Source organism: Sphingomonas sp. AC411, from assembly GCF_979253035.1.
Window position 1 is genome coordinate 1768743 of sequence record NZ_CEEDAQ010000001.1, and the last position, 57671, is coordinate 1826413.

A 57671-nucleotide genomic window follows, 5' to 3' on the forward strand; every position below is an offset into this window, starting at 1 on the left:
GCCGCAGATCCGCGCGCTCAATCAGCTGGCTGAAGGCCTATGCGGCGAAGAACGGCTTCACCTATGTCGATATTACACCGCCCTCGCCACGGCCGAGGGCGCGATGAAGCCGGGGCTGGCGAGCGACGGCGTCCACCCGACTCCCGCCGGCTATGCGGTGATGCGCCCGCTGGCCCTCGCCGCGATCCGCCGAACCGTCGCCGCCAAGTGAGTATCGATCTCAGCCGCCGTTCGGTTCTCGCCGGGATCGCCGCGCTCGGTCCCGCGACGCACGCACTCGCGCAGAGCCCGATGGGGCTGGCGCGCGGTCCGGTGCAACCGACCTGGCAATCGCTGGTCGATCACTATCGCTACCCCGAGTGGTTCCGTGACGCGAAGCTCGGCCTGTGGTCGCATTGGGGCCCGCAGTCGGTGCCCGAGCAAGGCGACTGGTACGGCCGCTTCATGTACATGCAAGGGCACCCCGCATACGAACATCACCTCAAGACCTATGGCCATCCGACCAAGACCGGGATGATGGAGGTGATGAACCGCTGGACCGCGGAGCGCTGGGATCCCGACGCGCTGATCGCCCGCTATGCCAAGGCCGGGGCGAAATACTTCGTCTCGCTCGCCAATCATCACGACAATCTCGACTGCTACGACAGCCGCTATCACGCGTGGAATTCGCTCCGCGTCGGGCCGAAGCGCGATGTCGTCGGCATCTGGGAAAAGGCGGCGCGGAAAGCCGGGCTGAAGTTCGGCGTCTCGAACCACGCCGCGCATAGCTGGCACTGGTATCAGACCGCCTATGGCTATGATCCGACCGGGCCGCTGAAGGGGCAGCGATACGACGCGTTCAAACCCGCGCTGCCGATGGCCACGGCAAATGGTGGGACGGCCTCGATCCGCAACAGCTCTACACCGGCGCACACGCGGTCCTGCCCAATGGCATCGACACGATCGCGGCGATGAACGCATGGCACGACGCGAACGACGGCCAGTGGATCGAGACGCCGCCGCCGAACGATCCGGGCTACGCCGCGAAATGGCTGCTGCGGCAGACCGACCTGATCGACAAGTACAAGCCCGACTTCTGCTATTTCGACGATTACGAACTGCCGTTCGGGCCGATCGGGCTGCAGGCAGCCGCGGATTACTACAACCGCTCGATCGCGTGGCACGGCAAGATCGACGTCGTGCTGACCGCCAAGCAGTTGAAGCCCTATGCGCGGTTCGGCCTTGTGCAGGACGTCGAGCGCGGCTTCACCGACCACCTATGGGACGAGCCGTGGCAGACCGACACGTGTATCGGCGACTGGTTCTACAACGTCGCCAGGCTCAACGATAAAAGCTACAAGACCGCCGAGCAGGTCATCCAGCGGCTCGCCGATGTCGTGTCGAAGAACGGCAATCTGCTGCTCTCGATCCCGCAGCCCGGCGACGGTTCGATCGATGGCGAAGAGGAAAAGATCCTCGACGGCATGAGCCGCTGGATCGCCGTCAACGACGAGGCGATCTTCGGCTCGCGGCCATGGCGGATCTACGGCGAAGGCCCGACCAAGCTGCAGGCCGGCATGCAGAACGAGCAGTCGTCGGGCGTGTTCACACCGCGCGACGTGCGCTTCACCACCAACAAGGGCGCACTCTACGCGCTGTTCCTCGGTTGGCCGCAGGGCGAGGTGACGATTGATGCCCTGGGACGCAACCGCTTTGCCGACGGGGTGGTCGAGCGCGTGACGGTGCTCGGCGGCAGCAGCGTGGCGCATCGCCGCGATGCGCGCGGCCTGCACCTGACGATGCCCGCGAACCCCGGCAACGGCTTCGTCCCCGTCCTCAAGATCGAAGGTCGCGGCCTAGTTTAGCGGGGACAGCGTATTCGCAGGATCGCCGTAGAACAGGCCTCGTCCGTCCGTACCGAGATAGACGCGGCCCTCCCGTCGCGGATCGCCGGAGACGACGCGGTAGCGCCCGCCCCAGCGATGCGCATCGTCGTCGATCCGCGCCCAGTTCCGTCCCGTGTCGACCGAGCGCCACACTCCCCGGATGCCGCCGAGCGTACCGACGGCAAACACGCCGTTCCGGCCGAGACCGAAGAGTTCGACGTGCAACTCGCCGCTGGCAGGCGCGAAGGTCATGCCGCCGTCGGTACTGCGAAACAGTCGCATGCCCGCCTGCAACCACAGCGTGCCGGTGCGATCCGGGGATACGAGCAGCGAACTTTGCGCCTCGCGGCCCTGCCGGCCTGCTGGAGCGAGATCATCCGGCAGACCTCGGCCAGCGACGGGGGCGAAACTGGCGGCTGCATCGCGGGATACAAGAACCCGGCCCTGCTCGACGTCGACGGCATAGAAGACGCGCGGATCGCGCTTGTCGGCTACCGCGCGGGTCTTGCCCGGCAGGCCGCGCACGACCGACCAGCTACGCCCGCGATCGCGCGAGACCTGGGGAACCGGCGTGGCCACCACCATCGTCGTGCCGTCCGCCGACACCGTGATCGGCCAATCACCGTTCAGGTCCTCGCGTTTCGGCGGGTTGCCCATCGGCGGCAAGACGATCTCGGACCACGTGCGACCGCCATCCTCGGAGCGCCCCATGGATGCCTGTCGGGGCCGGTCGAGGTACAAGCTGCCGCTGCGCACGATCACGTTCGGGGCCAGCCCCGCATAGTCGATCGCATTGGTGTTCGACATGTAGGGATTGACGAAGGTCGGACGCGGCGAGCGATCGAGATCGTCGTGAACGAAGCCGGAGAGGTCGCCGAACCCTGAGATCAACGGCGCGCCGCCGGTCGGCGACACCAGCGTGATGATCGCAGTCTGTTCGATACCGTCGCTCCAGGGGACCCAATCCACGCCGCCGCTGGCCCGTAACGCGCGGGTTGCATAGACCGTCGCGCCGGTCGTGTAGGCGACGTGCGTCGGATCGAAGGGGTCGATGGCCAGCCCGGAGATCCAGTGTCCGAAATCGGCACCCTTGCCCTCATGCAGGAGAAACGGGGTCTTCGATACGTCGCGGTGGCTGCGCGGACCCACGTCGTCCCAAATGCGGCCGTCGTTGCGGCTGATCCAGAGCGAATCCCCTGCAGATAGCGGTCGACCGTCGTCACCGCGACGGTCCCCGGCGCCATCGGCGATACCGCGACACCGAGGAATGCACCCTCCGCGCCGGTCTCGCGCCAGGCGCGCGGTGTTACGTCGCGACCGCGTCCACCGGGTTCGTAGCGCCATACAGCGCCCGTCTTGATGCCGCTCGGCCCGAGGCCGCTCGCATAGCCGACCCACAGCACGCCACGTCGATCGATCACACCCTTGGCGGCCAGCAGCGCCGGACCCGAAACCGCGTCCCATGTCTCGCCACCGTCGTCCGAGCGGTAGAGATGCGTCGCGCCCGGATCGGCGACGCCCGCCCATATCCGGCGGGACGGTTTGCCCTCGCCCGCGCGATCGCCCCCGCTCGTCGGATCGATCGCGACGAAGGCGACGCCGCCATGCGTTTTTCGGAATGCGGGGCGCCCTAGTCCGGCTACCGGGAAAGTGGTCACCTTGACCCAGGTCGCGCCCGCATCCTCGCTTCGCCACAGCCCGTCATGGCGCGAGCCGAAGAACAACCGTCGCGTCTGGTTGGGGTCGATCGCGAGCCGCTCGCCGAGCCCGCGACCATCCTCGTTGCCGCCCATCGCGAACGGCACCGGCGTGGTCCGCCACGTCCGGCCGCGATCCGCCGATCGCAGGATCGCCGCAGGCTGCGCGGCGTTCATGCCGGCGGCCATGTAGACGATGTCGGGGTCCCGCGGATCGGGCGCGATGCTCTCGATCCCCATGTAGCTCGACGTCGCGTTGCCGTCCTGCAGCGGTATCCAGCGCCGGTCCCCATCATCCCATCGATAGGCGCCGCCCATATCGGTCCGCAGATACGCGAGGCCGCGCTCGGCCGGGCTGAAGACGATATTGGGCGCATAGCCGCCCGCCCCCACCTTCACGTTGGTCCAGCGATATCGCACGGCGTCCTGCGGCCGAGCCGAGCCCTGAACCGCCAGCGACCCCAGCAGCATTGCGGTTATCGCGACGACGCCCCGCCGCTTGCCCGACGTCGCGCGCGCTACGCCTGTGCGCCATGTACCGATCATGCGGATCGACGTAGCGGCGCAGCGCAGTGCTGGGTAATGAAATCCTCGTGTCGCGGCATCGCCGCCGCGGTCTTGTCGATCATCTCCCGCACATGCGCCATGAACCGCGCGGTCTCCTCGGGCGGCAACGCGGCAGCGAGCGGATCGAACGACGCCGGGCGGATGCCCTGGCCGAGCAACACCGCGATCCAGCCGTCGGGGTGAACAATTCCCCTGCTCGCGGAACACGCGCGCCTTGCCCGACCACAGCGCCAGCTTGGCCGACAGCGACGCCGGCAGCGACATGGTCCGGCAATGATCCCAGAACGCGGAGTCCGATCGCTCGGTCGCATGATAGTGCAGGATGATGAAGTCGCGCACCTGCTCGTAATCGCGCAGCATGACGCGGTCATATTCGTCGATCTCGGCCGTGCCGAACCCCAGGTCGGGGAACAGGCTCATCAGTCGCGTGATCCCCGATTGGATCAGGTGGATGCTCGTCGATTCGAGCGGTTCGAGGAAACCGCCGGACAACCCGATCGCGACGCAGTTCCGATCCCATAGCCGATCGCGCCGACCCGCCTCGAAACGCAACTGGCGGGGCTCGCCCAGCGCCCTGCCCTCAAGCCCCGCCAACAGCGCCTGCTTCGCATCCTCGTCATCGATATGCGCGCTGGAATAGACATAGCCGTTGCCGACCCGGTGCTGGAGCGGAATACGCCAGCGCCACCCGGCGGTGTCGGCGGTCGCCCGCGTATAGGGCGGCGGTGGCCCCTGCCGCTCGCTCGGCACCGCCCAGGCCCGGTCGCACGGCAGCCACTGCTTCCAGCTCGTGAACGGAACCCCCAGCGCGTCCCCCAGCAAAAGCGACCGAAAACCACTGCAGTCGATAAACAGTTCGCCCTCGATGCGACGGTCCCCTTCGAGCCGCACCGCCTCGATGAACCCCGTTTCGCCATTCCGGTCGACCGCGGTCACGCGCCCCTCGACGCGCAACACGCCGTCCCGCTCGCTGAGATCGCGCAGGAACCGCGCATACAGAGCGGCGTCGAAATGAAACGCGTAGAACAGCGTCGACAGGACAGATTGGGGATTTGCGCTTGGCCGCGTGAACCGCCCGCGTCGCGCCGCTACCGCCGACAGGCAATAATCGCCGATCGGGCTCAGATCGGCCTGGCCCAAAGCAGCCTGACGCAGCCAGAGCTGGTGGAACGATACGCCGTCGATATCGCGCCCATGCGTGCCGAACGGATGCAGATAGGAGTCGCCGGCCCGCGTCCAGTCGCGGAACTCGATCCCCAGCTTGAACGTCGCGCCGGTCGCGCGGACGAACGCATCCTCGTCGATCCCCAGCATGCGGTTGTAATCGAGTAGCGACGGGATCGTCGCCTCGCCGACGCCGACGGTGCCGATCTCCTCGGATTCGACCAGCGTCACCGAAACGCCGCTCGGCACCAGCCGGGACAGTGCCGCCGCGGTCATCCACCCGGCCGTGCCACCACCGACGATGACGACCCTGGTTACCCTGCCCGGCTGTCCGTCCGTCACGCCGCGGCCCGCGCGCCGAAGCTATGCGCCTGCGCATAGTCGACCAGATCGCGGTTCGACGGGAGGTTGGCGATCGCATAGCGCGCCTGGCGCTGCACCTCGGCGAACGCTCGGCGTGCATCGTCGACGTAGCGCAGCGCGCCTGCCTTGGCGCTCAGGTCGGTCTTCCAGCCCATCCCGTACAGGACATATTGCCAGCTCGCCTCGGTGAAGATGTCGACCTGACCGTCGATGTCGAGCTCGTTGGGGGCCCGGAACCGCCAACGATCGAGCATCTCCAGCAGGCGGTCCGGCACCGATGCGTCAGCCACGTTATCGCGCCAGAACGCGGTGTCGCGCCGTTCCGAGATGCAATAATGCAGCTTGATGAAATCGAGCGCGCGCTCGTAGCGGCGCAGCATGTTCGCGTTGAACTGGCGTGCGGACGTCTCGTAATCGCCGCCCCAGGGGAACAGGTTGGCGATCATGCCCGCCGACACTTCGGCAAACGCTATACCGGTCGCCTCGAGTGGCTCGAAGAACCCGCTCGACAGCCCGACCGCGACGCAGTTCTTGTACCAGTTGACCTCGCGGTAGCCGGCCTCGAACTTGAAGTGGCGCACGTCGGCCTTCTCGCCGGCCGCACCCAGATAGCCGCGCAATACGCGCTCCGCGGCCTCGTCGTCGCTGTGATCGGACGAATAGACATGGCCGATGCCCCGCCGACGATCGAGACCGATATCCCAGATCCAGCCCGCCTCCTGCGCAGTCGAAATTGTATAGGACGCGATCGGTTCGTCAGGCCGCGTGTAGGGCATCTGTGCGGCGATCGCGCGGTTGCAGAACAGCACGTCGCGGCACGAGCGGAACAGGATCTTCATCGCCTTGCCGATCAGTTCGGCGCGAAAGCCCGTGCAGTCGATATAGAGGTCGGCGTCGACCATCCCGTTCCGCTCGGTGCGCACGCCGCCGATCCCACCGTCGGCGTCGAGCAACACCTCGCTCACGGTGTCGGTCAGGTGCCGGACGCCGTTCTTCACGCCCTGCTCGCGCAACAGCCCTGCCAGCGCAATCGCATCGAAATGGAAGGCGTAGTTCAACGGCCCGACATAATCGGGGTTCGTCGGCAATTTGGGCGCACGGTGCCGGTCCGCAGCCTTCTTCTGCGGATTGGAGACCTCGTCCCAATTCTCCGTGCCGCCGTGCCCCAGCAGCCAATAGGGCAGCAGGTCGAGGCCGTCGCTTGCGTCGGCGACCTGGAACGGGTGCGAATAATGATCGGTCGCGCCCTGCCCCGGCCCGTGGCGCCAGTGTACGAACTTGGCGCCCTGCTTGAACGTCGCGCCGCAGCGCCGGATCAGGTCGGCCTCGTCGATCCCGATCGTCGCCAACGTCCGCCGGATCGTCGGGAACGTCCCCTCGCCGACACCGAGGATCCCGATGTCGCGCGATTCGACGAGCGTGATCGCGACGCCGCCCGGAAGGTCCGCGCCGAGCCGCTTGGCGAGATAGCCCGCCGTCAGCCACCCGGCGGTGCCGCCGCCCACGATCAATATCCGCTTGGTCATCACAGCCTCGCTTCGCCGCTCGCCGACCCAGTGTCGACGAGCGGCGCATCATCGTCAGAAGGCGAGGTTGATACCAGTGCTGATACGACGATCGGCCTGGAACCAGCTACGCCCGACCAGCTTGCCGCCGGGATAGCCACCCATCAGCGTCCGCTGCGTCGCGGCGGTCAGGTTGGTACCCTGCACGCCGAACGAGAACTGGTCGTTCACCTTGAAGCGGACGCCGGCATCGACCGATCCGTAGTTCCCGCCATAGATCGGCAGCGCGATCTGGGTGGAGGCATCGGGGCCGCCATTCTGATTGTCGACGACGCCCGGCGCACTGTAATAGGTGTACGTGCCGTTCGTGCCGTTGCTGTTCGTCGACAGCAGATACCGCGAGCGCCACGAGTACGCGATCCGCAGCGAGATCGGATTGCGCTCGTAGAGCAGGGTCGCGTTCAGATTGTGCTTCGACAGACCGACCAGAGGCGCGTCGTTCCTGACCGCACCAGTGATATCGCGGTAGACGTCGCCCGGGTTGCTGCTCTTGATGAACGTGTAGTTGCCCTCGAACCCGATCCCGGCAAGCGCGCCCGGCAGCATGTCGAAGAAGAAGCGCCCGCCGACCTCGACACCCTTGACGTTCGCCGCCTTGGTCGAGTTGCTATAGTCGGTGGCCGACGCGGCGACGTTCTCGGTCGTTCCATCGGTGAACTGGACGGTTACCTGGCGGGTCGTCAGCGCATAGATCGGCAGATTGGTCAGCCGCTTGTAGAACGGTGCGATGTGGAACGACGTGCCCGCACGCCCGTAATATTCGAGCGAAACGTCGAAATTGTTCGACAGCGTCGGCTTCAGCAACGGATTGCCGGTGTCCGCCGTAAAGTTGTTGAACGTCCCGATCCCGCCGGGAGTCTGGCTGGGCGTCGTCGCCACGCCGATCGAACCCGAGGCGCGCAACGCGTTGAAGGTCGGCAGATCCATCGTGATGTTGTAGCCGCCGCGCACCTTGATCTTGTCCGTCGGCGCATATTCGAGGTTGATCGATGGCAGGACGCGCGTGAAGTCCGCCTTGCCGCCGCGCGCGAGGAAAGTGTTCGCAAGCGTCACCTGAGCGCCGTTGCGGATGAAGACGGTCCCGCCATTCTGCTGGATGAACCCGCTGCCCTCGTTCTCGACATGCACGACGCGCACGCCGACGTTACCCGAGATGCCGCGCGCGTCCCCTGCGGTCCGAACCGTACCAGCGCATAGCCCGCGGTGTTCACGGTACGGTTGTCGACCTGGTCGCCCGGCAGGATAAAGCCCGGCTGGCGGATCGCCAGCGTGCCGTCCGGGTTGAACTGGCCACCATAGCCGGTAACCGGCAGAGGACCCGAGGCCGAACAGTCGAACTCGCGACCGGTGCAGAAGCCGGCCGGCGGTGCCGTCACCAATCCGGTGCGATTGACGTTGAATCGCGACGCCAGACTCTCCGATGCGAACATCAGATTGCCCGGAAGCGTCGTCTCGCCGCGGAAGAAGTCCTTGAACGCGTGGTTGGCGACATCGCCCGGTGCGGCGTTCGCATAGGTCAGCTGCGGATCGCCGTTCCAGCCGCGGCCGAGCGCGCTCCAGTTATAGCCGTTCGACAGATCGCGCTCGGTCCGCTTGGCGTAGCGGCCGCCGACCTTGACCGACCGGAAGAAGCTGTTGTCGAACGTATATTCGGCGTCGAACTGCCCGGCGTCCAGCCGCCCCTTGTTGCGTTCGTTGTGCGGCATCGACGCCGTCCAGAAATAGTTAGCCGGATCGGCGAACGACGCCTGGGTGGCGGGATTGACCGAGATCTGCGGCAGGTCGTCGCGCAGGTCCAGGCCGAAGCTCTGGCCGAATCCGATATCGCGGAAGATGTCGAGGCGGTCGTAGATCTGACGTGAATCGACGCGTTGCAGCGAGCCCTTCAGCGACAGATGGCTGTCGACGGGTGTCCAGGCGAACGACAACGAATAATCGCGCGTTCGCGTGTTGCTCTCGACATACCCCTTGTTGCCGCTGCTATTGACCGACCCGCCCGTCGGCGCGAACGTGCCCGTATCGCGGTTGAACAGCGCGCTCGTGCTGGTCAGCAGGCCGTTGCTGTCGAACGTGCTGCTCGCGGGATCGACCGCCAGCGTCTGCAGAATCGAGCTGCGTGCCGTAATCGCTCGACTGGCTCTTGTAGCGCGACTGGAAGAAGCTGCCGGTGAAGGTCAGCGAGTCGGTCGGCTGCCACTGCGCCGCACCATAGATGCCGTAGCGCCTGTACTGAAACGCCTCGTCGCCATACGCGAAGCCGCTCGGAACGTATTTGCTGCTGCCGTCGCTGAGCGCCGTCTTGAAATAGGGGCTGACGCGGATGAACTGCGATAGCGAACTGAACTGGCTGTAGGCGACGTCGGCGAGCAGGCCGATGCGGCCGATCGGCGTGTCGAACGAATCGGTCACCAGCACCGACCCCATCGGATCAGCCTTGTTCGCCATGTCGCCCATGCTCAGCTCGCCGGTCGCGGCGACATGGAACTTGCCGTTGAAGTCGAACGGCATCTTGGTGCGCAGGTCGATCTGGCCGCCGGTGCCGCCCTCGATCAGGTCGGCGGTCGATGCCTTGTAGACGTCCACCGCCGCCATCAGCTCGGGCGTAACGTCGCTCCACAGGATCGCGCGGCCATTGTTCGCGCTGAAGATCTCGCGACCGTTCAGCCGCGACGCCACGCCGGTCAGGCCGCGCACCTGCACGCCGGAGCCCTGCACGGAATAGTGATCGGGGTCGCCCAGTGCCGCAAATCGCACGATCGACACGCCCGAGACGCGCTGCAGGACTTCGGTGATCGAGTTGTCGGGCAGCTTGCCTGCGTCGTCTGCGACGACCGAGTCGACGATGGTCTCGCTGCGACGCTTCCGCTCGTCGGCGGCTTCGAGCGCGGCACGACGGCCGGTGACGACGATATCGCCGCCCGTCTGGTCGGCTTCAGGTTCGCCAGCGCCCTGTCCCGGCGCTGCGGCCTGGGTCGTGTCGGGCGATATCGCCTGCGTCTCGGCTTGCGCCCACGCATTCCCGCTCACGCCAGCGGCAAGCAACGCTACCAGCGAAACGCCTGCCCGCATCGCGACCGCAGCCTTGCGACGATGATCGAAATTAAGATTAGCCATATTCATCACATATCCCCCTTGTCGCGCCGCGTCTCGGAGCGCCGCATTCTGCAGAAACGCACCTTATCAGAGTGCTGCTTCGCGCCTCTGTTACCCTTACCATTTTTATAGGACAATTGATTTTTTCAGCTGTCCCATTCGGCGTGCCGCGACTGCGTCGGCTCCGACCGGAGCAATACGGCGGTGAAAACAGAGAACGAGAAGTACTTGCCGATAGTCACCTAGACCCGGTTTTCCTCATTAATTTATCGTCATGATTGCCGTGCATCACCATCGTTCAGTCAGCATAACTGTCCTAACGGCGTTGAGCATTGGATCATCCGCCGCCAAGCCGGACGTACAGTTGCATAGCATAGCCGAACGCGCGCTTCGCCGCAGAGCGCTGGTAGGCAAGGCCGGGGCGCGGTTGTGCTGGTAGGGCTATCATTTTACAGCGGTGGTGAAAAAGGGGATACGCAGCATGCATTTCCGGAGCGCACTCCGCGCAATTGCCTTAACGACCTGCTTTACTTTCGCAGGCGCCATTCCAACAACAGCGGTGGCGCAATCTGCCGCTGCGCGCCCTATTACGATAGATGTTCGCGGCGAGACAAAGCCGCGAAATCGAATGGCACAGCAGTCGATCGGTTCCGACTATCCCGGCACGCTCATTCGCGACGACAGTTTGGCGCAACTGCGCATCGCCCAGCGGGAATTGAATTTCCGCTATATTCGTTTTCACAACATATTTGCCGACCAGCTAGGGGTCTATCGCGAAGTCGGCGGCAAACCCGTCTATGATTGGCGTCGTATAGACTATTTATATGACCAGCTTCTCGGCATGGGTCTCAAGCCGTTCGTAGAACTCGGCTTCACGCCCGACGCGATGAAGCAATCCGATCAGACGATCTTCTATTGGAAGGGTAATACCTCCCATCCCCAGGCGGACAAATGGACGGCATTGGTGGATGCCTTCGTGCGCCACGCGGTGTCGCGATACGGCGCGCAGGAGGTACGCAGCTGGTATTTCGAATTCTGGAACGAGCCCAATCTGGACGGGTTTTGGGAGAAGGCCGACCAACAGGCCTATTTCGAGTACTATGGCCGCACGGCGCGAACCATCAAGGCGATCGATCCGCAGTTGCGGGTCGGCGGTCCCTCGACGGCCGGCGCTGCATGGGTTCCCGAATTCCTCGCTTACGCCAAGAAGAACAGCGTTCCGGTCGATTTCGTCACGACGCATACGTACGGCGTGGAGGGCGGCTTTCTCGACGAGAAGGGCGAAGGCGATAACAAGCTGTCGCGCAATCCGGACGCCGTGGTCCAGGACGTTCGCAAGGTGCGTGGCGAGATCGAGGCCGCCGGCCGGTCCGGGCTCCCGCTGTTCTTCACCGAATGGAGCACCAGCTACAATCCCCGCGACCCGATCCATGACGACTATCTCAGCGCGGCGTATATCCTGTCCAAACTTCGCCGGACCGAAGGACTGGCGCAGGGCATGAGCTATTGGACGTATAGCGACCTGTTCGAGGAACCCGGTCCGCAGACCCGACCATTCGAAGGCGGCTTCGGGCTGATGACCCCGCAAGGCGTGCGAAAGGCCGCATGGTTCGCCTACAAATACCTTGCAGACCTGGGCGATCGCGAACTGCCCACCGCGGACGAACAAAGCATCGCGGCATTGAAGGACGGAACGCTGCAAGTGTTGGCTTGGCGCGAGATGCTGCCAAACCAGCCCGTCAGCAACCGGCCGTTCTTTACCAAGGTCCGTCCACCCGCCCAGACAACGCCGCTCACGCTCAACCTCGCCGGTCTGAAGCCCGGATCATACCAGCTACGGGTACGGCGTACCGGATTTAAACAGAACGATGCGTATTCCACCTATCTGGAAATGGGCCGTCCGGCGAAATTGACCGACGAGCAACTGCAACGCCTGCAAAATGCTACGACCGACGCGCCGGTGATCAGCACCATCGATGTACCAGCGGGAAAGCCGTATCGCCTGACTCTCCCGATGCGCGAGCAAGACGTGGTGATGGTCGAACTACGCCGCCGGTGATCATACTCGGAGGGCGCAGCCTCCATGCCGGTGGTCGGAAACCGTCATGCGGCGAGCGCAGAAATGCACGCTTTCGTCCTGGGTGCCGCGGCGACCCAGGACGGCCTCGCGCGAGCGGCGTTGCAAGCGCGGCTTGCCGGGACACGCACCCTACGCCGGAGTCACAGCCGCTTCTAAAAATAGCGTTTTCACCGCGGCGGCCAAGACGAAGGTCCTGCCAACCGCTTGAACTTACTTGTCGCGAACGACGATCTTTGGAAGCGTTTTGATCGGCTCGACCGTGATCGCCCGGAACCACGTCTCGGCGCCTTCCGACTGAAGCTGAATATGGCCGTGCGTCAGTGGGCGCCGCGTGCCGTCGGGCGCGATCGTCGCCAGGTCATGCACTTCGGCAACCGGTACGCCGTTGACGACGTGCACCGCGCGATCGCCGACGACATACAGGTCGAGCGTGTTCCATTCGCCGATCGGGCGCTCGGCGTCGGTGGCGGCCTCGACGTTCCAGGTCGGCGTGCCGTTGACGATGTCGATTTCGCGTCCCCCGACGCGGAAACGAAGATGGGGTTCGACCAGTGACGGATCGAACGTCACGCTGGTGCGCCCACGCAGCTTGCCGCCCACCGCGACGACCATGCCGGTCGATCCGGTCATGATCTCGAACTCGACCGACGGACGCCACGTGCCGAAGACTTCGCCGGCTGCACCGTGCGTATGATACAGCAGGCCGTTGTTGCGAGGCAGCGTGACGCGCGGCGCCCAGGTCTTGGCGCCCCATTTGAACTGCAACCGCAGGTGATAGTCGCGCAGGTCGGCCTGGTTGACCAGACTGCCCCAGGTCTTGCCCTTCACCCAGATCGCGGGCGCACCGTCCACGGAGCGCACGGCGAAATCGCCGCTGGTGTCCCGGCTGGTACCGATCGGCGGCGTGCTCGGGTCGGACTTGTACGTGATCGAAGGGTCGGCATAGCCCAGCCAGGGCGCCCAGCCCTTCAGGCTGTGCCCGTCGAACAGCGCGGTCGGCTTGCCGGTCGGCACCGGTATGTCCGTCAGCGTGAGGCGCTGCGGCGTGGTCGCCGGCGCGCCCGCAATGGCGCGGGCCCGGTCCTTGGACGTCTGCGCGGTCGCGGGGGCGGACAGCACCAGAAGGGCCACCATTGCTCGATCAAACCACATAGACATTCGCCTCGCAACCATCGCTCGACCAGCGATTAGCCATAGCCTAGCGTGTTATCGATACCAGTTGAACGTCCGTCTATGCACGCTCCGGTGATTATCGCGCTCGCAGCGATTTCACTCCGGCTGGCACTTTCGCGGGTGCTTGCTCGCGCCGTCCCGCCATTTGGGCTAATGGTCGGGCGGGAGATTGCACGATGCACAAGATGTTAGCGCTGGTCGCACTGTTAACGATGGCGCAGGCGGCGCCCAATCCGCATCTGCCGAAGGCCACCTACGACACCGTCGCCCCCGCGCTTCCCAAGGGGTTGCACGACGCGGTCCTGATCGTTTCGAAGACCAATGGCTGGCGACACATCGAGCATATTCCGCACTCGAACATCGTGCTTGCCGATATCGCGAAGGGCCTGGGCCGTGCGAGCTTCGCCACCGAGAATGCGGCGGTCTTCAACGACGAATATTTGCGGCATTTTTCCGTCGTCGTGCTGAACAGTGCCAGCGGCGATTTCCTGACGCGAGATCAACGCGCTGCATTCGCCCGCTTCGTGGCGCGGGGCGGCGGCGTGGTGGCCCTGCATGCCGCAGGCGACGATAGTCACACCGACTCCTGGTATAGCGACACGGTGATCGGCACCAAGTTCATCGGCCATCCGGGCGGGGGCGATCAGTTCCAACCCGCGCGGGTCATCGTCGATCGACCGAACCATCCGATCGTGGCTGGCGTCACGCTGCCCTGGTCGCCGGTGGATGAATGGTATTCGTTCGACGCCAATCCGGCTGCGCGCGGGATGACCGTGCTCGCGCGGATCGACGAGGGCAGCTATCGTCCCGGTGCGAAACTGGCGATGGGTGACCACCCCGTCATCTGGATCAATCCCACGACGAAAGGCCGCGTCGTCTATTCCGCGCTGGGCCATGCGCCGGAGGCCTATGACGATCCGAACTATCGGCGCATTCTCGTCAATGCGATCCGCTGGGCGGGAAACCGGTAAAGCGCGACCGGACAGACAGGCAACTGACCCGCTGAGATACTACGATCACCCTCCAACTCCGCCCCGCTCATGCCGTGTGAAGCTGGCCGAAGAAACGTGACAGCGCATCGTCGATCGAAGACGCGCCGTCCTCGACCCGCCGGGAATCGTTGCGGACCTGCGACGCCATCCCCGCCGCGCCGCGGGTCGCGACCGAGACGTCGCTGACGAGGCGACCGATCAGGGCGAGATCGGTCGCGGCACCGGCGACGTTGCGATTGATCGTCTCGCCGCTCTGCGCCTGTTCGCCGATGCTGGAGGCGAGATCGTCGGCGCCGCGCGCCATGTCCTCGACCATCGACCGGATATGCAGCAGTCCGGCGCACGCGGCTTCGGTGCCGCGTTGCATGCCGGCGATCTGATCGGCGATCGCGCCGGTCGCCTCCGCGGTCTGCGTGGCGAGCATCTTCACTTCGCCCGCGACGACCGCGAACCCCCTGCCCGCCTCGCCGACCCGCGCCGCCTCGATCGCCGCGTTCAGCGCAAGCAGCTTGGTCCGCGCGGCGATCGTGCCGATCAGCCCGACGATCGCGCCGATCGCGCGCGCGTCGTCCTGGACACCGATCATCGCGGTGGCGAGGTCGGCGGCGCGGTCGGCCGCCTGCGCGCTGAGATCGGCAGTCCGCCGCGTGCTGTCGCTCGACTGGCGGATCGCGTTCATGAACTGGGTCGTGGCCGCCGCGATGTCGGTCGCGCCGTCGATCGCACGCCGCACCGCGACGCCGACGTCGCCCAGTTCGCGCGTCGCACCGGTGGAATGATCTTCGAGCTGACCCGAGGTCGCCGACAGCTGCGTGGCCGAACCGCGCAGGGCCGCGAGCACGTCGGCGATCTCGTCCTCGAGCGCGGTCGCGGCCTGCCGGACGATCCGATTGCGTTCGGCCTCGGCATCCTCGGTGATGCGGCGCGCGGACTCGATCTGGCGGTCGCGCGCGACCTCCGCCATCCGCTGCCGGGCGTTTTCGGCTTCGAGCCGGGCGCGTTCGACGACCGATGCGCGAAACACTTCGATCGCGCGCGACATCCGGCCGATCTCGTCGCGCCGGTTGCCATGCGGAGTGCGGCCATCCGCGTTGCCCCCGCGATCACCGCCATCGTTCGCTCGATGTCGAGCAGCGGCCGGACGATCGTGCGCTGGACGATCGCGACGGTACCGGCGGCGGCCAGCGAGAACAGGAGGATGCTGGCGAGGACGCTGATCGTCACCTCCTGCCGCTCCAGGTCGTGCGCATGGCGGAACAGGTGCGCGACTTCCGCCTCCTGCCCGGCGATCAGCGTGTCCGCGATCGTCGAGGCGATCCGCTCGTTGGGCCGCACGTCGCTGCGAAAGACCGCCCAGGCATGGGTCTGATTGCCCCGGCTCGCCTCGCCGGCGACGATCGCCAGTCGATCGAGAACGACGACCTGGCTGCGGATATAGCGGCTGTTCGGGCTCAGCCGGGCGCCCGGATCGCGGACGAGTTGGGCGAGTTGCATCCGCATCTGCTGCGACCGGGTCGAGAATTTGCCGTGGATCACGCCCAGTGCGCGCGGATCGCGTTCGAGCAACAGGTTGAGTGCGTCGCGTTGCAGCGAGCGGCTGAGCGAGCGGAGTTCGATCAGGTGGATCCGCACGATCTGGCCCGAATTGGCGGCATCGCGCGCGGTCTGGACGCGGCTGCGCGTGCCAAGCCCGATGAGGCCGAGCACGCATACCAGGCCGAGCATGATCGCAACCGGCACCATCAGCCGCGCAACCATGCTCCGCGACCATAATCTCGCCGTGCGGTGTGTCATAGCGAGCGCGCTACGGCAGCCGTCTTAACCCTGTGTGACAGTCGACACCTGCTTCAGGACATGGCCGGCGAACGCCGACAAGGCACAGGTTTCGCCGCAATCGGGTATCGTCAGGGCCACGCTGTCCGGCGGTGTGCGTTCCGACAGGGATATCCGGTGGCGCATCTGGTCGAGCCCCTGCGCGACATAATGGGCGCGCACGATCTGTTGACCGCTCGCACCCTCCCGCCAGACCTCGAACACGAGCCCGCCGCCGGGGGCCGCTTCGCCCGCGCCATAATCGCGCAGTTTCCAGTCGAGCCCGAGCAGCCCGGCGAGCATCGTCACCGTGCCGTCGTGCCCGCTGAGGACGACGATCTTCTCCGCGTCGCCGATCGGGTCGGCCAAGGCGGTCGCGCCGGCACCGCGCTGGAGCGTGGCGAGCAGCCGCATCGCGATGTAGCTGCTGGTCTGGCGTCCGACCTCCGGGGTGCGGGTGCGCAGGTCGATGCCCGCACCGTGCACGATCAGCGCCTTGCCGATCGTCGCCGCATCGATCCCGCGCCATCCGGGGAAGGCGAGCCCATCGGCATAGGCCATCACCAGGCTCTCGGCGATCCCGGCGACCTGCAGGCTGGGGGACGTCAGGTCCGGTTTGCCATTGTCGATCCGCATCGCGACGGGCGTATCGCCGAGCCGGCGTTGCACTTTGCTCCGCTCGCCCGCCGAGCATGGGACGCGGCGACATTGCAGCAACAGCGCCTCGAACCGATCGCGATCGGGGCCCTGCCGCGCGTCCCATGCGGCGAGGTCGCCGTCGACCCGCGCGGATATCGCCGCCAGCATCCGCTGCGGATCGAGTGGCGCGAGCGGTGTCTGCGGTGCCTCGAACAGCGGATCGGGGGCCGCGGCGGACTGGTGGATCGTCGCCGCGCACCCCGGCGTCAGGCCGGCGGCGAGTGCGGTCGCGGTCGCCTCGGTCCGCTGCGTATGGTTCGCCCAGTAATAGACCGCGCAGTCGTTTGCGCCGAGCAGCCCCAGCTGTCGGTAATGCACGCGGTACCACCCGCCGAGCATCGTCACGAGCGTCGCGCCATTGGCGGTCAGATGGCCCGGCGGCACCGCGAACTTCGGCCATGCGCGGCGGCTGTACCGGCCGAGTTCCTCCGGGCTCGACATCGCGCTGCGAACGCCATGCCGCATGACGATGACCACGCGTTCAAGCTTGTCCTGTGGCGCCGGTGGCGTGGTCTGCGCACCCCCAATGGTCGAGGTGACCAGTGCGAAGCCGGCCGCGATCAATCCAATCCGCATCAGAACTTCGCCCTTACGCCGGCCGTGAACGTGCGCCCGTAATCGGTATAGCCCGCGAACTGGTTGTCGCGGACATATTGCCACTGGACGCCGCCCGCGACGTTCATCCCTTGCACGACGAAGGTGACGTTCGGCGTGACCTTGTACGACATGTCGAAATCGAGGCTCCCAAACGCGCTGTCGTTGTTGGCGGCAAGCCCCGCCCCGCCGACATCGCGCAGCACGTTGCCGCGCCAGCTATAGCTGACGCGCGCGCCGACGCGCTCCTTCTCGTAGAACGCGGTCAGGTTGAAGCTGTCCTTGGCGACGTCGACCAGCGCGTCGCGGAACGTACCGCCCGTCGCCAGCGCATAGGTGCCGCCGGTCGCGGTGTGCGTGTAGTTCGCCTGCGCGCCGAGACCGTCAAACGGCGCGGGCAGCATCTTGAACAACTGCTGGTACGCGATCTCCACGCCCGCGACATAGGCGTCGCCGCCGTTCTTGGGCGCGGTCAGGCGATAGGTTTGCCCGTCGAGGACGAAGTCGCGCGTCTGCTGGAACACGAAGGTGGTGATGTCCTTGTAGAACACGCCGCCGACCAGCGCGCTGCCGGGCGCGAAATACCATTCGACCGTGCCGTCATATTGCCATGCCTCGAACGGCTTGAGCTCGGGGTTGCCGCCGACCGCGGTGAGGACCGTCGGGCTCGAATTGATCGTCAGGCGCGGGGCCAGATCGGCGAGCGACGGGCGGGTGATCACCTTCGACGCGGCGAAGCGCATCTGCAATTTGGGGGTGAACTCGGCGACCAGATTGAGCGAGGGGAGGAAATTGTCGTAAGTCTTCTCGTAGCTGACCGGCAACGCGACCTTGCCGTTATCGGCATAGCCCGACGAGGTCTGGCGCGTCCGGGCATAGCGCACGCCGACGTCGCCGCGCACCGCGATGCCGCCGATCGGGAACGCGAAGTCGGCCATGCCGTAGCCCGCGAGGATCTCCTCGCCGATCGCATAGCTGTTGCGCAGATCGCCGCGCGCGAGCGGGGCGGCGAGCAATGCCTCCTTGCCGGTGGCGGCGGCGAGGAACTTGGCGGGATCGGGCATCGCCCAGGTCGTCGGCAGCTCGCCCTTCGCACCGTCGAGGAAATCGTCGACCGGGAACGGCACGAAATAGCTCGCGTCGAAATACTTGCCGGCGATGCCGCTCGTGAAGTTGATGTCGCGGCGATTATACGCGCGCGTCCGCTTCTGGTATTTTGCACCGGCGTGCAGCGCGCTGAAGACGCCGCTCAGGTCGCGCGTGATGTCGAGCTTTGCGGCGCGCTCGCGGTCCTTGGAGTCGTTGACGCGGTATTCGATCCGCCGTCCGGGCAGCAGCGCCGGGTTCGACAGGTCGGCGTTCAGCAGCGTCACGTTGGGCAGCCGGTCGCCCGCCTTGCCGAAGTCGAACGTCGTCGCGCCGACCGTCCCGAGCAGGCGGGTGCGATAGATCGGCTCCGGCGTGTTCGAATAGGCCTGGCCGATGCTGCCATCCGCGGCGATCGTCCAGCCATCCGCCTGCCACCGGGCGTTCGTGCCGACCAGCCAGTTCTTATATTGCAGCACGGACGTCTCGCGACCGATCTGCGTCGTCGAGGCGGTCGTCGTCGCGCCGGTCAGCACACCGTTCTCTATCACCGCGCTGCCCGGTACGATCCCGCGCGGCAGGCCGGCGCCATCCGCCGCCGAATAGGTCAGCTCGTCATAGGCGACGTTCAAGCGGCTCCACAGCCCGTCGACGTTCAGCTCGAACCGGTCGTCCGGCTTCCACTGCACCGCGCCGTTGAGACCGATCCGGTCGCGCTTCTCGCGTTCGAGCGTCGGGCGGATCGCGGTGGGGATCAGGATCGTCGCGCTGTCGAGCGAACCGTTGCCGTCGGTATCGATCTTGCCGTCGGCCCAGCCGACGCCGGTGATGCGGTCCTGTCGCGTCGTGCGTTCGTCATAGACGCCCGCGATCAGTGCGCCGAATTTGCCGTCGGGGCTCGCCCAGCTGACCATCCCCGACAGGCGTGGATCGACCGCATCGGCCAGCCGCGGCGAACTGGCCGTCGCCGACAACGACAGCACCGGCTTCTTCAGATCGAGCGGGCGGAAGGTGCGCAGGTTGATCGTCCCGCCGATGCCGCCTTCGTCCAGGCTGGCGCGCGGGCTCTTGATCACCTCGACTGCGGACATCAGCTCGGACGGCAGCGTATCGAAGCGGAACTGGCGACCGCTCTGGCCGCTGTCGCGGACGTTCTCGTTCACCGCGACCGAGCGGTCGTTGAGCGTCACCACCTGGAAATTGGCGCCGAGCCCGCGGATGCGGACGAACACGCCTTCGCCGCGATCACGGACGATCGACACGCCGGGGACGCGCTGGAGCGCCTCGGCGATGTTCTGCGCGGGGAACTTGCCGATGTCCTCGGCCTTGACGACGTCGATGACGTTGGTCGCCTGGCGCTTCTGCGCAAGCGCGCCGGTCAGGCTGCTGGCATAGCCGGTGACGACGATCTCGGCGCCATCATCCTGCGCTGCGTCAGGTGCCGCGGCTTGCGGCGCGGAACCGATGATCGCGCCCGACACGAGCAGCGCGCCATTGGCTTCGCGACGCACGGTGAGCCGCGTGCCGCTAATCAGGCGCTCGACCGCAGCCTGCGGGGCCATCGTGCCGCGAAGCGCGGGGGCGGTCATTCCGGCGACCGCGGCGGGCGTGAACAGGATGTCGGTGCCGCTCTGCCGGGCGAGCGCTTCGAGCGCCTTGCCGAGCGGCTGCGCGGCGAGGTTCACGGTGACGCGCGCCTGCGCGGTGGCAGCGGTGGTGAGAAAGGCGGTCGACAGCGCAGCAACGGCGGCGCCCAGCACGAACGATCGGCGCAGGCGCCGGCGATTGGTGATCACGGTGTTCATCCCCCAAGGAAGGCGGCGATGATGCCGCACCTCCTCGACGGGCGAGGATCGATCTACCCCACCCCACCCCACGGCGAATTGCGGCGAACTGCGACGAACCGCGGCGAAATTTATCCGCCGAGCAGGACCGCGCCTTCCATCGTCCGCACCCGCAACGCGAGCAGCGCCGCGAGCGACCGGCCCAGCGCGACATTGTCGCCCATCCGGTACATCCTGCTGACGCGCAATCCGGCGGCGGCCGGGTCGGCGATCACCAGCCGCGTCGCGCTGTAGCGGTTGGCCTCCTCGGCGACCGTCGCCAGCGTATCGTCGTGGAACGCCGCACGCCCGCTGGTCCAGGCCTGCGTCGCGGCAAGGTCGGGGCGATCGATCCGGCCCGCGCGCAGCCGCTCGCCACCGGTCAGCCGTCGCGCTGCGCCGGTCGTCGTCACCGCCGCGCTGCCCTCGATCGCGGTCACCGCCACCCGGTCGTCCCGGTCGCGGCGCAGGTCGAACCGGCCTGCCGCCGCGGTCATGTCACCGGCCCCGCGTCGATCGTGAACGGGGTCGTCAGCGGCGCCACGGTCAGGTCGACCCGACCGCGCGCGAGCCAGAGCCGCCGCCGCTCGGGCGTTGCGATCACGCGCACGCGGGTCGCCGCATCGAGCAGCAGCGACGAGCCGTCTTGCAGCCCGATCCGCCGCTGTTCGCCGATCCCCGTCTCGTACGGCGTCGCCGCATAGGCCGCCTGGAACGCAAACGTGCCGCCGGCCGTCGTCGCGGACAGCGCCACCAGCCCGGCGATCGCCCGGCGCCGCGTCACCGGCGCCCGCGACGGTGACGTCCCCGGCACCATGTCCCACAGATCGGTGGCACGCTCGAACCGCGCGGCATGATCGGGGTTCGCGGCGAGCCAGCACCGGAAGTCCGCCGCATCGCGCGGCGTCGCGTCGTCGGCATTGAGCCGCGCGATCCAGTCGGCGGCGGTTGGGTTGCTGGCTGCCCGGTTCGCATCGAAGCTGTTCGAGGGACGGCGGCCGGGCATCGCGAAACTTACCAACCCTCCGTCCAATCGGCCAAGAACGTCATCGCCTTGGCCATGTGCTTCTCGACCGCGCCCTGGCTTATGTCCAGCCGCTCGGCAATCTCGCGATATTTATACCCGTCGAGCCGCTGCATCAGGGAATATCTCGCGGGTCCGGGGCGTCAGCCGATCGATACCCTCGCGGACCCGCGCCAGCCGCGCCTTGGCGATCATCACCTCGTCCTGGATCGGTGCGGGATCGCGCAGCCAGTCGATCGCCTCGACCGGCTCGCAAGACCCGCGCACCGCCTCCCGGCGGAACGCGTCGCGCCCCCGGTTGACCGCGGCGTGAACCAGGAACGCCTCGTCGTTGCGCGGCGCGGTCGCCAGCCCCGCCATGCTGACATAGGCATCGTGGAGCAAATCCTCGCCATCCGTACGCCGCGTCATCCGCTCGACCTGCGCGCGCAACCGCGACCACCCCGCCCAAAGGCGGTTCGTGGCGGCATCGGGTTCCGCAAGGTTGGCCAAGGTCATGGCCCATGCGGGTATGGCCACGCCGGTACAGTTTGATGACGTCGCGACGACGGTTACATGACATCACCCCGATCCCGACGATCAGGCAGGCACCGCGCGCGCTTTGGTCGGGACTGCGGTCAGTGCAGCTTCAGTCGCGGCCGGACGATCTTGTTGACGTGGCCGACGACGATCAGCGCGCTGCCCTTGAGCCAGCCATGGATCGCGACGAGATGCATCCGGTACAGCGACAAATACACGAACCGCGCGAGCCGCCCCTCGACCGCCAGCTTGCCGCCCACGAGGTTGCCCATCAGCGTGCCGACCGTCGAGAACCGGCTGAGCGACACCAGCGACCCGTGATCCTTGTAGACGAAGGCGCGCGGCGGCTTGCCGGCCATCAGCCGGTTGAGATTGTCGAACACCGTCGATGCCATCTGGTGCGCCGCCTGCGCGCGTGGTGGCACGGGCCGATCGCGACCCGGCAGCACGCACGACGCGCAATCGCCCATCGCGAAGACGCGGTCGTCCACGCCGGTCTGGAGCGTCGGGGTCACGACGATCTGGCCACCCCGCGACAATTCGAGTCCGTCGAGCCCGCCAGGGATCGCCGCCGCCTTCACGCCCGCCGCCCAGACCTGGAGATCGGCGTCGATCCGGTCGCCATTGCCGGTCGTCATGCCGGTGCGATCCGATGCCGTGACGGGCGTATCGGTAAGGACGCGCACGCCGAGCACCTCGAGTTCGCGCTGCGCCGCCGCCGCCAGCCGCTCGGGGAGCGCGGGCAGGATGCGCGGCCCGGCCTCGATCAGCGTCACATCGAGGCGGCTGCCGTCGAACACCTCCAGGCCGTAATAGCCGAGTGCCGCGGCGGCGTTGAAGAGTTCAGCGGAAAGCTCGACGCCGGTCGCGCCGCCGCCGACGATCGCGACGCGGACGCGCGCGTTGCTGGCGGGGTCGGTGGTCATGGTACGCGACACGCGGAGGCACTGGTCGAGCAGGCGGTCGCGGAACCGGTCGGCCTGCGCCCGGCTGTCGAGGAAGGTGCAGTTCTCCACGACGCCGGGCGTGCCGAAATCATTGGTCACCGAGCCGTACGCCAACACCAGGTAATCGTAGCGGATGGCGTGCGCGGCGATCACCTCGCGGCCATCCTCGTCGAGCACCGGCGCGAGATGGACCTGGCGCGCGGTGCGGTCGATCGCGGCGAGCGCGCCATAGAAGAAGCGATAGCCCCAGCGGTGGCAATGGCTGCGATAGCCTACCTCGTCCATGTTGGCGTCGAGCGAGCCAGTCGCGACCTCGTGCAGCAACGGCTTCCAGATGTGCGTGCGGTTGCGATCGACGACGATGATGTCGTGCCGCTTGCGCCCGTAGCGCGCACCGAGCCGGGTCGCGAGTTCGAGCCCCGCCGCACCGCCGCCGACGATGACGATCTGGATCTTGGCCTTTGGATTTTGGGCCGGAGTCTGGACCGGATTTTGGGCCGTCATAGTGCAGTACCTTGGTTGGTCGGACCTCGCACGGGTCCTTTAGCCGGGGAGCCATCGGTCCGCGAACCCGGCTCTCGCCGTATCCGAGCGCGCGTCGATCTACTCAGCCGACCGACGCGACTGTATCGGGGCTTGGCGAAGTTTGGCCGCGACGTCTACGCCGTCGGCGGTCGCTTTGCGGCAGCCAGTAGTGAAAGGGCGGCTGCCAGCGCCGCCTCGGTGATGGGCTTCGCGACCACCGCGACCGCGGTATCGGCAAAGCGCGCGGCCATCGCTTCCTGCCCGGTGACGAAGGCGCACGGAACACCCTTGGCGGTCAGCCATTCGACCGCGGACGGCCCGCTCGGTCCATCCGCGAGATCGATATCCACCAACGCGCAGTCCATGTCGTCGACCGGCGATTCCGACTGCAAGTCGACGAAGCTGTCCAGCGATCCCGCGAAGACATGGCCCAGATCCTCGATCATCTGTTCGAGATGAAAGGCGATCAGCGGGTTATCCTCGAGACAGAAGACCCGCAATCGCGCGGCCGGGGTACGCGGTTCTACACTCATCTGTGGCCAACGCGGTCGAGCGTCAGGGGTTGCGCGACAAACGCGAGACCCGCCCCGAAACGGTACACCGCAGCCCTTCCGGTGCAAACGTCATCACCGGCTTCATTCCGAACACACTGCCGAGCGCCGCCTTCAGATAGCGCGTGCCATAGCCCGTCCGGGACGGCTCGACGACCGCCGGCCCCCTTCCTCCGTCCAGGCGATCGCCAGCGTCGCGGGCTCGTCCTCGGACAGGCTCCACGTGAACGATACGCGTCCCTCGGGCGTCGACAGGCCGCCATATTTGATCGCGTTGGTCGCGAGTTCGTGCAGGCACAAGGCGAGCGTCGTGCCCGCCTCGCGCGTCAGCATGATTTCCGGCCCCCGGTGACGACCCGACTGAGCCCCGGCAGGCGATAAGGCTCGAACGTGAGATCGACGATCGCCGAGATCGAAACCTCTTCGTCGGCGGCGTGGAAGACCGCGGAATGGACCCGCGACAACGCCTCCAGCCGTCCCCGGAAATCGTCGGCGAACTCGGCCAGCGTGTTGGCGCCGCGATGCGTCATCTCGAAAATCGAGGCGACGCTGGCGAGGATGTTCTTCACGCGGTGGTTGAGTTCGCGGCGCAGTTCGATCTCGCGCTCGATATGATCGCGCACGTCGCGCTGCCGCAACCGCGCCAGCATCGCGGACTGGACGCCGCTGATCAGTTCGACCGGCGTGACCGGGCGCTGGTAGAAGAGCTGCCGTGCGCGCGGCCAGACGCGCGCGAGTTCGGTGCGGACGCGGATCTGGTTCGAAGTCCGATCCAGCAGCACGACGATCGGCATCTCCGACCAGCTCGGTTGCGACGCCAGGTGGTCGGCGACGTTCTTCAGGATATCCGGCGTCAGCGCCTCGTGCGTCGCGACCAGCACGCCGGGCGACCTCGCCAGATAATCGTGGATCTCCGCGACATCGATGCAGACATCGACCGGGATGTCGTGCTCGACGAACAACTGCTTCAGATAGTCGGCATCACGCCGATAGGGCGCCAGGACCAGCACTTGGTCCAGCGTGGTATGATCGATCGGATCGAGTGCGCTCACGATTCCGGGAGAGGATTATACGGCACCACGGAAATCCCCGATCCCTGGATCATCAGTTCATGGACGAACAGGTCGTGCGGCCCGTGCCGTTTCTTCACCACCGTGATGTTGCGGCGCAGGCGCCCTCATGCTCGGCGATCCGCAACAGCAGCACCGTATCGCCGAGGAAGCTCACATCGACGTCGATCCCGACATTCTGGCCGAGCAGGCCATGCTGCGCGACGATCAACATGGTCAGGACACCCGAGCGCGCCAGGTATTTCAGCAACGACTGGATATCGCGGACCGCCTTGTCGCGCTGCGGCAGCGAGTTGAGATACCCGGTGAAGCTGTCGATGACGACCACGCGGGTCTTGTCCGTCTTGACGATACTCTGGACGACCTGCGCGAACTCGCCGGGCGAAATCTCGTTGGGATTGAAGTCCTTGATGACCAGCGCGCCGTCCTTGTGGAACTTGCGCAGGTCCATGCCAAGCCCTTCAGACCGGCGGAAGAACGTCTCGAGCCGCTCCTCGAACAGGAACAGCGCGACGTTCTCGCCGCGCTTCAGCGCCGCGGTCGCGTAGAGCGAGGCCATCGTCGACTTGCCGGTGCCGGACTGGCCGATCACCAGCGTCGTGGTGCCCGATTCCTGGCCGCCGCCGAACATCGCATCGAGTGTCTCGACGCCCGATTTGATCAGCTCGGGCTTTTCGACGTCGGACGCGTCGCCGGGAATGATGCGCGGGAATACCACGACGCCCTGCCCCTCGCGGATCGCCATGTCGTGATAGCCGTCGGCGATCGGCACGCCGCGCATCTTGCTGACCTCGATCCGCCGCCGTACCGCGCCGTAATCCTCCAGCGTCTTGTCGAACCGGATCACGCCGTGCGCGATACCCTCGACCTCTTCGCCGTTCATCGCCTCGCCGTTCTGCGTATCGAGCAGCAGCGCGACGACGTTGCGCTTGGCGAGGAACGCCTTGAAGCCGATCAGCTCGCGCCGGAAGCGTGGCGTATCGCCGGTGATCAGGCGGATTTCGAGCAGCGAGTCATAGACCAGGCGGCTCGGCTTATGCTCCTCGATCGCCTTTTCGATCGCCTGCCGGGTCTCGTCGAGACGCAGTTCGGCGGTCTGGAAGATCGTCTGGTCCGCGGCGCCGTTGACCGCGTCGGAGGCCGACAGTTCCTCGACGCGGATTCCGTCCATCGTCCAGCCGTGCGACACCGCTATCGATTCCAGCTCCGCCGCGGTCTGCGACAGGCTGACATAGATGCAGCGTTCGCCGGCCTCGACGCCCGCGCGCAGGAACTGCAACGCCGCCGTCGTCTTGCCCGCACCGGGCGCGCCTTGCAGCATATACAGGTTCGAGGGCGGCAGTCCGCCGCGCAGGATCTCGTCGAGGCCCGCAACACCTGTCGCGACGGGCTTGGCAATTTTACGCTTGGTCACGACGATCTCCGGCAGTCGCGCGCTGACTGCCATAGAATGCCGGGCGCGACCAGTCGGGGTGTGAGCCGGGTATGGAGTGTCCCCGGCCCCGCGCTGGACGATCACGCCGTCGCTGCTTCTTCCGTGCGGCGCCTGCATGCCATGGATCGCAGCACCACAACAGGTTGATTGGCCAGGATTATATTGATCGAGATCGACACGTTTCGGGAGGACATTATCGGCGCGTCGTTTCGTTGACCTGCGCCAGCGAATGGCTTTCGGAGAGAATGAACATGGCCGTGAAATTTGCAGGAACGATGAACGCGATCAATCGCGGACTGGACGCGACGAAGCCTGAAAAGGGTGCGGACATGGTGGAAGATTGGGAGGCCGCACTGGCCGATATCGACACGCCGGGCGCCAAGGGCATTTTGCGGGACCTCGCGTCGCTGCGCAAGCAGCTCGAAAAGGGCGAGCCCGACGCGGACCGGGTCCATGCCCTGCTCCACCGTCTCGGTACCGCGACGACGAAGATCGCCGACAAGGCGGACAAGTCGCGGGACAAGCTGAAGGCGCTGGGCGAAGCGTTGACCGAGGCTGGCGAAGATGCGCCGGACGAGGAAGAGGACGTCGCCGCCGCAGCGAGCCCGAAGCGCGCGCGCAAGAAGGCCTGAACGAAGGACGGGCCGGTCGATGCCGGCCCGTTCCCATCATCATCGTTCGTTGGAATGGCGGTCCTCGACCGGCGTATAATAACGCTCGATATCCCGCCCGGTCAGCGCATGCCCGCTGGACTGCTCGACCAGCGCCGCGATGTCGTCGTCGCTCTTACCGGCAGCCCGCAACTGCTCGATCTCATCGCTGATCATGTTGACGAAGGCCGGCACTGGAAAGCGTTCCTCGCCGAGCCCGAGTGCGTCCCGCAAATGCTTCTGCGCGCCCAGCGCCTCGGGAAGCGTGAATGCGATTTCGTCTGCCATTGCCACTCTCCCAAAGTAGAAAGGCTGCGACCGGAGACGATTGCCTCCAGCCGCAGCCCCGTCGATCACGAGATCAGGCGGTAACGGCCTCGGCCTTGGCGTTGATGGCGGACGTCGCCATCGCAGTCAGCTTGTCGTCGGTCGCATATTCCTCGTCGAGCGTTTCCTTGAGGATCGCTGCGATCTCGGAACGGCCGAGCTGGTTGGCCCAGGCGATCATCGTGCCGTAACGCGCGATCTCGTAATGCTCGACCGCCTGTGCCGAGGCGATCAACGCGGCGTCGAGCACCGCCTTGTCCTCGATCTCACCGGCGACTTCGTTGGCTTCCTTGATGATGCCGTCGATCGCCGGGCAGGTCACCGCCTTCGCCTTCTCGCCGAGCAGGTCGAAGATTTGCTCGAGGCGCGTAATCTGGCGCTCGGTTTCGGCGAGATGCGTGTCGAAACCCTGCTTCAGCGCAGGTGCGGTCGCCTTGGCGGCCATTTTCGGCAGCGCCTTGGCGATCTGGTTCTCGGCATAATAGACGTCCTGCAACTGGTGCAGGAACAGGTCGTCGAACGTCGCGATGTCTTTAGAAAACAGGCCCATGATACTTCCTCGCGTAGCTGCGTGTCGCGAAGCGATCCGCTCCGGTCATGCCGCAACGTCTCGCTTACCGAGGAAGTTTCGCCGAATGCGGCGACCTACCCGTGAGGCAGGACGGGCTCCCGTCTCCGCTACCCGTCGCAGCGCGCATTACCGCGTACCTTGCCGCACATATTGCAGCGGAGCCCTTCTTCGATTTTGTCCCGGCCGATCGGTCGAAAGCATCGCTCGCGCGTTGAGCCGATACGAACCGACACGGTAGAGGACGGAATTTGCCGCATTTTCTGGTTGCCGAGAGCGAGACCGCGGACGAGCGCGAGGCACGGCACCGCCATGCCGGCAAAAGCTCCGGCGAGACATATGCCGCGACGCTCGCGCAGCTACGTCCCGATGCCGAGATCACGATCGTCGCCCCCGCGGACGACGACGCGGACCAGTTCGGTGCCGATGACCTGCGCGCATTCGATGCCGTCTTCGTCACCGGATCTCCGCTGCACGTCTATGACGATACACCGGAGGTTCGCCGCCAGTTGCGGTTCATGCGCTCGGTCTTTGCGTCGGGAACGCCATCGTTCGGATCCTGCGCCGGTCTGCAACTTGCCGTTGCCGCCGCCGGGGGCATCGTCCGCAAGATGCCCGAGCGCATCGAAGCCGGGGTCGCGCGTCGGATCACCCCGACCGAGGCCGGACGAAACCACCCGCTGCTGGCCGGACGACCCGACAGTTGGGACGCGCCTGCCATCCATGGCGACGAGGTCGAAAGCCTTCCGGAAAATGCGACGCTGTTGGCGAGCAATGCCGTCACGACGATCCAGGCCGCCGAAATACGTCACGACGGCGGCGTGTTCTGGGGCGTGCAATATCATCCCGAGCTTGCCCCGGGCGAGATCGCGGTCGCGCTGCGTCGGCAGGCCAGCGACCTTATCGAAGCCGGCCTCGCCGACACGACGGACGATGTCGAGATGCGCGCGGCACAGCTCGACACGCTGCATGATGATCCAGACCGTCGCTCGATCCATTGGTCGCTCGGCATCGACGCGCAATTCGCACAGGAATCGAACCGGCGCATCGAGCTGTCCAATTTCCTGAATCATCTTGTCGAGCCGAACGCCGGACCGCGGTCCGACCAGGACCCGGCACCCGCCGATCTATGCCCGGCCTGACGACACCCTTACCTCAACCAGGAGCCTGACAATGCCAACCACCCTCAAAGCCAAGTTCGACACGCGTCGCGAAGCCGAAATGACCGTCGAACGCCTCGTTCAGGAGCAGGGAATCGACCGCAAGGACATTCTCATCGCTACCGACGGCGGCGACAACAGCGTCGGCAGCGAGCAGGCCGGCGCGGACACGGCCGGCGAAGACCCCACCCCGCAGTCGCGGGACGACGCCGCATTGGCCGGCAAGATCGTCGTGTCGGTCGATATCGCGGACGATGCCCGCGCCGCCGAGGTCAAGGCAGCGTTCAACGAATTCGACGCCAGCGACGTTCAGGGCTGACGCCTGCACATCCGGCGCGGGGCAATCCCCGCGTCGGATGATCCGTTTGCGGACGCGCAATTCTTAGGCCGTTCGAGATCTAGAGCGGCGCGAGGCTTCGGAACGTAGCCATAACGGCGGTCTCGTCGATCGGTTTGGTCAGGATCACGGCCGGCGGATCGCAGGGAATGCAGGCTTCGGGTGTTCCGGTGATGAACATCACGGGGATATTGCCATGGGCGGCGATGATGCGCTGCACGGCCAATGGCCCGGTCCCTTCATGCAACCTGACATCGGACACGATCATCTGCGGACAATGCGTGCCTGCTGCATCCACCGCGGCGGTTTCGCTATCCGCCTGGGCGATCGAGGTCGCACCTGCACGCTCGATCACGCTCGTGATATGATCGGCGATCAACCAGTCATCCTCGATCACAAGCACATGGCACATCGGCGGTTCCAATTTTCGTCAGGCTGTCGCAACGCGCTTGGCAGCAGATCGGGCCCGATGTTTCACGCGGTACGGGTCATTCCGCATCGTCCGAATTCGCCGCTGCCGTTGCGAACCAGGCGGCGTAGGGCGTCGTCCGCGCCATGTGCCGGTTGAGATCGGGCGCGCCGTCGGTCCACCATACCGGTCCGCGCTCGCCCAGGGCATGCTTGGCCGCATCGACGGCGTCATGCGCCGCCTTTTCCGCCACGGGATCGCCCGCCCGCCGCGCGCTCGCGACATTACGGCGGCCGTCCATCAAGGCCGCGACGTGTCGGCTCCGATCGGACTCCGACAGACCGGGATTGGCCGCACGCCATAGCCGCCCGCGGACGACGATGTACCGTCCGTCCGGCGTCGTCAGCGCAACCGGTTTTGCCACCTACAGCGGTGCGTCGATGACGAAGACGACGCCGGTGCTGCGATACTCGATGTTCGCTGTGCCGCGCATGTGCTGCGCCAGGACGCGCTCGATCATCCGCGAGCCGAAGCCCGTACGGGTCGGCGCGCTCACTGTCGGTCCGCCCGATTCTTCCCAGGCGAATGCGAGGCGCCGGCCGCCGTCGCCTATCCCGACGCTCCATGTGATCGAGACGTGACCGCCGGCGGTGCTCAGTGCGCCATATTTGCTGGCGTTGGTCGCCAGTTCGTGAAGGGCCATCGACAGCGCGAGAGTGACCCGCGGCTCGAGGCGGATATTGGGACCGTCGACCGAGAACAGACGTCCGCGACCGTCGTCGAACGGCGCCATGACTCCGGAGACGATATCGGCGATCGTCGCGCCGTCCACTTCATCGCGCAGCAACAGGTCGTGCGCGATCGCGAGTGAGCCGATCCGCGCGCCGATCGTGTCGCGCGCATCCGACATCGAGACGGCGTCGCGCAGCGTCTGGTTGACGATCGCGCTGACCGTCGCGAGCGTATTCTTGACCCGGTGCGTGAGTTCGCCGGCCAGCAAGGCGCGGTGTTCCTCGACCCGCTTGCGCTCGGTTATGTCGGTCGAGAACCCGGTCATGGTCAGCGCCGTACCGTCCGCGCGGGTCAGCAATTCGCCGCGGACCGCGACCCAGCGGAGTTCGCCTTCGCCCGTCACCACGCGGTACTCGATATCATAGTCGCACCCGGTGCCGGCGGTCGCCTCGATCGCCGCCAGCACCTGCGCACGGTCCTCGGGATGGATCGCGCCGACGAATTCCGCATATCCGAACTCGGAATCGGGCGCGTAGCCGAACACGATCTTACAACCGTTTGATGCATCAAGGTGCCGACTACCCGGATCAAACGTCCACGAGCCCAACCGCCCCGCCTTGAGTGCAAAGTCGAGACGCGCGGTACTGTCCGCGAGCTGTGCCTTCGTATCGGCCGCGGACGCCTCGAGTTCGCGTTGCTCGGCCGCCAGCTTGACGAACGTCTCGCGCTCGAGCGTCACGTCGTGCTGCGACGCGATGCAATAGCGAAGCTGCCTGTTCTGATCCAGTACCGGCGCCACCAGGAGACGGTTCCAGAACGGCGTTCCGTCCTTGCGGTAATTGAGAAGGTCGACCTCGATCCGCTCGGACCTGGCCACCGCCTCGCGGATGCGTGCGACATCCTCCGCTTTCGTTTCGGGACCTTGGAGAAAACGGCAGTTCCGACCGACGACTTCGGGTTGGGCGTAGCCGGTTAGGTGTTCGAACGCGAAATTCACATAAATTATCGGGTTGTCGACGAGCGTCGGATCGCTGATCGCCATCGGCAGATTGGCGTCGTTGAAGATCGCCACGAACGGATCGGCGGCATCGAGCGAGCGCACGAACGCAGCGATCGCCGCGACGCGATCGGCATCCTCGTCGCTCGAGGGCTGCTGGTTCCTACTCTGTTCCAAACAGGCGTTTAGCTATCCTGCTTTCCGCGCGTCCACAATAGGAGCACGATGCGTCGCTGCCACGACGCGCTCGGTCGCCCGCAGAAATCCGCCGCGGAATTATCGATCCTACGTCGCGGGACCAGGCGCACTGATTTCGATCAATACGATTCTCGACCTCGGCGTAATCCACCGCCACTTCCCCTTCGCGACCCTTGCCGTCCCCCCAACATCCCCTACACATCCAACACAATACCAATCTGATACCGGAGAGCTGAGCGATGCACGGCAACAGCAAGATCGGCGCCTCTGCGCTGATGATGGCGATGGCAAGCCTGACGGCGGGCGCCAGCGCGACTCCGTATCGGCGCAACCTGTGACGCTGCCGGCGCTGTTCCCGACCCCCACGTCGATCGACCTCGGCACCGGCAGTATCACGCTAGGCCGCGCGGTCGTCCTGGTCGCCGCCCCCGGCACCGATCCCGAGACCGTCGCGCTGGTCCGCGAGATCCTCGTCACCGCAGGCATCGAGACGATCGCCACCGCCAAGCGCCTCCCCGCCACGCCAGACCGCCCGCACATCGTGCTCGGCACCGGCGACACCGCCCTCGTTCGCGACGCGCTTGGCCGCAGCAGGGCCACGCTCGACACGCACGCCGAGGGCTATACGATCGCCTCCGTCGCAGCCGGCGCGGGCATCGTCACGCTGGCGGGCAACGACGCCGATGGCCTGTTCCACGCGGTCCAGACCTTCCGCCAGCTCGCCCGGCGCGCCAGCCTGCCCGCGCTGGTGATCCAGGATCACCCCGCAATGCCGATCCGCGGCACGATCGAGGGCTTTACGGTGCGCCCTGGTCGATGGCGGATCGCACCAAGCATCTCGACTTCCTCGCCACGGTGAAGGCGAACACCTATGTCTACAGCCCGAAGGACGATCCATACGCGCGCGATCGGTGGCGCGAGGCCTATCCCGCCGCGACGTTGTCGTCGCTGGGCACGCTGGCCCAGACCGCCCGGCGCAACCATGTCGACTTCGTCTACGCGGTCTCGCCCGGGCCGTCGGTCTGCTTCTCCGACCCCGCCGACGTGCAGGCGCTGGAACGCAAGTTCGACGCGTTGCGGGCGATCGGCGTCGGCAGCTTCTACGTCGCGCTCGACGACATCGAATACACCAAGTGGAATTGCGAGCGCGACAAGACCGCGTTCGGCCCCTCGGGCGCGGAAGCGGCCGGCGTCGCGCAAGCGCAATTGCTTAATGCGGTGCAGGCCAGCCTGAGCGCCAAGGACCCGGGCGCGCGCCCGCTGATCATGGTGCCGACCGAATATTACGACGCGAAGGAAACCCCGTACAAGGCGGCGTTGCGCAAGCATCTCGACCCGCGGATCGTCGTCCAGTGGACCGGCACCGACGTCGTCCCGCCCGCCATCTCGATCCCCGACGCCAAGGCAGCGACCAAGGCGTTCGGCCGCAAGACGCTGTTATGGGACAATTATCCGGTCAACGATTACGCACAGACCACCGGTCGGCTGCTAATGGCGCCCTATGCGCGGCGCGAGGCCGGGCTGTCGGGCGAACTGACCGGCATTCTGTCCAACCCGATGAACCAGGAGGCTCCGAGCCGCCCGGCAGTAACCGGCGTCGCCGCGTTCGGCTGGAACGACACGGCCTATGATGCCGAGCGGACCTGGCATTTCTCCGCGCGCGAACTGGCGGGCGGCGACGAACGCGCGACCGCGGCCTTGCTGACCTTCTTCGATACGCAGCACATGGCGCCGACCTTCGGCAGCCAGCCCTGGCAGGAGCAGGCACCGCGGCTCAAGGCGGCGCTCGACGCGGTGCGCGAGGCGCTGGCGGATGGCGATGCGGCGGCACGGCAGCGGGCGATCGCCGACCTGACCGAGCGCGCCGACGGTATCGCCAACGCGCCCGACATCATCCGCTCCGGGACGAGCGACCCCGGCTTCGCGGCGCAGTCGCGACCGTGGCTAGACGCGATGCAGCTTTGGGGACGCGCGCTCCAGCTGACCGCTGCGGGACTGGACGCCGCGAACCAAGGCAGCGGCGCTGCGGACCGTTATTTCGCCGACGCCAAGCGGCTCGCCAGCGAGGCGGCAGCAATCAAGACCATCCCCGGTGCGACCCGGTTCGACGGTCCGATCAAGATCGCCGACGGCGTGCTGGACCAGTTCGTGACCGACGCGCCGACGTTGATCGCGGTCGGTTCGGGGGATCGTGTTGGCCCCGGCACGGAGCGGTAACGGGGACCCAGGCGTAGGTTTCCGGCGAGGCGGGATCGGGTCGGGAATGTCGCCGATCAAGGCTGCACTCCGTTACTGCGGCCTTTCCAACTGGGCCCCGGCCTCCGCCGGGGTGGTGCGTGTGTTTAGAGGGATGGCCGCCGACGTGCTCCGCGGTCGACCGTCCCGCCGACCAAGTTTTCGATTTTGCGGCACCCGCAAGCTCTTCATCACCGGCGTGACACGCCGGCTCACCCTCCGCAACCGGACGCACGCGGAGACACTTGGCGACCCGACTCACCCGTTAATCCTCCCCGCAAGGGGAGGTGGCTGGCTCTTGCCAGACGGAGGGGAGGTAAGGGATAACCGCTGTTCCGGGTCCTCCCCTCCGTCGCCTTCGGCGCCACCTCCCCTTGCGGGGAGGATCCAACCTGCGCCCGCCAGCGATCGAACCGCTTGGGAGTCAGCGTCCCCGCCTCGATCGCGGCGCGAACGGCGCAACCGGACGCACGTCGCGACACTGTCGATCCGACGCACCGGTTAATCCTCCCCGCAAGGGGAGGTGGCTGGCTCTTGCCAGACGGAGGGGGAGGTGAGGGATAACCGCTGTTCCGGGTCCTCCCCTCCGTCGCCTACGGCGCCACCTCCCTGGCGGGGGAGGATTGAACCTGCTCCCGCCGGCGAGACCGGACTCCGGAACGAACACGGCAGGACGGCGAGCGGCGTTCATCCCGGTGTGAACTGACCTCCGATCCGGCCTGTCCACGCCCGCTAGCGCGATCGTCGCTTGGTGAGTTTGGCGGCGTTTGCGGTTTCCTCGGCTTCCAGCCTGCGCCAGCGATCGAACCGCTCGGGGTCAGCGTGCCTGCCTCGATCGCGGCGCGAACGGCGCAACCGGACGCACGTCGCGACACTGGCGATACGACGCACCCGTTAATCCTCCCCGGCAAGGGGAGGTGGCTGGCTCTTGCCAGACGGAGGGGAGGTAAGGGATAACCGCTGTTCCGGGTCCGCCCCTCCGTCGCCTACGGCGCCACCTCCCTGGCGGGGAGGATTCAACCTGCGTCCGCCAGCGATACGGACTCCGGAACGAACACGGTAGGACGGCGAGCGGCGTTCATTTGGCGGTGTGAACTGACCTCCGATCCGGCCTGTCCGAGCCCGCTAGCGCGATCGTCGCTTGGTGAGTTTGGCGGCGTTTGCGGTTTCCTCGGCTTCCAGCCTGCGCCAGCGATCGAACCGCTCGGGGTCAGCGTGCCTGCCTCGATCGCGGCGCGAACGGCGCAACCGGACGCACGTCGCGACACTGGCGATACGACGCACCCGTTAATCCTCCCCGGCAAGGGGAGGTGGCTGGCTCTTGCCAGACGGAGGGGGAGGTAAGGGATAACCGCTGTTCCGGGTCCGCCTCCTCCGTCGCCTACGGCGCCACCTCCCTGGCGGGAGGATTCAACCTGCGTCCGCCAGCGATACGGACTCCGGAACGAACACGGTAGGACGGCGAGCGGCGTTCATTTGGCGGTGTGAACTGACCTCCGATCCGGCCTGTCCGAGCCCGCTAGCGCGATCGTCGCTTGGTGAGTTTGGCGGCGTTTGCGGTTTCCTCGGCTTCCAGCCTGCGCCAGCGATCGAACCGCTCGGGGGTCAGCGTGCCTGCCTCGATCGCGGCGCGAACGGCGCATCCGGGCTCGACGCCGTGCGAACAGTCCGAAAATTTGCAGTCCTGTGCCGCCAGCGCGAAATCGTCGAAGACCTCGGCGATGCCGGTTGCCGCATCGGACAGTTGCAGTTCGCGCATCCCCGGCAGGTCGAGCAGCCAGCCGCCATGATCGAGGCGGTGCATCTCGCGGACCGTGGTGGTGTGCCGGCCGGTGGAATCGTGCGCGCGAACCGCCTGCGTCGCGATGCTGTCGGACCCGCGCAACGAGTTCACCAGCGTCGACTTGCCGACGCCCGAGGAGCCCAGAAAGGCGACGGTCTTGCCGGGGCCGCACCACGCCGCGAGCCCGGCGACGTCGGCTGGATCGCGGCCGTTGACGGTCTGGACCAGCAGGCCCGGCTCGATCGCGCGCGCGGCAGCCGCGAACACCTCGGGCCTGTCGGTCAGGTCGGATTTGGTGAGGACCACGACCGGGTCCACCCCGACCTCGCGCGCCAACACCAGATAGCGCTCGAGCCGCGCGACGCTGAAATCCTGGTTGCACGAGGCGACGATGAACACCGTGTCGACGTTTGCCGCGATCATCTGATCCCTGCGCGGATCGGCCGGCGAGCGTCGCTTGAACAGGTTCATCCGCTGGAGAACGCGCACGGGCTGCACCGTCGCGCCATCGACGAGCACCCAGTCGCCGACGGTCGGATGATCGTCGGTCGGCAGCGCACCGGGAATATACGGGGTGATGAAACGCTGTGGGCCCAGCCCGGCGACCGCGATCTTGCCGCGATGGACCGCCATTACCCGGACGGGATGACACAGCAGCGCCTCGTCGGGTGAAACCTGCTCGCTGAAAAACGCATTCCAGCCAAGCTCTTCCAAGGTCTCTTCGGTCGATTTCATAGGGTTGCAGCAGCGGCTTTCTTTGCGATCCGGTCGGCGATCGTCCCGTGCCGGCGGCGATACCGGCATATCGATATGGGCGCTTTCGCAGCCGAAAGCACGAACTCCCCGTCGATCGGAGTAGGCCGGACGAAGCACGGCGTCCCGCGATCGCTCCAAACTGTCCCGCTGGACGCAAACGGCATCACGTCACTGATAATGGGTGGTGTTCTCGAACCCGTCGTTCGCCTTGGCCATCTTGATCAGCTTCTTGATGAAGGTGCGGACATGCCGGTCGAAGCGCGTGTCGTTATACACGCCGCGCCAGACATAGTCGTCACGATCGAGCAAGGTCCTCAGCTCGTCCATGAAACCAGCCTGGGCGTTCGTCGCGGGCTTGGCCTTCATCAGCGTGCAGACCATTTCCTCCGCCGTAGCCTTGTCGCAATCGTCCTGGCGATCCCGCCCCGCGCGCTCCGCGACCACCTGATCGGACCGCGCGGCGGCGACGCGGCTTTCCAGCCATTTGCGGACGATCGCGCCGTCCCAGGTCTTTCCCGCACCATCCACCACACGCAACTCCGGTTCAATCGACGCCATATTATCGCCACCACCGATCGCGCGCGACAGGCCGCGCAGGCGAGATCGGACCGACAAGCGGGCAGCCCCGTACACCGCCACGCACGCGCCGCGAAGATGCTTCTACGGCTCGCCGATCGGCGCGGCGATCGTGACGCGCAGACCGGGACAATTGTCGGTCTCGGCCATCGTTCCCGCAAGCCGGGCGACCATCGACGCGAGCATCCGCGATCCGAACCCCATGCCCTGCCCCGATTTGCCGCTGCCACGATCGGCGACGATCAACAGGAACCGCGCCTGTTGCTGCTCCAGCGCGATCGTGATCGGCCCCGAGCCACCGGCATAGGCGTATTTATTGGCGTTGATGACCAGTTCGGTGAGGATCAAACCGACATGCACCGCGCGGTCGGTCGACATCAGGATCGGCACCAGATCGAGCTGGATCTGCGTGCCCCACGATCCGTCCATCGTCGACCGGATCTCGGTACACAGATCGCCGATATAGCGCGCGAGGTCGATCGCCTGGAGATGCTCGTCGGAATGCAGCCGGCGGTGGACCATCGCCACCGCAGAAAGCCGGCGCTGCGCCTCGATCAGATGCGAGGTCAGGACCGCGTCGCCGACGGCACGGCCCTGCAACCCGAGGAACGCCGACACGAGTTGCAGGCTGTTCTGCACCCGGTGGTGCACCTCCTTGATCAGATAATCCTTCTGCAACAACAGGCTCTCATTGTCGGCGATCGTCGCCATGAGCTCGCGGTTGATCTCGAACAGCCGGCGGTGCTGGCGCGCATCGTACATCGTCCGTTTGAGCCGGCCCGCCGCCTCGACCTCGAACAGCGTCCAGGGCACCGAGCGTCCGCGGACCGCCTCGCTCCAGATCTCGAACGAGGCGCGCGGCGTCAGCGGCGTGTGCAGATCGGCCGGCACGTCCTTTTGCGGATTGCCCGCCCAGTTCACGACGGCGATCTGTTCGGCCCGAAACCAGAGCAGGATGGTCGGCTCTTCGGTCGCCATCGTCACCGCGAGGACGCCGCTCGCGAGGTCTTGGCACGCGGCGGCGTCGGGCAGGTATTTGGCCATGCGATCGGTCGCGAACGGCACCGTCCGCGCGAGGTCGACGACGTGCGCGGCGATTTTGCGGATGTCGTCGTGCCGGGGCGATCGACCGGCGACGAACAATTCCGTGCCGCGCACCGCCGCAAAGCTGTCGGCGGCCAGCATCCGGGCCAGATCGTCGCCGGCGATCGCGAACAGGCCGGCCAGCGAGATGTCGCTGCCGAGCCGCAGCATGACCGCGTCCTCGGCGGTGCGCAGGCGGATGCGTTCGCGGAAGAGTTCGGCATCCTCCTTCGCGCGGATCTGGCGCGAGAGGCTTCCCGCCAGCGCGCGACACGCCATGCGGGCATGCAGCGGGAGCAGCTTGGGGTCGGGTGATGGCAGGCGATCAGACCCCAGAGCGCCCCGTCGCGGACGATCGAGACCGAGGCCGACGCGGCGACGCCCATGTTGGCGAGGTAGCGCAGATGGGTGGGCGAAACGCTGCGCAAGGCGACGTCGCTCATGTCGAGCGCATCGTTGCCGAACGGCCGCAGCGGCGCCGGTTCATAGGCGATGTCGGGGATGACGCGAACGCGGTTGCGGACATAGAGCGCGCGGGCCTGGCGCGGGATGTCGGAGGCGGGGAAATGCTGGTTGAGAAACGATCGCAGCGCCGGATCGCGATCCTCCGCGACGACGACGCCGGTGCCGTCGTCGTGAAAGCGGTACACCATCACCCGGTCGAACCCGGTGACCTGGCGGAAGATCCGCGCCGCGCGCTCGCACAATTCCCGCAGTCCGAAGGCTTGCTCGAAGGTTGCGGCGGCGTCTTCCATCGCCGCCAGCATCTCGATCGGCGACGGCATCGTCGGGGGTGCGGGTTCCAGTTCGACGATGATCGCAGTGGGTGAGCGGTGGATGGTGGCATCGAACATCACGTCGATGCCGTCGATCTGGAGCAACGTGACGCCGGGGCCGGGGCCGACGCCGGAAGGATCGGCGAGGCGCGCGGAGACCGGGTGGCGGAGGATGTCGTCGAGATGCCCGCCGAGCCAGTGCGGTGCGAGCAGCGTTTCGATCTCTCCGGCGCCGGCGACGATCCTGAGCGTGACCGGATCGGCGACGAGGATCATGCCGTGCGGCTGGATCGAGCCGGGGACGTGGATCGGCTCCCGGTCGCAGGCGTCGACAGCCCCGCCTTGCGGCCCCGTTTCCAGGGGCAAACCTGTGGTCACGAGGCCTGGCATCGCGGATCCAATCCAGCCGGAGGCGAAAATGCGGTCGATGTTCGTTACGGAAGCGATACAGACGGTTTTGTAGCGCGTCGTCAACGACCTCGATCAAGACTTCGCATATCCGAGGCATATTGGGGAAAGTTTGGGCCGATTGTGACGGCGCGCGGGAAAATGGCCGAACCTCGGTTGGCCATTGTGCACAACGCGGATGACCGTGAGATCGACGCTTATACTTGCAGATACGGAGTCGCGCGCGCTGGCTATCAAAGTCTTGGGGGCGGTTTACGACGTTCCGCCCCCAAAGCTCTTGGTCGTCAGGCCTTCTTCATCTGCTTGACGGCATGATCCGCGGCGCGCGCGGTGAGCGCCATGAACGTCAGCGAGGGGTTCACGCACGAGATCGACGCCATCTGTGCGCCGTCGGTGACGTAGAGGTTGGACGCGGCGTGCGCCTGGCTCCATTCGTTGAGCACCGACGTGCGCGGGTCGCGGCCCATGCGGGCACCGCCCATTTCGTGGATCGCGTCGCCGGGGACGTGCTCCTTCTCGCTGCTCTTGACGTTGGTCAGGCCGGCCGCCTTCAACATCGCCTCGCCCTGCGTCCGGGCGTCGGCCATCATCTTCAGCTCGTTGTCGCGGAACGTCACGTCGAAGCGGACCAGCGGCACCCCGAACCGGTCGACCTTCGACTGGTGCAGCGACACCCTGTTATCGGCATAAGGCAGGCATTCGCCGAACGCGCCCATGCTGAATTTCCACGGGGCGTATTTGCGCATGCCCTGCTTCATCGACGCGCCGAAACCGACCGGCGCGGCGGGGTTGCGATAGGCGCTGCCCTGATAGCCATAGCCGCGCTTGAAGCCGACGCCGTCGTCCTTGCCGATATTGCGGAAACGGGGCACGTAGACGCCACCCGGACGACGGCCATATTCGATGAACTCCTCCATGCCGGGGATGTCACCCTCGACGCCGACGCGGAAGATATGGTCCATGATATAGCGCCCGAGCGTGCCGCTCTCGTCGAAATAGCTGCGGTCGCTTCCCGGCGCGCGCGAGTTCAGCATGATCTGCGTCGAGGCGATCGCCGAGGCGCAGAGGAAGACGAGATCGGCCTGCACCGTTTCCGCCTGGCCGGTCTTCGCGTCGATATAGCGGACGCCGGTGACCTTTTCCGCGCCGCGTCGTACACCAGGTTGGTGACGACCGAGTCCGACCTGAGCGTCAGGCGACCGGTCGCGCGGGCGGCTGGCAGGGTGACGGCCTGGGTCGAGAAATAGGCGCCGAACGAGCAACCATTGCCGCACTGGTTGCGGAACTGGCACTTGGTGCGGTTCTGGTCGGGCTTGTCCTCGGTCATGTTCGACAGCCGCGTGTTGATCAGTTTCCGGCCGGGGAACTTGGATTCGAGACCCTGCTTGAGCCATTTCTCCGCGACGTTCATCGGCATCGGCGGCTGGAATTCGCTGTCGGGCAGATAGTCGAGATTCTCGCGCGAGCCCGACACGCCGATGTATTTCTCGACATAGCTGTACCACGGCGCGACGTCGTCATAGCGGATCGGCCAGTCGCCATCGATGCCGTCGCGCTTGTTCGCCTCGAAATCCGCGGGGCTCCAACGGAAGCACCAGCGACCCCAGATCAGCGACTTGCCGCCGACCGCGCCGGGCCGGATCCAGTAGAATTTGCTGCCCTCGTCATAGGCGTACGGGTTCAGCCGGTCGTCGTTGTGGAATTCGCGGTTGCTGGGTTGGACATAGCCGTGCTTGCCGATGAAATAATCGCTGTCGAGCAGCGGCTTGGGCATGATGTTGCGCGCCGGCACCTCATAGGCGGGCTTGCCGTCATAGGTGTAGCCTTCGCCGTGCTCGACCATCTTGCCGCGGTCCAGCATCAGGACGCGGAGGCCCTTTTCGGTCAGTTCCTTCGCAGCGAAGCCACCGCTTACGCCCGATCCAATAACGATCGCGTCGAACCTGTTGGTCTCAGCCATGATCTCTCTCCTAAAACTCGGAAAACACGCCCCGTCAGAAGCGCCCCCATTTAAAAACGAAGCGCGCGCAGTGTCCGGAAACTCGTGGTGATGTCGGGCAGATAAGGCGCGGGAGCCTCGTCGTTCTCGACATAGAAATGCCGCACGCCGGCGCTGCCCTTCAGCTTGAACAGCGCGCCGAAATCGATCGTGCCCTGTCCGACCGCGGTCATGCTCCGGTCGGGGCGCATGTCCTTGACGTGATAGGCGTAGAGGCGCGGCGCCAAGCGCTCGATCAGCGTCGCCAGGTTTTCGCCGGCATGCAGCGCCCAATAGAGATCGAGTTCCACCTTCACGAGCGCAGGGTCGGTCTCCTTGAGCAACCGGTCGTACAGGCTGACCCCGCCCGGCTTGGTCGTGAACTCGAAATCGTGGTTGTGATAGGCAAAGCCCAGCCCGGCCTTCTTCAGTTCGGTCGCGAACCGGTTGAAGTTCGGCAGCGCCGCGTTCCAGCCCGCCTCGTTGCGATGCTCGGCGGTCATGTACGGCAGCACGACCGTGGTCGCGCCGAGCGTCTTGGCCATCGTCACCGACTGGTCGAACTGCTTGAGCAGCGCGTCGTAGCCGATATGCACCGAGGGCGCGGTCAGGCCGAGCTTGTCCATCGTCCGGCGCAGCATCGCATGGTCCATGGCGTCATAGCCGCCACCGCCGAATTCGACTTCGCGGTAGCCGATCTGCGCGACCTTGCCGAGCGTGCCGACCGGGTCCTTCGCGAAGATCTCGCGGATAGTGTAGAGTTGCAGGCCGATCGCCTTCAACTGGGCGGCCGACGCGGTGGGCACGAACGCGAGCGCTGCGACCGCACCGGAGCCCGCAAGCAGGTTTCTACGGTTGAGGATCATGCGGAATACACCTTGCTGACCTGGGAATAGGGGAACTGGCCGTTATATTCGCCCGGCACCGGCAGATACTCCCGCTCCTGCGTCATGCCGATTTCGGAGGTGTAATAGCCGGTGACGACGAGCTGCCGGAACGCCTCGAAAAGACGCCGCCGGACGGGATCTGGTCGTTCATCGCGAGCGTGAGCAGCGCATCCTGCTGCGCCGCCGTCGCCTTCGCACCGGCGACCTTATAGTCCTTCAGGCTGCGCGCCTCGATCGCGTCGAGCCCGGCCAGGATCGGCACGCGGTCGGCCGGCAGGGCCCAATCAGCGAGCAGCTTCTCGATATAGGCCGGGACACCGGCGGCGATCGCGCCCGGCGTATCGGTGGTCGGCAGCACGCGTTCGCTGAGTGCGGTCATCAGCGCGCGCTGGGGCGCCGTGAAGACCGCGACGCTGGGCGGACCCTCGCTGATGACGGGGATGCCGGCGGCCGCGCCGGGCGCCTGCGCGACGCCGGCGGCGCGCGCGATCGGCGCGTACAGGGCCGTGCCGAACATGGCGACGACGCCCGCGAGTGCAGTTCTACGATCGATCATTTACCGTCCTTCTTCAGGTCCTGTGCGATCGCCGCCTCAGGCAACGGACGAACCCAGATATTGCGGAACGACACCGGCGAATCGTGATCCTGAAGCTGGATCGGCGCGGCATCGGCGTGCGCCTTGTAACTCGCGACCTGTCGCCAGATGGTCGTGCCGAGCATCGCCTGGTGGTTCTGGACGAGCACGCCGTTGAGCAGCGCGGTGACATAGGCGGGGCGAGCCAGGCTACCGTCGGCGGCGAAGCGGGGCCGCTCGAACACGATATCGTAGGTCTGCCATTCGCCGGGGCGACGCGAGGCGTTCACCAGTGGCGGCTTCCAGCCATAGACCGCGCCGACCGTGCCATCGGCATAGGTCGGGTTCTGCGAGCCATCGAGGATCTGCAGTTCGTAGCGCTGCATGAACCAGATGCCGCTGTTGCCGCGGTCCTGCGAGGTCTTGGTCGGCGGGTTTGGCGAGCGGAATTCGAGATGCATCTGCACGTCGCCGAAGCTCTGTTTCGAGACGAGGTTGTTCTCGCCGCCGCTCTTCGCACGCGACGGGATCGTCAGCGCACCGTCCGCGATCGGCCATGCGATCCGATCGGGCTTCCATGCATCGAGCGAACGCCCGTCGAACAGCACGACCGCATCGGCGGGCGGACCGCCGGGGGTCGCGGCCGGTGCGACGACGACCGGCGCAGGGCGGTCGGCGTCATGGACGCGCCACTGCCCGCCGGGCAGCATCGGCGTGTCCTTGAAGCCGGGCTTCTCCTGCGCCGCGACCGACCCCGTCGCCATCAGCGTCATCGCCGTGGCAACGCTCGCCATCAAACAGGTTTTCATGCTTGTTCCCTCATCCCCATCCCCTTCCTGCCGATCGGCTTCATGCCCATCGCCGTCATACCGAGTCGATTTCGCGATAGGCGGCGATCAGGCGATCCTCGCCCGCTCGCCCGGCGATTGAATTGCCGTGTTCCATGCCGATCACGCCCGAATAGCGCTTTGCCCGCAGCCACTTCACGATCGAGGCGTAGTTGATCTCGCCGGTCGATGGTTCGTTGCGACCGGGATTGTCGCCGAACTGGATATAGCCGATCTCGTTCCAGCACGTGTCGAGCGTCGGGATCAGGTTCCCCGACTGGATCTGCTCGTGATATAGATCGGCGAGCACCTTGACCGCCGGGCTGTTGGCACCGCGCGCCACCGCATAGCCCTGCGAGATCGTCTGCATATAGACGCCCGGATGGTTGGTCCGCGTGTTGAGCGGCTCCATCACCATCGCCGCCCCCGATGGCGCGACGATATCGCCGGCGCGGCGCATCACGTCGATCACGCGCGCGGTCTGGATATCCACCGGAACCTTCGGGTCCATGAAGCCGGTGACGACGGTCATCCGCTTCGCATTCAGTCGCTTGGCGACCTCGAGCGAGGCGCGGATATCGGCGAGGAACGCCTCGCGCTCGGCGCCGTCGGTCGCGCCGAGCAACGGCCGCGACTTCGACCATTTGGGCATGCTGGCGACGAACACGCCCATCGTCATGCCGCGCTGCGCGAGCGCCTTGGCCATCTGCTCCTGCTCGGCCACCGACCGCGTCGCCGCCTCGTTGTCCTCCCAGGCGGTGAAGCCCTGATCGGCGGCGTAGGCGATCTGTTCGATCCGCCCGCCGCGGCTGGCGAAGCTGCCCTCGTGCGGCGCGTAGCCGAGCGAGAAGCGCGCGGCGTTCGAGCTGCGGCGTTGCCCCCGGCCATGCCCGGCACCAGCGACGCGGCGGCACCGGCCGCGAGCCCGGCCCCGAGCAGATTTCGGCGGGAGAGGGTCATGCGACCATTACCGTCATTTCGAGCCCTCGGCCTTGAGATAGGCGATGATCGTCGCGCGCTTGGCGGCATCGGGGGTGGCGATCGGCATGCGCGTGCCCGGCACCTTCTTCTGTGGTGCGGCGAGATAGTCGTTGAGCGTCTTCTCGTCCCAGCGCAGCTTCGATGCCTTCATCGCCGGCGAGTAATTGAAGCCCGGCGTCGCGGCGGCGGCACGGCCGACCACGCCGTACAGGTTCGGGCCGATGCCGTTCTTGCCGCCCTTCGCGACGGTGTGGCACGCGCGGCATGCGGCGAAGGCCGGCGGTGCAGCCGCAGTGGATTGCGCGGTGGTCGGCGCTGAGACCGTGACTGCCGCAACTGCCGCGATACTTCCCGCGACCAGAGCCATGAGCAGCTTCATTCATTCTCTCCCGGATTTACTAAAGTCCATTTCTGGTCTGCGCCGGCGTTGGCGATCACCGCCTCGATGAAGCGCATCGTGCGCAGGCCATCGGTCACGCCCGGAAACCAGCGGCCGTCTTGATCGCCGCGGATCGCCGAGGCGAACGCGCGGTAAAGATTGCCGAAAGCCTCGATATAGCCCTCGGGATGACCGGCAGGTGTACGCACCAGCGAGGCGGTCGCGTCGAGCATGCCGGGACCACCGGTCCGCACGATCTCGGCGGGGCGGTCGAGCCAGCGGAGCGTCAGCGTGTTGGGTTCCATCTGCGACCAGTCCAGGCCGCCGCGCTCGCCATGGATGCGCAGCCGAAGCCCGTTCTCCTCGCCCGCCGCGACCTGGGTCGCCTTGAGCACGCCGCGTGCGCCCCCTCGAAGCGGAGCAGCGCGCTGACGTCGTCGTCGAGCCGGCGACCGTCGACGTGCGTCGTCAGGTCCGCGGAAACCGAGTGTACCGACAGGCCGGAGACATGCTCGGCGAGCTGGAACGCGTGCGTGCCGATGTCGCCGAGACAGCCGCCGAGCCCGGCGCGCGCGGGATCGGTGCGCCACTCGGCCTGCTTGTTGCCGTCGGTGTCGATCGGTTGGCTGAGCCAGCCTTGCAGATATTCGACCTGGACCAGGCGGATCGCGCCGAAATCGCCGCGTTCGACCCGCGCGCGCGCCTCTTCGATCAGCGGATAGCCGCTGTACGTGAAGGCCAGTGCGAAGTGGCGACCGCTGGCCTTGGCGGCGGCGGCGATCGCCTCGGCCTCGACGACGCTCATCGCCATCGGCTTTTCGCAGAAGACGTGGAAGCCGGCGTTCAGCGCGGCGATCGCCATCGGGGCGTGCAGGTGGTTCGGCGTGACGACCGCGAGCGCGTCGATACGCTGGCCCACAGGCAATGCGCGTTCGTGCGCGATCATCGCGTCGAGCGACGGATAGACGCGCTGCGGATCGAGGCCGAGCAGCGTGCCCGTGCGCGTGTTCCGCCCGGCGTCGGTGCTGAACGCGCCCGCGACGAGGTCCCAGTCGCCGTCGAGCGCGGCTGCCATCCGGTGGACCGCGCCGATAAAGGCCCTTCCCCGCCGCCGACCATACCGAGACGGAGGCGGCTCATGCCTGCTCCTCCGACAGCCCGAGCAGCTTGCGGATCGCGGCGCGGTCGATGCCGCTGGCGGCGAAATCGTCGAACGGGCGTTCGGTCAGGCGGATCATGTGGTCGCGGATGAACGGCGCGCCTTCGCGCGCGCCGTCGTCGGACCGTTTCAGCGCGCACTCCCATTCGAGCACCGCCCAGCCGTCATAGCCGTACTGCGCCATTTTGCTGAAGATCGCGGAGAAATCGACCTGCCCGTCGCCCAGCGAGCGGAACCGGCCTGCGCGGTCGACCCAATTCTCGTAACCGCCGTACACACCGGTTCGGCCGGTCGGGTTGAACTCAGCATCCTTGACGTGGAAGCACGAGATCCGGTCGTGATAGCGATCGATGAAGTCGAGATAATCGAGCTGCTGCAACACGAAATGCGACGGATCGAACAGCAGGCGCGCGCGCGGATGGTTGTCGACCGCAGCGAGGAAGCGCTCCCAGGTCGCGCCGTCATGGACGTCTTCGCCGGGATGCACCTCGAACGCGCAGTCGACGCCGACGTCTTCGAACACGTCGAGGATCGGAGTCCAGCGGCGGGCGAGTTCGGCAAAGGCCTCCTCGATCAACCCGGCGGGGCGTTGCGGCCAGGGGTAGACGTAGGGCCATGCCAGCGCGCCCGAGAAGGTGGCGTGCGCGGACAGGCCGAGATTGGCGCTGGCGCGTGCGGCGAGCTTGACCTGCTCGACCGCCCATGACTGGCGCTCGGTGGGCTTGCCGTGGACTTCGGGGGCGCGAAGCCGTCGAACAGCGTGTCGTATGCCGGATGGACGGCGACGAGCTGGCCTTGCAGATGCGTCGACAGCTCGGTGACTTCGATGCCGTGTTTGGCCAGCCTGCCGCGCAGATCGTCGCAATAGGTCTTGCTCTCGGCGGCGAGCTTCAGGTCGATCAACTGCGCGTTGCAGGGGATCTGGACGCCGACATAGCCGAGCCCAGCCGCCCATTCGGCCAGCGCGTCGAGCGTATCGAACGGAGCCTCGTCGCCGAGGAACTGGGCGAGGAAAATCCCGGGGCCCTTCATGCCGGTCATGCTGCACTCTTTCTGGTGTCGTCGCGGAAGGTGAACTGGAACAGCAGCGCGATCACCGCGGCGGCGATCGCGGGATACCACCACATATGCTGCCAGTCGGCGATGGTCGGCGATGCGGGCAGCTGCGCATACAGAAGCGCGCCGATCTGCGATCCGAGCAGCATGCCCACGCCGTAGGTGAACAGCGTCAGCATGCCCTGGGCCTGCGCATTGACGCCCTTTGGCGTGGCGATCGTGCCGGTATAGATCGCGCCGGCGACGAAGAAGAAATCATAGCACACGCCGTGCAGCGCGACGCCGAGATACACCGCCCAGATCGACGATCCGCCATCGCCGATCGCGAACAGCGCATACCGCAGTGCCCATGCGGCCATGCCGACCAGCAGCAGCGGCTTCACGCCGAACCGGCGGTACAGCCACGGCATCGAAAACATGAAGACGAGCTCGGACATCTGCCCGATCGCGAGCGTGCCGCCGACGTTGCTGATCCCGGTCGCGCCGACATAGGGCGAGGCATAGGCATAATACATAGCGAGCGGGATCGAGATCAGCGTCGCGCAGGTCATGAAGATCAGGAACGAGCGCTGCTTGAGCAGTCCGAACGCCTCGACGCAGAACACCTGGCGAAGCACGCTCTCGTCGCGCGGCGCATCCGCCGTGACGTTCGGCAGCGTGAAGCTGTAGAGGCCGAGCGCGATCGACACGACCGCCGCAACGCGGAAGATCTCCGGGCTGGCGGAAAGCCCCGCCCAGCCGATGATCAGTCCGGCGGTGATCCAGCCGAGCGTGCCGAACGCGCGGACGAACGGGAACTTGTCGGTCCGCTCGCCAAAGCTCTTCAGCGCGATCGTGTTCGCGAGGCCGACCGTCGGCATGTACAGGATCATGTAGCAGAGCAGCAGCCAGACGAACGTCCGGCCGTTCTCCGGCGTCACCAGCGATGGCAGCACGAACAGCAGCACGCCGCCGACCAGGTGCAGGATCACCATCAGCATCCGCGGGCTGACGTACCGCGCCGCCGCCATGCCGAGCAGGAACGAGCCGACGATCGACGCGATCGGCCCGACCGAAAAGGCGTTGCCGATGAGGTTGCCGATCCCGACCGTCTGCATCACGAGGCCGAGGGTTACGGTCCAGGCGCCCCATACGAAGAACTGCATGAACATCATGGCGCTCAGGCGGCCGGTCAGCAGGCCGGCCGGCATGGCCTGGGACCCAGTATCTGCACTCGCCATTCGTTACCTCTCCGCTCGCAGTTTGCCTGCTTGTCGGACATGAAGCTACGGAGCCGCGATACGAATGTAAAGGATTACATCGGATATATATCGACAGTGCCGACGACCGGATCCATGACGAGCCTATGCCGACGATCATCGAAGTGGCCGCACTCGCGGGCGTCTCTACCGCAACCGTGTCGCGCGTGTTGAGCCGGCCCGAACAGGTGTCCGAGGATACCCGCCTGCGGGTGCTCGCGGTGGTCCGCAGATCGGGGTACGCGCCCAACGTCGCCGCGCGGAGCCTGCGGACCTTGCGCGCCGCCAAAATCCTTCTGACCGTCCCCGATATCTCGAACGCGTTCTTCGCCAGCGTCATCCGCGGCGCCGAGGAGGCCGCGCGGGATGCCGGGTATTCGGTCGTGGTCGGCGACACCCGGCATGATCCCGAGGTCGAGGATCAATATGCCGACATGCTCTCGCGCCGCGAGGTCGACGGGCTGATCTTCCTCGGCCACCGCCTGCCCGCCAGCCTCGCCCCGATGCTGTCGCGGAAGGGTGCCGCCGCGCCGATCGTCAATGGCTGCGAATACAGTCCGGACCTCGGCGTCCCCAGCGTCCATATCGACAATGCCGCCGCCAGCGCCAACGCGATCGAGCATCTCATCGGCCTCGGCCACCGCGCGATCGGCGTCGTCACCGGCCCCGAGATCAGCCCGATCAGTCGCGACCGCCTCGCCGGCGCGATCGACGCCGCGACCCGCGCCGGCCTGCGCGATAGCCTGCACATCCGCATCGGCGACTATTCCGCCGGCTCGGCCATCGACCATACCCGCGACCTGATCGCACAGGACGTGACCGCGATCTTCTGCTTCAGCGACGAAATGGCGATGGGCGCGCTCAGCGCGATCGGCGACGCGGGGCTGTCATGCCCGAAAGACGTCTCTGTCATCGGCTTCGACGACCTCCCGCTCGCACGCTATTTCCAGCCGCCGCTGACCACCATCGCCCAGCCCAAGTCGATGATCGGCCGCCGCACCGTCGAGTTGCTCGTCGATATCCTCCGCGGGGTCGACAGCCCGTCGCGACAGGTCACGCTGGATCACGAGCTGATCGTCCGTGGCAGCACCGCCGCGCCCGGAACGCGCCGCCGCTGAGCTGACGCTACGAGCAAAGTCGGTCGCCATCCCTTCTCGGCCCGACCCCCACTTGCAGCAGGACTCCTGTCCTTATTGACAATCAAATTAGTTTAATAAAGTATCGGGTGCAGCACGCGGTTCGCATAGAAACCCGGCGGCGGAGGAGGATTGCCCCGTGACCGATACACCACGCCCTGCCCCGCCCCCATATCCGCGCCCCGCGTCGCCCGCAGCCTATCGATCGTGCGGCGAACCACGGCGGTCGCTGCGATCCTGGTGCTGACGCCCCTCGGTGCGGTGAACGGCCAGCATTCCCCGGATCGGACAAATCGCCGGTCGAGGAAGCCAACCCGCTCGTCGGCACCGCGCCGCTCGATCGCCCCGAGCTGATCGGCAACGCGCCACCGCCGGGCGAGCCGGTCTATTCGGGGATCACCTCGCCCGGTGCGCGACTGCCCAACAGCTCGGTCGAGGCGGCGCCGGTCAACGTCAATGTCGAGGCGACCTATCCGACCGGGGTGGCGACGCCCTATCATTATCCGAGCCCGACGATGATCGGCTTCACCGGCGGCGGCGGCCCATCCTATGGCGCGCGCGCGCAACCGATCATCATGCCGGTGGTGGGCGACTGGACGGTGCCGCCGGCCTATACCCAGGCCTATTACGACAAGGCGAAGGAGGTCGCGCGGCCGGGCTATTATTCGGTCTATCTCGACACGTTTCGGACGCGCGCCGAACTGACCGCGACGCAGTGGACCAGCCTGATGCGGTTCACCTTTCCGGCCAGCCAGCGGTCGCACCTGATCCTCAACCTGCCCGGCCGCGGCGGCGAGGTCGAGGTGATCGGCAACGACCAGGTGCGCGGCATCGCGGCGGAACGCGGCGACGACGATGCGCGCGACGGCCGCTATTTCGTGGCCCAATTCTCCAAGCCGTTCAGCGGCTATGGCACCTTCCGCAAGTCGCCTGGCAACAGCCGCGGCTACGGCATCGGCGACAAGGACGTCGTCCCCGCATCGCGCACGATCACCGGCAGCTTCGCCGGCACCTACCTGAACTTCACCACCCGGCAGGACGAGACGGTGCTGGTGAAGATCGCGCACGGCCAGAGCTTTGCCGACGCCGAACGACGCCTGCGACAGGAACAGCCGGGGTGGAATTTCGAGGGCGTCCGCCAGGCGGCGACGAACACATGGGCGACGCTGCTGAACCGCGTCCGGGTGAAGGGCGGCACGGCCAAGCAGCGGATGCTGTTCTATTCGACGCTGTTCCAGTCCTTCGCCAGCCCGCGTCTGCTGGCGCACAAGGGCGAGCGCTTCACCGACACCAACGGCAAGACCCGGACCGCGACCTATGATCGGTACGGGCCGGTGCCGTTCTGGGATACCGGGCGCAACCAGATCGTGCTGCTGGAGCTGATGGAGCCCGAGCTGGTCCAGAACGTGATGCGCTCCGAACTCGATATGGCGCGCGAGCGAGGGTACATGAACACCTCGTTCCACGGCGACAACGCGGTGTTCCTGTATCTCGGCGCGTGGAAGCGCGGCATCGCGTTCGATTATGCCGCCGCGTACGAGTTCCTCCGCCGCAACGCGGTCGATCCGAAAGGCCCGCGCGGCTATCTGGCGGAATATCAGCGCAACGGCTGGATCGCGGACGAGATTCCACCGGGCAATCCGAGCCCGCCCTATGCCGGCGGCAAGGCCGGCGCGGCGACGACGCTGGAATATGCGTGGGACGACCATGCGATGGCGGACTTCGCCGAGCGGCTCGGCAAGACCGACGACGCAAAGCTGTTCCGCGCGCGCGTCCAACTGGCGCAATGTGTTCGATCCCTCGATCGGGTTCATCCGGGGCCGCACTGCCGATGGCAAATGGATCGCGCCGTTCGATCCGCAGGAGCCCTATTACAACTACATGATGAAGGAGGCGTCGGGCTGGTCGACCTTGTGGCTCGTCCCGCACGACGTGCAGGGGCTCGCCACCGCGCTCGGCGGACGCGCGAGGTTCAATGCCAAACTCGATCGGTTCTTTGCGACCCCCTATGCGCCGACCGGTATCTGCCGCGATTGCACGGGGCTGATCGGCCAGTACGTGCAGGGCAACCAGCCCGACCAGCACGCGCCGTATCTCTATGCGTGGAGCGGCCAGCCGTGGAAGACGCAAGCGCTGACGCGGCGTATCCTCGACACGCTCTATGGCAGCGATGCGTCCGGCTATGGCTATCCCGGGATGGACGATCAGGGCGCGACGTCGTCCTGGTACGCGCTGAGCGCGATGGGCTTCTATCCGGTCGATCCGTCGAGCGACGTCTATGTGCTGGGCAGTCCGGTGTTCGACGAGGCGGCGATCCGGCTCGGCAACGGCCGGACGCTGGAGATCGTCGCGCGCGGCAACTCGCCGACCAATATCTACATCCAGTCGGCGACGCTGAACGGCAAGCCGTGGACGAAACCCTGGTTCAGCCATGCCGACGTCAAGGATGGCGCCCGGCTGGAACTGATCATGGGAGCCAGACCCAATCCGAATTGGGGAGCGCCGTTGCGGATGCGCCCCCGTCCTTGTCCCCGCCCGCGTCATAGCGAGGGGAGTTCGTCGGCTCCCCCTTGCCGGCGAACGGTTCAGCGCCTCGGGAACGTCGTTCCCGAGGCGTCTTTTATCTATCGCCGCTTAGGTTCGAACGACGGCGGTTCGAACGAGGGCGGCCGGTCGCCCTTGGCCGTGCCGAACGACGACGGCTTCGGTCCCATCGTGAACTCCAGCTCGCCACCCTTCGCGAGGTCGGCGTGCGCGATCCAGTTCCGGGTCCAGGGCTTGCCGTTCCAGCGGACCGACTGGACATAGGGGCTGGCCGGCGCATTGCCCTTGGCGACGACGCGCAAGGTGCGCCCCGCGCCGAGATCGACCTGAGCCGCGTCGAACAGCGGCGAGCCGAAGACATAGACCCCGCTGACCGGATCGACCGGATAGAAGCCGAGCGCCGACAGGATGAACCACGCGCTCATCTGGCCGCAATCGTCGTTGCCGATGACGCCGTCGGGATCGGCCTTGTACATTTCGGTCAGCAGGCGACGCACCATCGCCTGCGTCTTCCACGGCGCGCCCGCATAGGCATAGAGATACGCGGCGTGCTGATCCGGCTCGTTGCCGTGCGCATATTGGCCGACCAGCCCGGTGATGTCGGGCGGCGCATTCTTGGGGAGCGTCGACGGTGCGGTGAACAGCGCGTCGAGCTTTTTCACGAACCCCGCATCGCCGCCGAACAGCGCGATCAGGCCATAGGCGTCGTGCTGGTTGAGGAATGTCGCCTGCCACCCGTTCGCCTCGGTATAATCACGCTGCTTCTCGGGGTTGTGACCCAGCTGGATCGGGTCGTAATCGACCCACCAGCTGCCATCGGCGAAGCGCGGTCGGGCAAAGCCGATCGTGGGATCGATGACGTTGCGGTAGTTGAGGCTGCGCTTGCGCAGCGCGGCGGCGTCGGCCTTGGCGCCTGCCGCCTCGGCGAGCACCGCCATCGCCCAGTCGTCATAGGCATATTCCTGCGTGCGGCTGACCGATTCCCACGTCTTGTCGGCGGGCACAAAGCCGAGGTCGTAATAAAAGCCGCGGCCGAGCGTGCTGTCGATGTCCGGGAAGGTGCGATCGAACGCGCGCCTGCGGATCTGCGGCCAGGCGGCGGCGTAATCCGCCTCGATCCCCTTGGCGCAGGCCTCGGCGAGTACCGACACCGAATGCCAGCCGATCATGCACGCGGTCTCGACGCCCTGCAGCGGCCAGACCGGCGATCCGGTCGGGCTCTGCACGGTCTGGCGGACGAGATCGCGGGTGAACTGCGCCGCCTTGTCGGGCTGGACGAGCGTGAGCAGCGGATGCAGCGCGCGATAGGTGTCCCACATCGAATAGGTGCTGAATGCGGGCTCGGCGGCGGTCGTCTGATGCACCTTGCGGTCGAGCCCGACATAGCGGCCATCGCGGTCGGTAAACAGCGTCGGCGAGAGGAAGGCGTGATACAGCGCGCTCGCCATGATCGTGCGCTGTTCGGGCGTGCCGCCGTCGACGCGGACGCGGTCGAGTTCGGTCTGCCAGATACGCGCTGCCGAGCGCCGGACCGCATCGAACTTCCAGCCTGTCGCTTCGCCCTGGAGCGCGGCCTTGGCGCCGGCGACGTCGACCGCGGAGATGCCGGTCTTGATCAGGATCGGCGAGCCGCCCGCCTGGTCGAAGAAGAACGCGACCTTCAGGCGGTTGCCGGTGACGCCCTTGGCACCCGCCGGTGCCGGCGTGTCGTCGTCGCCGAAGAACTGGACGCGGTCGGGTTTGCGCGAGAGCTGCATCGCGAAATGGATGCGCCGGCCCTTCGCCCAGCGGTGGACGCGGCGGCTGCCGGTGAGCATGCCATCGGGGAGAGCGCCAGCGAGGCCTCGTCGATCAGCGTGCCCTTGTCCCAGACGTCGAGGATCATGTGCGCGAAGTCGACCAGGATGTGGCCGGGGCCTTGCGGGAAGCTGTAGCGGTGGTGGCCGGTCCGCTCGGTCACGGTCAGTTCGGCGAGCACGCCCGATTCGAGCTTCACGCGGTAATAGCCGGGCTCGGCGAGCTCGTCGGTGAAGCGCTGGCGATAGCCGTCTTCGGGTTTGCCGAGCGCGCCGGGTTTCAGCTGCAACGGTCCGCGCGTCGGCACCACGAGGACGTCGAGCATGTCGCCGATCCCGGTGCCCGACAGATGCGTGTGGCTGAAGCCCATGATCGAGCCGTCGTCCTGGTGATAGCCCGAGCACGCATCCCAGCGGCTGTTGTCGGTATCGGGGCCGAGCTGGACCATGCCGAACGGCAGCGACGGACCGGGATAGGTATGGCCGTGGCCGCCGGTGCCGACGAACAGATCGGGTTTGCCCGCGACCGGGCGCTGGCCCTGCGCCTGCGATGCGGCGGGCAGGACGCCCGCGAGGCCGGCGAGCCCGGTGGTGGCGAGCACCTGGCGGCGGTTGGCGGTGGTCATCGTCTGTCTCCCGGAGTCCGTGTCAGTAGCGGGCGGCAAGCAAGGCGGGCTTGCGGCGCTCGAGGTCGAGGATCAGCTCGCCGAAAAGGCCATTGGCCCACGCGAACCAGTGCCGCGTGAACTTGGCCGGATCGTCCTTGTGGAAGGATTCGTGCATGAACCCGGTGCCGCCATGCGTCGTCTTCAGCCACGCAAGACACTGGCGGATCACGGCGTCGTCGTCGCTGTTCATCGCGTGCGTGATGATCGACATCGGCCAGATCATGTCGAGCCCGATATGCGGGCCGCCTATCCCGCGCGCGGCGGTGCCGGTGAAGAAATACGGGTTGCGATCGCTCCACGCGAGCGCGGCGGTACGGCGGAACAGCGGGTCGGTGCGATCCGCTGCGCCGAGCAGCGGCAGGCCCGACAGGCTCGGCACGTTGGCGTCGTCCATGAAGATCGCATTGCCGAAGCCGTCGACCTCATACGCCCAGACCTCGCCGCCCTGCCCGTCCGGCATCCGGCCATGTTTGCGTAGTGCCGTCTCGACCTCGGTCGCCAGCGCCTCGCTGTCGGTCGCGCCTGCCGTATCGCCGCGCGCCTCGCGCTGGACCGTCGCCAGCATCCGCAGCGCGGACACCGCGAACAGGTTCGACGGGATCAGGAACGGATAGAGGCACGCGTCGTCCGACGGGCGGAACATCGAATGGATCAGGCCGACTTTCCGCGTCGGGGCGCCATAGCCTTCGAACATGAGCGTCTCGGTCGGCGAGACGTTCAGGCGCTGGAAATGATACGGGCCCTTGCCGTCCTTGCGCTGCTGTTCGCGGAAGGTCGCGACCGCGCGGCGCATCGCCTTGGCCCAGAGATCGTCGAACGGCGTCTTGTCGCGCGTCGCGGTCCAATAGCCGTGCGCGAGCCGCATCGGATAGCAGAGCGAGTCGATCTCCCATTTCCGCTCGGCGACGCCCGGCTTCATGTCGGTCTGGTCGGTCCGTGCGCCGAGGTTCGACTTGGCGGTCGGATCCTCCATGAACGCATTGGCGTAGGGGTCGATCAGGATGCACCGCGCCTGCCGTGCGATCAGCCCGGTGAAGACACGGCGCAGGCCGGCATCCTTCGGCGCGAGGTGCACATAGGTCTGCATCTGCGCCGAACTGTCGCGCAGCCACAGCGCCTCGATATCGCCGGTGATGACGAACGCATCGGGCTTGCCCTCGGGTTTGCCATCGCCCGTGCCGACCTTGACGGTGGTGTCGAGTGTGTTGGGGTAGCAATTCTCGAACAGCCAGGCGAGTTCGGGGTCGGCGATCTTCGCCTTCACGCGCGCGATCTCGGCCTCGACCGCAGGGCTGACGAAGTGACGTTGCGCACGCGGCGGTCGCTTGCTCACGAGGGGCGCGGCGGCGGCGGCGGCGCGCGGGAGGCTGGCGGTGACCGCCAACGCGGCGGCCCCGGTCATGACGTCGCGACGACGAAAGCGCATTCCGGTCTCCATGATCAACGTCCCGCCACCGGTGCGCTCATCGAGAACGGCGCATCCGCCTTCGCCGCACCCCAGGCGGTGTTCGGCGTCGGCCCCATCACGAACCGCAGCGTGCCGCCCTGCTGCAACGCCGCGCGGGTCAGCCAGGGCTTGTCGTGCGGGGTACCGTTGAAGCTCGCCGACTGGATGTAGACGTTGCCGGGGCCGTTGTTCGCCGCCTCGATCGTCAGCATCTTGCCGCCGGGCATCGTCAGCTTCACGGTCTGGAACAGCGGGCTGCCGATCGCATATTGCCCGACCGCAGGCGTGACCGGATAGAAGCCCAGCGCCGAGAACACGTACCACGCCGAGGTCTGGCCGTTATCCTCGTCGCCCGGATAGCCGTCGGGCGCGGGCGAGTAGAGCTTCTTCATCACGTCGCGGACGTGATATTGCGTCTTCCACGGCGCGCCGGCCCAATCGTAGAGATAGGTCATGTGCTGGATCGGCTGGTTGCCGTGCGCATATTGCCCCATGTCGACGATCTGCATCTCGCGGATCTCGTGGATGGTCTGCCCGTAATAGCTGTCGTCGAAGATCGGCGGCGTGGTGAAGATCGAATCGAGCCGCTTCACGAACGCCTCGCGCCCGCCCATCAGGTCGGCGAGACCCTGCACGTCCTGCATCACCGACCAGCTGTAATGCAGCGCATTGCCCTCGGTGAAGGCATCGCCCCATTTGTACGGGCTGAACGGCGTCGACCAGCTCCTGTCCTTGTTGCGACCGCGCATCCAGCCGCTCTGCGCATCGTAGAGCTTGCGGTAATTCTGCGCGCGCGTGGCGTAGAGCTTCGCATCCTCGGTCTTGCCGAGCGCCGCCGCAAGCCGCGAGATCGAGAAGTCGGCGGTGGCGTATTCGAGCGAGCGCGCGGCATTCTCGTTGATGCCGACGTCATAGGGCACATAGCCGAGGCGGTTATAATATTCGACGCCCTCGCGCCCGACCGCGCCGACGACCTTGCCCTTCTTGTCGACCGGTCGCCCTTGCGAAGTCGTCGCGTTCTTGACCATCGCCTCGTACAGCGTCTCGACGTCGAACCCGCGCACGCCGTTGAGGTACGCGTCGGCGATCAGGTTCGCCGAGTTCGATCCGATCATCACGTCGCGGTGGCCGGGGCTCGCCCATTCGGGCAGCCAGCCGGACTCCTTGTAGGTGTTGACCAGCCCCTGCATGATCTCGCTGTCGCGCTCGGGATACATCAGCGCGAAGAACGGGAAGACCGCCCGCCACGTGTCCCAGAAACCGTTGTCGGTGTATAGGAAGCCCGGGTGCACCTTGCCGTCGTACGGGTTGTAATGGACGGTCTGGCCCTTGCCATCGACCTCGTGGAACATGCGCGGGAAT

The 57671-nt window shown here is 66.4% G+C and carries 43 protein-coding genes and 9 pseudogenes (2 of these 52 cut by a window edge); 11 read left to right on the forward strand and 41 right to left on the reverse strand.

What is annotated here, in order from left to right:
* Both AC0IX7_RS09035 and AC0IX7_RS09040 read left to right on the forward strand, forming a co-directional pair.
* Positions 1–211 carry the 3' end of a GDSL-type esterase/lipase family protein gene (locus tag AC0IX7_RS09035; RefSeq protein WP_471811464.1) on the forward strand. 590 nt of this gene lie to the left of the window's left edge, so 211 of the gene's 801 nt are visible here — the last part of the coding sequence; its start codon lies beyond the left edge, outside the window; its stop codon occupies positions 209–211.
* Positions 212–213: 2 nt separating this feature from the next.
* Positions 214–1844 (forward strand): annotated as a pseudogene (locus tag AC0IX7_RS09040) (alpha-L-fucosidase).
* Here the strand turns inward: AC0IX7_RS09040 and AC0IX7_RS09045 are convergent.
* Genes AC0IX7_RS09045 through AC0IX7_RS09070 form a run of 6 tightly spaced genes read right to left on the reverse strand, consistent with a single transcriptional unit; the run spans position 1836 to position 10341 of the window.
* Complete coding sequence (locus tag AC0IX7_RS09045; protein WP_471811465.1) at positions 1836–2780, reverse strand: WD40/YVTN/BNR-like repeat-containing protein; 945 nt, start codon at positions 2778–2780, stop codon at positions 1836–1838. The pseudogene AC0IX7_RS09040 and the gene AC0IX7_RS09045 overlap by 9 nt on opposite strands.
* Positions 2753–5635, reverse strand: a complete 2883-nt coding sequence (locus AC0IX7_RS09050; protein ID WP_471811467.1) for a tryptophan 7-halogenase — start codon at positions 5633–5635, stop codon at positions 2753–2755. Before AC0IX7_RS09050 ends, AC0IX7_RS09045 begins: the two co-directional genes overlap by 28 nt.
* Positions 5632–7182 carry a tryptophan halogenase family protein gene (locus tag AC0IX7_RS09055; RefSeq protein ID WP_471811469.1) on the reverse strand — a complete coding sequence of 517 codons (1551 nt, stop codon included), beginning with the start codon at positions 7180–7182 and terminating at the stop codon, positions 5632–5634. The genes AC0IX7_RS09050 and AC0IX7_RS09055 overlap by 4 nt, the downstream gene beginning before the upstream one ends.
* A gap of 54 nt (positions 7183–7236) precedes the next feature.
* Positions 7237–8376, reverse strand: coding sequence for a TonB-dependent receptor domain-containing protein (locus AC0IX7_RS09060; protein ID WP_471813813.1), 1140 nt, complete (start codon positions 8374–8376; stop codon positions 7237–7239).
* On the reverse strand, positions 8271–9149 hold the full coding sequence (locus AC0IX7_RS09065; protein WP_471811470.1) for a hypothetical protein: 879 nt from the start codon (positions 9147–9149) through the stop codon (positions 8271–8273). Before AC0IX7_RS09065 ends, AC0IX7_RS09060 begins: the two co-directional genes overlap by 106 nt.
* 52 nt (positions 9150–9201) lie before the next feature.
* Positions 9202–10341 carry a TonB-dependent receptor plug domain-containing protein gene (locus AC0IX7_RS09070; protein WP_471811471.1) on the reverse strand — a complete coding sequence of 380 codons (1140 nt, stop codon included), beginning with the start codon at positions 10339–10341 and terminating at the stop codon, positions 9202–9204.
* Positions 10342–10795: 454 nt separating this feature from the next.
* Between AC0IX7_RS09070 and AC0IX7_RS09075 the strand changes: the two genes are divergently transcribed.
* Entirely contained in the window at positions 10796–12373 is a 1578-nt protein-coding gene (locus AC0IX7_RS09075; RefSeq protein WP_471811472.1) for a GH39 family glycosyl hydrolase, read from the forward strand.
* A gap of 231 nt (positions 12374–12604) precedes the next feature.
* Here the strand turns inward: AC0IX7_RS09075 and AC0IX7_RS09080 are convergent, their stop codons facing one another.
* Entirely contained in the window at positions 12605–13528 is a 924-nt protein-coding gene (locus tag AC0IX7_RS09080; RefSeq protein ID WP_471811474.1) for a 3-keto-disaccharide hydrolase, read from the reverse strand.
* A 215-nt stretch (positions 13529–13743) separates the two neighbouring features.
* On the opposite strand from AC0IX7_RS09080, the gene AC0IX7_RS09085 reads away from it, so the two are divergent.
* Positions 13744–14538 (forward strand): ThuA domain-containing protein, encoded by a 795-nt coding sequence (locus tag AC0IX7_RS09085; RefSeq protein WP_471811476.1) that lies wholly within the window; start codon positions 13744–13746, stop codon positions 14536–14538.
* 67 nt (positions 14539–14605) lie between these two features.
* Here the strand turns inward: AC0IX7_RS09085 and AC0IX7_RS09090 are convergent, their stop codons facing one another.
* The 13 genes from AC0IX7_RS09090 to AC0IX7_RS09150 all read right to left on the reverse strand — a co-directional run bounded on the left by AC0IX7_RS09090 (position 14606) and on the right by AC0IX7_RS09150 (position 26623).
* Positions 14606–15292, reverse strand: a complete 687-nt coding sequence (locus AC0IX7_RS09090) for a methyl-accepting chemotaxis protein (protein ID WP_471811478.1) — start codon at positions 15290–15292, stop codon at positions 14606–14608.
* Entirely contained in the window at positions 15235–16317 is a 1083-nt protein-coding gene (locus tag AC0IX7_RS09095) for a hypothetical protein (RefSeq protein WP_471811480.1), read from the reverse strand. The genes AC0IX7_RS09090 and AC0IX7_RS09095 overlap by 58 nt, the downstream gene beginning before the upstream one ends.
* A 60-nt stretch (positions 16318–16377) precedes the next feature.
* Entirely contained in the window at positions 16378–17646 is a 1269-nt protein-coding gene (locus tag AC0IX7_RS09100; protein ID WP_471811481.1) for a histidine-type phosphatase, read from the reverse strand.
* Positions 17646–20546 carry a TonB-dependent receptor gene (locus AC0IX7_RS09105; protein WP_471811482.1) on the reverse strand — a complete coding sequence of 967 codons (2901 nt, stop codon included), beginning with the start codon at positions 20544–20546 and terminating at the stop codon, positions 17646–17648. Before AC0IX7_RS09105 ends, AC0IX7_RS09100 begins: the two co-directional genes overlap by 1 nt.
* Before the next feature lie 119 nt (positions 20547–20665).
* The gene (locus tag AC0IX7_RS09110; protein ID WP_471811484.1) at positions 20666–21070 is read right to left on the reverse strand and encodes a FecR family protein; all 405 of its coding nucleotides are present in this window, start codon (positions 21068–21070) and stop codon (positions 20666–20668) included.
* Complete coding sequence (locus AC0IX7_RS09115; protein ID WP_471811486.1) at positions 21067–21579, reverse strand: DUF4880 domain-containing protein; 513 nt, start codon at positions 21577–21579, stop codon at positions 21067–21069. Before AC0IX7_RS09115 ends, AC0IX7_RS09110 begins: the two co-directional genes overlap by 4 nt.
* A gap of 8 nt (positions 21580–21587) precedes the next feature.
* Positions 21588–21713 (reverse strand): sigma factor-like helix-turn-helix DNA-binding protein, encoded by a 126-nt coding sequence (locus tag AC0IX7_RS09120; RefSeq protein WP_471811488.1) that lies wholly within the window; start codon positions 21711–21713, stop codon positions 21588–21590.
* Positions 21691–22089 (reverse strand): RNA polymerase sigma factor, encoded by a 399-nt coding sequence (locus AC0IX7_RS09125; RefSeq protein WP_471811490.1) that lies wholly within the window; start codon positions 22087–22089, stop codon positions 21691–21693. Before AC0IX7_RS09125 ends, AC0IX7_RS09120 begins: the two co-directional genes overlap by 23 nt.
* A gap of 125 nt (positions 22090–22214) precedes the next feature.
* A complete protein-coding gene (locus tag AC0IX7_RS09130; RefSeq protein WP_471811492.1) occupies positions 22215–23567 on the reverse strand; it encodes an NAD(P)/FAD-dependent oxidoreductase in 1353 nt (450 codons plus the stop codon).
* Between the two features lie 155 nt (positions 23568–23722).
* Complete coding sequence (locus tag AC0IX7_RS09135; RefSeq protein ID WP_471811494.1) at positions 23723–24121, reverse strand: response regulator; 399 nt, start codon at positions 24119–24121, stop codon at positions 23723–23725.
* A 132-nt stretch (positions 24122–24253) separates the two neighbouring features.
* On the reverse strand, positions 24254–24472 hold the full coding sequence (locus tag AC0IX7_RS09140; RefSeq protein WP_471811495.1) for a hypothetical protein: 219 nt from the start codon (positions 24470–24472) through the stop codon (positions 24254–24256).
* Positions 24466–25191, reverse strand: a complete 726-nt coding sequence (locus AC0IX7_RS09145; RefSeq protein WP_471811497.1) for an HWE histidine kinase domain-containing protein — start codon at positions 25189–25191, stop codon at positions 24466–24468. The genes AC0IX7_RS09140 and AC0IX7_RS09145 overlap by 7 nt, the downstream gene beginning before the upstream one ends.
* Positions 25192–25285: 94 nt before the next feature.
* A complete protein-coding gene (locus AC0IX7_RS09150) occupies positions 25286–26623 on the reverse strand; it encodes a DUF7125 family protein (protein ID WP_471811499.1) in 1338 nt (445 codons plus the stop codon).
* 272 nt (positions 26624–26895) lie between these two features.
* On the opposite strand from AC0IX7_RS09150, the gene AC0IX7_RS09155 reads away from it, so the two are divergent.
* The gene (locus AC0IX7_RS09155; RefSeq protein ID WP_471811501.1) at positions 26896–27276 is read left to right on the forward strand and encodes a hypothetical protein; all 381 of its coding nucleotides are present in this window, start codon (positions 26896–26898) and stop codon (positions 27274–27276) included.
* A 39-nt stretch (positions 27277–27315) separates the two neighbouring features.
* Here the strand turns inward: AC0IX7_RS09155 and AC0IX7_RS09160 are convergent, their stop codons facing one another.
* Entirely contained in the window at positions 27316–27582 is a 267-nt protein-coding gene (locus AC0IX7_RS09160; RefSeq protein ID WP_471811503.1) for a hypothetical protein, read from the reverse strand.
* A 73-nt stretch (positions 27583–27655) separates the two neighbouring features.
* Positions 27656–28171: a YciE/YciF ferroxidase family protein gene (locus AC0IX7_RS09165; protein ID WP_187503248.1), complete on the reverse strand. Its 516-nt coding sequence runs from the start codon at positions 28169–28171 to the stop codon at positions 27656–27658.
* A gap of 269 nt (positions 28172–28440) precedes the next feature.
* Here AC0IX7_RS09165 and AC0IX7_RS09170 point away from each other — a divergent pair, with 269 nt between their 5' ends.
* Entirely contained in the window at positions 28441–29331 is an 891-nt protein-coding gene (locus AC0IX7_RS09170) for a type 1 glutamine amidotransferase (protein ID WP_471811505.1), read from the forward strand.
* A gap of 31 nt (positions 29332–29362) precedes the next feature.
* Positions 29363–29668: a hypothetical protein gene (locus AC0IX7_RS09175; protein ID WP_471811507.1), complete on the forward strand. Its 306-nt coding sequence runs from the start codon at positions 29363–29365 to the stop codon at positions 29666–29668.
* 79 nt (positions 29669–29747) lie between these two features.
* On the opposite strand, the gene AC0IX7_RS09180 is transcribed toward AC0IX7_RS09175, so the two are convergent.
* From AC0IX7_RS09180 to AC0IX7_RS09190, 3 genes are all read right to left on the reverse strand, one after another.
* On the reverse strand, positions 29748–30083 hold the full coding sequence (locus tag AC0IX7_RS09180) for a response regulator (RefSeq protein WP_471811509.1): 336 nt from the start codon (positions 30081–30083) through the stop codon (positions 29748–29750).
* A 91-nt stretch (positions 30084–30174) separates the two neighbouring features.
* Entirely contained in the window at positions 30175–30519 is a 345-nt protein-coding gene (locus AC0IX7_RS09185) for a hypothetical protein (protein ID WP_471811511.1), read from the reverse strand.
* Positions 30520–32001, reverse strand: coding sequence for a PAS domain S-box protein (locus tag AC0IX7_RS09190; protein ID WP_471811513.1), 1482 nt, complete (start codon positions 31999–32001; stop codon positions 30520–30522).
* 355 nt (positions 32002–32356) lie between these two features.
* Between AC0IX7_RS09190 and AC0IX7_RS09195 the strand changes: the two genes are divergently transcribed.
* Together AC0IX7_RS09195 and AC0IX7_RS09200 are read left to right on the forward strand one after the other, a co-directional pair.
* On the forward strand, positions 32357–32881 hold the full coding sequence (locus tag AC0IX7_RS09195; protein WP_471811515.1) for a glycoside hydrolase family 20 zincin-like fold domain-containing protein: 525 nt from the start codon (positions 32357–32359) through the stop codon (positions 32879–32881).
* Positions 32839–34239 (forward strand): protein O-GlcNAcase, encoded by a 1401-nt coding sequence (locus AC0IX7_RS09200; RefSeq protein WP_471811517.1) that lies wholly within the window; start codon positions 32839–32841, stop codon positions 34237–34239. Before AC0IX7_RS09195 ends, AC0IX7_RS09200 begins: the two co-directional genes overlap by 43 nt.
* 1537 nt (positions 34240–35776) lie before the next feature.
* Here the strand turns inward: AC0IX7_RS09200 and rsgA are convergent.
* The 13 genes and pseudogenes from rsgA to AC0IX7_RS09265 all read right to left on the reverse strand — a co-directional run bounded on the left by rsgA (position 35777) and on the right by AC0IX7_RS09265 (position 48670).
* Positions 35777–36775: a ribosome small subunit-dependent GTPase A gene (gene rsgA, locus AC0IX7_RS09205; RefSeq protein ID WP_471811518.1), complete on the reverse strand. Its 999-nt coding sequence runs from the start codon at positions 36773–36775 to the stop codon at positions 35777–35779.
* Between the two features lie 189 nt (positions 36776–36964).
* Positions 36965–37435: a hypothetical protein gene (locus tag AC0IX7_RS09210; protein WP_471811520.1), complete on the reverse strand. Its 471-nt coding sequence runs from the start codon at positions 37433–37435 to the stop codon at positions 36965–36967.
* A gap of 21 nt (positions 37436–37456) precedes the next feature.
* Positions 37457–38734: a sensor histidine kinase gene (locus tag AC0IX7_RS09215; RefSeq protein WP_471811521.1), complete on the reverse strand. Its 1278-nt coding sequence runs from the start codon at positions 38732–38734 to the stop codon at positions 37457–37459.
* An 83-nt stretch (positions 38735–38817) separates the two neighbouring features.
* A pseudogene (locus AC0IX7_RS09220) lies at positions 38818–39621 on the reverse strand (histidine kinase dimerization/phosphoacceptor domain -containing protein); the annotation flags it as partial.
* 302 nt (positions 39622–39923) lie between these two features.
* Positions 39924–41599: pseudogene (locus tag AC0IX7_RS09225) on the reverse strand (GMC family oxidoreductase).
* A gap of 50 nt (positions 41600–41649) precedes the next feature.
* On the reverse strand, positions 41650–42483 hold the full coding sequence (locus tag AC0IX7_RS09230; RefSeq protein WP_471811523.1) for a sugar phosphate isomerase/epimerase family protein: 834 nt from the start codon (positions 42481–42483) through the stop codon (positions 41650–41652).
* 110 nt (positions 42484–42593) lie between these two features.
* A pseudogene (locus AC0IX7_RS09235) lies at positions 42594–43060 on the reverse strand (gluconate 2-dehydrogenase subunit 3 family protein); the annotation flags it as partial.
* Positions 43057–43872: a 3-keto-disaccharide hydrolase gene (locus AC0IX7_RS09240; protein ID WP_471813815.1), complete on the reverse strand. Its 816-nt coding sequence runs from the start codon at positions 43870–43872 to the stop codon at positions 43057–43059. The gene AC0IX7_RS09240 and the pseudogene AC0IX7_RS09235, both read right to left, overlap by 4 nt.
* Before the next feature lie 70 nt (positions 43873–43942).
* A complete protein-coding gene (locus AC0IX7_RS09245; protein WP_471813817.1) occupies positions 43943–44701 on the reverse strand; it encodes a hydroxypyruvate isomerase family protein in 759 nt (252 codons plus the stop codon).
* Positions 44702–44878: 177 nt separating this feature from the next.
* Positions 44879–45265: a c-type cytochrome gene (locus AC0IX7_RS09250; protein ID WP_471811524.1), complete on the reverse strand. Its 387-nt coding sequence runs from the start codon at positions 45263–45265 to the stop codon at positions 44879–44881.
* Positions 45262–46405 (reverse strand): annotated as a pseudogene (locus AC0IX7_RS09255) (Gfo/Idh/MocA family protein). Before AC0IX7_RS09255 ends, AC0IX7_RS09250 begins: the two are co-directional and overlap by 4 nt.
* Positions 46402–47465 (reverse strand): annotated as a pseudogene (locus tag AC0IX7_RS09260) (sugar phosphate isomerase/epimerase family protein). The pseudogenes AC0IX7_RS09255 and AC0IX7_RS09260 overlap by 4 nt, the downstream one beginning before the upstream one ends.
* Positions 47462–48670, reverse strand: a complete 1209-nt coding sequence (locus AC0IX7_RS09265; RefSeq protein ID WP_235982673.1) for an MFS transporter — start codon at positions 48668–48670, stop codon at positions 47462–47464. Before AC0IX7_RS09265 ends, AC0IX7_RS09260 begins: the two are co-directional and overlap by 4 nt.
* A gap of 155 nt (positions 48671–48825) precedes the next feature.
* Here AC0IX7_RS09265 and AC0IX7_RS09270 point away from each other — a divergent pair, with 155 nt between their 5' ends.
* Complete coding sequence (locus AC0IX7_RS09270; RefSeq protein ID WP_471811526.1) at positions 48826–49836, forward strand: LacI family DNA-binding transcriptional regulator; 1011 nt, start codon at positions 48826–48828, stop codon at positions 49834–49836.
* A gap of 218 nt (positions 49837–50054) precedes the next feature.
* Positions 50055–52397: pseudogene (locus AC0IX7_RS09275) on the forward strand (GH92 family glycosyl hydrolase); the annotation flags it as partial.
* Positions 52398–52478: 81 nt separating this feature from the next.
* On the opposite strand, the pseudogene AC0IX7_RS09280 reads toward AC0IX7_RS09275, so the two are convergent.
* From AC0IX7_RS09280 to AC0IX7_RS09290, 3 genes and pseudogenes are all read right to left on the reverse strand, one after another.
* Positions 52479–54820 (reverse strand): annotated as a pseudogene (locus AC0IX7_RS09280) (GH92 family glycosyl hydrolase).
* A 22-nt stretch (positions 54821–54842) separates the two neighbouring features.
* Positions 54843–56288, reverse strand: a complete 1446-nt coding sequence (locus AC0IX7_RS09285) for a glycoside hydrolase family 125 protein (RefSeq protein WP_471811528.1) — start codon at positions 56286–56288, stop codon at positions 54843–54845.
* A 14-nt stretch (positions 56289–56302) separates the two neighbouring features.
* Positions 56303–57671 (reverse strand): annotated as a pseudogene (locus AC0IX7_RS09290) (GH92 family glycosyl hydrolase) (it continues 892 nt past the right edge of the window).

Bases quoted from the DNA above. Each gene is read 5' to 3' on its own strand.
- AC0IX7_RS09055 (WP_471811469.1), bottom strand. From the start codon at position 7,182: ATGACCAAGCGGATATTGATCGTGGGCGGCGGCACCGCCGGGTGGCTG.
- AC0IX7_RS09070 (WP_471811471.1), bottom strand. From the start codon at position 10,341: ATGAATATGGCTAATCTTAATTTCGATCATCGTCGCAAGGCTGCGGTC.
- AC0IX7_RS09075 (WP_471811472.1), top strand. From the start codon at position 10,796: ATGCATTTCCGGAGCGCACTCCGCGCAATTGCCTTAACGACCTGCTTT.
- AC0IX7_RS09080 (WP_471811474.1), bottom strand. From the start codon at position 13,528: ATGGTGGCCCTTCTGGTGCTGTCCGCCCCCGCGACCGCGCAGACGTCC.
- AC0IX7_RS09085 (WP_471811476.1), top strand. From the start codon at position 13,744: ATGCACAAGATGTTAGCGCTGGTCGCACTGTTAACGATGGCGCAGGCG.
- AC0IX7_RS09095 (WP_471811480.1), bottom strand. From the start codon at position 16,317: ATGGTTGCGCGGCTGATGGTGCCGGTTGCGATCATGCTCGGCCTGGTA.
- AC0IX7_RS09100 (WP_471811481.1), bottom strand. From the start codon at position 17,646: ATGCGGATTGGATTGATCGCGGCCGGCTTCGCACTGGTCACCTCGACC.
- AC0IX7_RS09110 (WP_471811484.1), bottom strand. From the start codon at position 21,070: ATGACCGCGGCGGCAGGCCGGTTCGACCTGCGCCGCGACCGGGACGAC.
- AC0IX7_RS09115 (WP_471811486.1), bottom strand. From the start codon at position 21,579: ATGCCCGGCCGCCGTCCCTCGAACAGCTTCGATGCGAACCGGGCAGCC.
- AC0IX7_RS09120 (WP_471811488.1), bottom strand. From the start codon at position 21,713: ATGCAGCGGCTCGACGGGTATAAATATCGCGAGATTGCCGAGCGGCTG.
- AC0IX7_RS09130 (WP_471811492.1), bottom strand. From the start codon at position 23,567: ATGACGGCCCAAAATCCGGTCCAGACTCCGGCCCAAAATCCAAAGGCC.
- AC0IX7_RS09135 (WP_471811494.1), bottom strand. From the start codon at position 24,121: ATGAGTGTAGAACCGCGTACCCCGGCCGCGCGATTGCGGGTCTTCTGT.
- AC0IX7_RS09140 (WP_471811495.1), bottom strand. From the start codon at position 24,472: ATGCTGACGCGCGAGGCGGGCACGACGCTCGCCTTGTGCCTGCACGAA.
- AC0IX7_RS09155 (WP_471811501.1), top strand. From the start codon at position 26,896: ATGGCCGTGAAATTTGCAGGAACGATGAACGCGATCAATCGCGGACTG.
- AC0IX7_RS09160 (WP_471811503.1), bottom strand. From the start codon at position 27,582: ATGGCAGACGAAATCGCATTCACGCTTCCCGAGGCGCTGGGCGCGCAG.
- AC0IX7_RS09165 (WP_187503248.1), bottom strand. From the start codon at position 28,171: ATGGGCCTGTTTTCTAAAGACATCGCGACGTTCGACGACCTGTTCCTG.
- AC0IX7_RS09175 (WP_471811507.1), top strand. From the start codon at position 29,363: ATGCCAACCACCCTCAAAGCCAAGTTCGACACGCGTCGCGAAGCCGAA.
- AC0IX7_RS09200 (WP_471811517.1), top strand. From the start codon at position 32,839: ATGGCGGATCGCACCAAGCATCTCGACTTCCTCGCCACGGTGAAGGCG.
- rsgA (WP_471811518.1), bottom strand. From the start codon at position 36,775: ATGAAATCGACCGAAGAGACCTTGGAAGAGCTTGGCTGGAATGCGTTT.
- AC0IX7_RS09215 (WP_471811521.1), bottom strand. From the start codon at position 38,734: ATGGCGTGTCGCGCGCTGGCGGGAAGCCTCTCGCGCCAGATCCGCGCG.
- AC0IX7_RS09230 (WP_471811523.1), bottom strand. From the start codon at position 42,483: ATGATCCTCAACCGTAGAAACCTGCTTGCGGGCTCCGGTGCGGTCGCA.
- AC0IX7_RS09240 (WP_471813815.1), bottom strand. From the start codon at position 43,872: ATGGCGAGCGTTGCCACGGCGATGACGCTGATGGCGACGGGGTCGGTC.
- AC0IX7_RS09250 (WP_471811524.1), bottom strand. From the start codon at position 45,265: ATGAAGCTGCTCATGGCTCTGGTCGCGGGAAGTATCGCGGCAGTTGCG.
- AC0IX7_RS09265 (WP_235982673.1), bottom strand. From the start codon at position 48,670: ATGCCGGCCGGCCTGCTGACCGGCCGCCTGAGCGCCATGATGTTCATG.
- AC0IX7_RS09270 (WP_471811526.1), top strand. From the start codon at position 48,826: ATGCCGACGATCATCGAAGTGGCCGCACTCGCGGGCGTCTCTACCGCA.
- AC0IX7_RS09285 (WP_471811528.1), bottom strand. From the start codon at position 56,288: ATGCGCTTTCGTCGTCGCGACGTCATGACCGGGGCCGCCGCGTTGGCG.